55 protein-coding genes and 2 pseudogenes (1 of these 57 only partly in view) are annotated in these 56,732 nt (G+C 54.5%); 37 read left to right on the forward strand and 20 right to left on the reverse strand.

Features of this window, described 5'->3' with window-relative positions; genetic code table 11:
- Nucleotides 1-277 carry the 5' portion of a carbohydrate ABC transporter permease gene (locus AC2FI7_RS20040; protein WP_010442362.1) on the reverse strand. It extends 671 nt beyond the left edge of the window, so only the first 277 of its 948 coding nucleotides appear in the window; it begins with the start codon at nt 275-277; its stop codon lies beyond the left edge, outside the window.
- Nucleotides 278-355: 78 nt separating this feature from the next.
- A complete protein-coding gene (locus AC2FI7_RS20045) occupies nt 356-1,675 on the reverse strand; it encodes an ABC transporter substrate-binding protein (RefSeq protein WP_029622076.1) in 1,320 nt (439 codons plus the stop codon).
- A gap of 386 nt (nt 1,676-2,061) precedes the next feature.
- On the opposite strand from AC2FI7_RS20045, the gene AC2FI7_RS20050 reads away from it, so the two are divergent.
- The 4 genes from AC2FI7_RS20050 (at nt 2,062) to AC2FI7_RS20065 (ending at nt 6,777) form a co-directional block, all read left to right on the forward strand.
- Nucleotides 2,062-2,841, forward strand: a complete 780-nt coding sequence (locus AC2FI7_RS20050; protein WP_037321646.1) for an MOSC domain-containing protein — start codon at nt 2,062-2,064, stop codon at nt 2,839-2,841.
- Between the two features lie 231 nt (nt 2,842-3,072).
- Nucleotides 3,073-4,530, forward strand: a complete 1,458-nt coding sequence (gene xylB, locus AC2FI7_RS20055; RefSeq protein ID WP_010442365.1) for a xylulokinase — start codon at nt 3,073-3,075, stop codon at nt 4,528-4,530.
- On the forward strand, nt 4,527-5,474 hold the full coding sequence (locus tag AC2FI7_RS20060) for an aldose epimerase family protein (protein ID WP_010442366.1): 948 nt from the start codon (nt 4,527-4,529) through the stop codon (nt 5,472-5,474). Before xylB ends, AC2FI7_RS20060 begins: the two co-directional genes overlap by 4 nt.
- 1 nt (nt 5,475) lies before the next feature.
- Nucleotides 5,476-6,777 (forward strand): cytochrome-c peroxidase, encoded by a 1,302-nt coding sequence (locus AC2FI7_RS20065; protein ID WP_496816633.1) that lies wholly within the window; start codon nt 5,476-5,478, stop codon nt 6,775-6,777.
- Here the strand turns inward: AC2FI7_RS20065 and AC2FI7_RS20070 are convergent, their stop codons facing one another.
- Nucleotides 6,778-8,289, reverse strand: a complete 1,512-nt coding sequence (locus tag AC2FI7_RS20070) for a CRTAC1 family protein (RefSeq protein WP_496816635.1) — start codon at nt 8,287-8,289, stop codon at nt 6,778-6,780.
- Nucleotides 8,279-9,496: an ROK family protein gene (locus AC2FI7_RS20075; protein ID WP_496816637.1), complete on the reverse strand. Its 1,218-nt coding sequence runs from the start codon at nt 9,494-9,496 to the stop codon at nt 8,279-8,281. The genes AC2FI7_RS20070 and AC2FI7_RS20075 overlap by 11 nt, the downstream gene beginning before the upstream one ends.
- Nucleotides 9,497-9,647: 151 nt before the next feature.
- On the opposite strand from AC2FI7_RS20075, the gene xylF reads away from it, so the two are divergent.
- From xylF to xylA, 4 genes are all read left to right on the forward strand, one after another.
- A complete protein-coding gene (gene xylF, locus AC2FI7_RS20080) occupies nt 9,648-10,667 on the forward strand; it encodes a D-xylose ABC transporter substrate-binding protein (RefSeq protein ID WP_029622078.1) in 1,020 nt (339 codons plus the stop codon).
- Between the two features lie 63 nt (nt 10,668-10,730).
- Nucleotides 10,731-12,029 (forward strand): sugar ABC transporter permease, encoded by a 1,299-nt coding sequence (locus AC2FI7_RS20085; protein WP_010442371.1) that lies wholly within the window; start codon nt 10,731-10,733, stop codon nt 12,027-12,029.
- Entirely contained in the window at nt 12,029-12,832 is an 804-nt protein-coding gene (locus tag AC2FI7_RS20090; RefSeq protein WP_010442372.1) for an ATP-binding cassette domain-containing protein, read from the forward strand. Before AC2FI7_RS20085 ends, AC2FI7_RS20090 begins: the two co-directional genes overlap by 1 nt.
- 9 nt (nt 12,833-12,841) lie before the next feature.
- Entirely contained in the window at nt 12,842-14,149 is a 1,308-nt protein-coding gene (xylA, locus tag AC2FI7_RS20095; protein ID WP_010442373.1) for a xylose isomerase, read from the forward strand.
- A gap of 1,014 nt (nt 14,150-15,163) precedes the next feature.
- Here the strand turns inward: xylA and AC2FI7_RS20100 are convergent.
- A complete protein-coding gene (locus AC2FI7_RS20100; RefSeq protein ID WP_029622080.1) occupies nt 15,164-15,523 on the reverse strand; it encodes a group I truncated hemoglobin in 360 nt (119 codons plus the stop codon).
- 152 nt (nt 15,524-15,675) lie between these two features.
- Here AC2FI7_RS20100 and AC2FI7_RS20105 point away from each other — a divergent pair, with 152 nt between their 5' ends.
- A complete protein-coding gene (locus AC2FI7_RS20105) occupies nt 15,676-17,136 on the forward strand; it encodes a catalase (RefSeq protein ID WP_496816666.1) in 1,461 nt (486 codons plus the stop codon).
- Nucleotides 17,137-17,306: 170 nt separating this feature from the next.
- Here AC2FI7_RS20105 and AC2FI7_RS20110 read toward each other — a convergent pair whose 3' ends face one another.
- On the reverse strand, nt 17,307-17,831 hold the full coding sequence (locus AC2FI7_RS20110) for a redoxin domain-containing protein (protein ID WP_496816640.1): 525 nt from the start codon (nt 17,829-17,831) through the stop codon (nt 17,307-17,309).
- A 58-nt stretch (nt 17,832-17,889) separates the two neighbouring features.
- Nucleotides 17,890-18,639 carry a hypothetical protein gene (locus AC2FI7_RS20115; protein WP_010442377.1) on the reverse strand — a complete coding sequence of 250 codons (750 nt, stop codon included), beginning with the start codon at nt 18,637-18,639 and terminating at the stop codon, nt 17,890-17,892.
- An 86-nt stretch (nt 18,640-18,725) separates the two neighbouring features.
- On the opposite strand from AC2FI7_RS20115, the gene AC2FI7_RS20120 reads away from it, so the two are divergent.
- Together AC2FI7_RS20120 and AC2FI7_RS20125 are read left to right on the forward strand one after the other, a co-directional pair.
- Nucleotides 18,726-19,271, forward strand: a complete 546-nt coding sequence (locus AC2FI7_RS20120) for a MarR family winged helix-turn-helix transcriptional regulator (RefSeq protein ID WP_010442378.1) — start codon at nt 18,726-18,728, stop codon at nt 19,269-19,271.
- The gene (locus AC2FI7_RS20125; RefSeq protein WP_010442379.1) at nt 19,268-19,966 is read left to right on the forward strand and encodes an MOSC domain-containing protein; all 699 of its coding nucleotides are present in this window, start codon (nt 19,268-19,270) and stop codon (nt 19,964-19,966) included. Before AC2FI7_RS20120 ends, AC2FI7_RS20125 begins: the two co-directional genes overlap by 4 nt.
- A 770-nt stretch (nt 19,967-20,736) precedes the next feature.
- On the opposite strand, the gene AC2FI7_RS20130 is transcribed toward AC2FI7_RS20125, so the two are convergent.
- From AC2FI7_RS20130 to AC2FI7_RS20140, 3 genes are all read right to left on the reverse strand, one after another.
- Entirely contained in the window at nt 20,737-21,006 is a 270-nt protein-coding gene (locus AC2FI7_RS20130) for a transposase (RefSeq protein WP_337999045.1), read from the reverse strand.
- 97 nt (nt 21,007-21,103) lie between these two features.
- Complete coding sequence (locus AC2FI7_RS20135) at nt 21,104-22,015, reverse strand: amidohydrolase family protein (protein ID WP_496816643.1); 912 nt, start codon at nt 22,013-22,015, stop codon at nt 21,104-21,106.
- Nucleotides 22,012-23,013, reverse strand: coding sequence for a nuclear transport factor 2 family protein (locus AC2FI7_RS20140; protein ID WP_010442381.1), 1,002 nt, complete (start codon nt 23,011-23,013; stop codon nt 22,012-22,014). Before AC2FI7_RS20140 ends, AC2FI7_RS20135 begins: the two co-directional genes overlap by 4 nt.
- A 147-nt stretch (nt 23,014-23,160) precedes the next feature.
- On the opposite strand from AC2FI7_RS20140, the gene AC2FI7_RS20145 reads away from it, so the two are divergent.
- From AC2FI7_RS20145 to AC2FI7_RS20215, 15 genes are all read left to right on the forward strand, one after another.
- Nucleotides 23,161-24,210: an ABC transporter ATP-binding protein gene (locus tag AC2FI7_RS20145; protein ID WP_010442382.1), complete on the forward strand. Its 1,050-nt coding sequence runs from the start codon at nt 23,161-23,163 to the stop codon at nt 24,208-24,210.
- An 85-nt stretch (nt 24,211-24,295) separates the two neighbouring features.
- Nucleotides 24,296-25,522 (forward strand): ABC transporter substrate-binding protein, encoded by a 1,227-nt coding sequence (locus AC2FI7_RS20150; protein ID WP_010442383.1) that lies wholly within the window; start codon nt 24,296-24,298, stop codon nt 25,520-25,522.
- A 65-nt stretch (nt 25,523-25,587) separates the two neighbouring features.
- Complete coding sequence (locus tag AC2FI7_RS20155; RefSeq protein WP_010442384.1) at nt 25,588-26,616, forward strand: carbohydrate ABC transporter permease; 1,029 nt, start codon at nt 25,588-25,590, stop codon at nt 26,614-26,616.
- A gap of 1 nt (nt 26,617) precedes the next feature.
- On the forward strand, nt 26,618-27,499 hold the full coding sequence (locus tag AC2FI7_RS20160; RefSeq protein ID WP_010442385.1) for a carbohydrate ABC transporter permease: 882 nt from the start codon (nt 26,618-26,620) through the stop codon (nt 27,497-27,499).
- 178 nt (nt 27,500-27,677) lie between these two features.
- Nucleotides 27,678-28,667, forward strand: a complete 990-nt coding sequence (locus AC2FI7_RS20165) for a nuclear transport factor 2 family protein (RefSeq protein ID WP_010442386.1) — start codon at nt 27,678-27,680, stop codon at nt 28,665-28,667.
- Between the two features lie 132 nt (nt 28,668-28,799).
- Nucleotides 28,800-29,330 (forward strand): ester cyclase, encoded by a 531-nt coding sequence (locus tag AC2FI7_RS20170; RefSeq protein ID WP_010442387.1) that lies wholly within the window; start codon nt 28,800-28,802, stop codon nt 29,328-29,330.
- An 11-nt stretch (nt 29,331-29,341) separates the two neighbouring features.
- Nucleotides 29,342-30,673 carry a histidinol dehydrogenase gene (gene hisD, locus AC2FI7_RS20175; RefSeq protein WP_496816646.1) on the forward strand — a complete coding sequence of 444 codons (1,332 nt, stop codon included), beginning with the start codon at nt 29,342-29,344 and terminating at the stop codon, nt 30,671-30,673.
- A complete protein-coding gene (locus AC2FI7_RS20180; protein WP_010442389.1) occupies nt 30,670-31,722 on the forward strand; it encodes an ester cyclase in 1,053 nt (350 codons plus the stop codon). Before hisD ends, AC2FI7_RS20180 begins: the two co-directional genes overlap by 4 nt.
- Before the next feature lies 1 nt (nt 31,723).
- Entirely contained in the window at nt 31,724-32,491 is a 768-nt protein-coding gene (locus tag AC2FI7_RS20185; protein ID WP_010442390.1) for an SDR family NAD(P)-dependent oxidoreductase, read from the forward strand.
- Nucleotides 32,491-33,510, forward strand: a complete 1,020-nt coding sequence (locus AC2FI7_RS20190) for a LacI family DNA-binding transcriptional regulator (RefSeq protein ID WP_010442391.1) — start codon at nt 32,491-32,493, stop codon at nt 33,508-33,510. The genes AC2FI7_RS20185 and AC2FI7_RS20190 overlap by 1 nt, the downstream gene beginning before the upstream one ends.
- Nucleotides 33,507-34,481, forward strand: a complete 975-nt coding sequence (locus AC2FI7_RS20195; RefSeq protein WP_010442392.1) for a nuclear transport factor 2 family protein — start codon at nt 33,507-33,509, stop codon at nt 34,479-34,481. The genes AC2FI7_RS20190 and AC2FI7_RS20195 overlap by 4 nt, the downstream gene beginning before the upstream one ends.
- A 151-nt stretch (nt 34,482-34,632) precedes the next feature.
- Complete coding sequence (locus AC2FI7_RS20200) at nt 34,633-35,595, forward strand: cupin domain-containing protein (protein WP_010442393.1); 963 nt, start codon at nt 34,633-34,635, stop codon at nt 35,593-35,595.
- A gap of 102 nt (nt 35,596-35,697) precedes the next feature.
- Complete coding sequence (locus tag AC2FI7_RS20205) at nt 35,698-36,822, forward strand: cobalamin-independent methionine synthase II family protein (protein ID WP_010442394.1); 1,125 nt, start codon at nt 35,698-35,700, stop codon at nt 36,820-36,822.
- Nucleotides 36,819-37,514 (forward strand): alpha/beta fold hydrolase, encoded by a 696-nt coding sequence (locus tag AC2FI7_RS20210; protein WP_010442395.1) that lies wholly within the window; start codon nt 36,819-36,821, stop codon nt 37,512-37,514. The genes AC2FI7_RS20205 and AC2FI7_RS20210 overlap by 4 nt, the downstream gene beginning before the upstream one ends.
- Complete coding sequence (locus AC2FI7_RS20215; protein WP_010442396.1) at nt 37,511-38,206, forward strand: RraA family protein; 696 nt, start codon at nt 37,511-37,513, stop codon at nt 38,204-38,206. The genes AC2FI7_RS20210 and AC2FI7_RS20215 overlap by 4 nt, the downstream gene beginning before the upstream one ends.
- A gap of 20 nt (nt 38,207-38,226) precedes the next feature.
- On the opposite strand, the gene AC2FI7_RS20220 is transcribed toward AC2FI7_RS20215, so the two are convergent.
- On the reverse strand, nt 38,227-38,466 hold the full coding sequence (locus tag AC2FI7_RS20220; RefSeq protein ID WP_010442397.1) for a hypothetical protein: 240 nt from the start codon (nt 38,464-38,466) through the stop codon (nt 38,227-38,229).
- A 288-nt stretch (nt 38,467-38,754) separates the two neighbouring features.
- Between AC2FI7_RS20220 and nhaC the strand changes: the two genes are divergently transcribed.
- From nhaC to AC2FI7_RS20235, 3 genes are all read left to right on the forward strand, one after another.
- On the forward strand, nt 38,755-40,227 hold the full coding sequence (gene nhaC / locus AC2FI7_RS20225; RefSeq protein ID WP_496833585.1) for a Na+/H+ antiporter NhaC: 1,473 nt from the start codon (nt 38,755-38,757) through the stop codon (nt 40,225-40,227).
- A 72-nt stretch (nt 40,228-40,299) separates the two neighbouring features.
- On the forward strand, nt 40,300-41,316 hold the full coding sequence (locus AC2FI7_RS20230) for a GlxA family transcriptional regulator (protein WP_010442399.1): 1,017 nt from the start codon (nt 40,300-40,302) through the stop codon (nt 41,314-41,316).
- Nucleotides 41,317-41,585: 269 nt separating this feature from the next.
- The gene (locus AC2FI7_RS20235; protein ID WP_259462657.1) at nt 41,586-41,720 is read left to right on the forward strand and encodes a hypothetical protein; all 135 of its coding nucleotides are present in this window, start codon (nt 41,586-41,588) and stop codon (nt 41,718-41,720) included.
- A 1-nt stretch (nt 41,721) separates the two neighbouring features.
- Here AC2FI7_RS20235 and AC2FI7_RS20240 read toward each other — a convergent pair whose 3' ends face one another.
- On the reverse strand, nt 41,722-42,921 hold the full coding sequence (locus tag AC2FI7_RS20240) for an ROK family transcriptional regulator (RefSeq protein WP_010442401.1): 1,200 nt from the start codon (nt 42,919-42,921) through the stop codon (nt 41,722-41,724).
- Between the two features lie 185 nt (nt 42,922-43,106).
- Here AC2FI7_RS20240 and AC2FI7_RS20245 point away from each other — a divergent pair, with 185 nt between their 5' ends.
- The 5 genes from AC2FI7_RS20245 to fsa all read left to right on the forward strand — a co-directional run bounded on the left by AC2FI7_RS20245 (nt 43,107) and on the right by fsa (nt 47,515).
- Nucleotides 43,107-44,126, forward strand: a complete 1,020-nt coding sequence (locus tag AC2FI7_RS20245; protein WP_029622083.1) for a sugar ABC transporter substrate-binding protein — start codon at nt 43,107-43,109, stop codon at nt 44,124-44,126.
- A gap of 117 nt (nt 44,127-44,243) precedes the next feature.
- On the forward strand, nt 44,244-45,314 hold the full coding sequence (locus tag AC2FI7_RS20250; protein WP_010442403.1) for an ABC transporter permease: 1,071 nt from the start codon (nt 44,244-44,246) through the stop codon (nt 45,312-45,314).
- Nucleotides 45,314-46,096, forward strand: coding sequence for an ATP-binding cassette domain-containing protein (locus tag AC2FI7_RS20255; RefSeq protein WP_010442404.1), 783 nt, complete (start codon nt 45,314-45,316; stop codon nt 46,094-46,096). The genes AC2FI7_RS20250 and AC2FI7_RS20255 overlap by 1 nt, the downstream gene beginning before the upstream one ends.
- Nucleotides 46,093-46,764, forward strand: coding sequence for a nucleoside/nucleotide kinase family protein (locus AC2FI7_RS20260; protein WP_496816655.1), 672 nt, complete (start codon nt 46,093-46,095; stop codon nt 46,762-46,764). The genes AC2FI7_RS20255 and AC2FI7_RS20260 overlap by 4 nt, the downstream gene beginning before the upstream one ends.
- A 97-nt stretch (nt 46,765-46,861) precedes the next feature.
- Nucleotides 46,862-47,515 carry a fructose-6-phosphate aldolase gene (gene fsa, locus AC2FI7_RS20265; protein ID WP_010442406.1) on the forward strand — a complete coding sequence of 218 codons (654 nt, stop codon included), beginning with the start codon at nt 46,862-46,864 and terminating at the stop codon, nt 47,513-47,515.
- Between the two features lie 490 nt (nt 47,516-48,005).
- On the opposite strand, the gene AC2FI7_RS20270 is transcribed toward fsa, so the two are convergent.
- The 6 genes and pseudogenes from AC2FI7_RS20270 to AC2FI7_RS20295 form a co-directional block, all read right to left on the reverse strand.
- The gene (locus AC2FI7_RS20270) at nt 48,006-48,149 is read right to left on the reverse strand and encodes a hypothetical protein (RefSeq protein WP_010442407.1); all 144 of its coding nucleotides are present in this window, start codon (nt 48,147-48,149) and stop codon (nt 48,006-48,008) included.
- A 15-nt stretch (nt 48,150-48,164) separates the two neighbouring features.
- Complete coding sequence (locus tag AC2FI7_RS20275; RefSeq protein WP_010442408.1) at nt 48,165-49,061, reverse strand: AGE family epimerase/isomerase; 897 nt, start codon at nt 49,059-49,061, stop codon at nt 48,165-48,167.
- A gap of 5 nt (nt 49,062-49,066) precedes the next feature.
- A complete protein-coding gene (locus AC2FI7_RS20280; protein ID WP_496833587.1) occupies nt 49,067-49,204 on the reverse strand; it encodes a hypothetical protein in 138 nt (45 codons plus the stop codon).
- Nucleotides 49,205-49,248: 44 nt separating this feature from the next.
- Nucleotides 49,249-49,410: pseudogene (locus AC2FI7_RS20285) on the reverse strand (SAM domain-containing protein); the annotation flags it as partial.
- 503 nt (nt 49,411-49,913) lie between these two features.
- A complete protein-coding gene (locus tag AC2FI7_RS20290; RefSeq protein ID WP_010442411.1) occupies nt 49,914-50,555 on the reverse strand; it encodes an NAD(P)-dependent oxidoreductase in 642 nt (213 codons plus the stop codon).
- Between the two features lie 12 nt (nt 50,556-50,567).
- A complete protein-coding gene (locus AC2FI7_RS20295; RefSeq protein WP_010442412.1) occupies nt 50,568-51,455 on the reverse strand; it encodes an EamA family transporter in 888 nt (295 codons plus the stop codon).
- A 77-nt stretch (nt 51,456-51,532) separates the two neighbouring features.
- On the opposite strand from AC2FI7_RS20295, the gene AC2FI7_RS20300 reads away from it, so the two are divergent.
- Nucleotides 51,533-52,042, forward strand: coding sequence for a MarR family winged helix-turn-helix transcriptional regulator (locus AC2FI7_RS20300; RefSeq protein WP_010442413.1), 510 nt, complete (start codon nt 51,533-51,535; stop codon nt 52,040-52,042).
- A 162-nt stretch (nt 52,043-52,204) separates the two neighbouring features.
- Here the strand turns inward: AC2FI7_RS20300 and AC2FI7_RS20305 are convergent, their stop codons facing one another.
- Nucleotides 52,205-53,191, reverse strand: a complete 987-nt coding sequence (locus AC2FI7_RS20305; RefSeq protein WP_496816659.1) for an aldo/keto reductase — start codon at nt 53,189-53,191, stop codon at nt 52,205-52,207.
- Between the two features lie 81 nt (nt 53,192-53,272).
- Here AC2FI7_RS20305 and AC2FI7_RS20310 point away from each other — a divergent pair, with 81 nt between their 5' ends.
- Both AC2FI7_RS20310 and AC2FI7_RS20315 read left to right on the forward strand, forming a co-directional pair.
- Complete coding sequence (locus tag AC2FI7_RS20310) at nt 53,273-54,100, forward strand: LysR family transcriptional regulator (RefSeq protein ID WP_010442415.1); 828 nt, start codon at nt 53,273-53,275, stop codon at nt 54,098-54,100.
- A 223-nt stretch (nt 54,101-54,323) separates the two neighbouring features.
- Complete coding sequence (locus AC2FI7_RS20315; RefSeq protein ID WP_496816661.1) at nt 54,324-55,451, forward strand: hypothetical protein; 1,128 nt, start codon at nt 54,324-54,326, stop codon at nt 55,449-55,451.
- A gap of 491 nt (nt 55,452-55,942) precedes the next feature.
- On the opposite strand, the pseudogene AC2FI7_RS20320 reads toward AC2FI7_RS20315, so the two are convergent.
- Nucleotides 55,943-56,629, reverse strand: a pseudogene (locus AC2FI7_RS20320) (IS6 family transposase).
- Nucleotides 56,630-56,732: the final 103 nt, after the last annotated feature.

A 56,732-nucleotide genomic window follows, 5' to 3' on the forward strand; every position in this document is an offset into this window, starting at 1 on the left:
TCGCCTGCATATTTAGCCAGGTGTCCGAGTCCGTCAGGATACGCTCGTAATTCCTGAGGCCGACATCTTTGACTTCACGCCCGATCCGGTTGGCCTTGTAGTTGGTAAAGCTCAATTGGATGGTCCAGATCAACGGAAAGATGTTGATCGCCAGCAAAAGAAAGATCGTTGGGGAGATGAAAATCCAGGCGATCGCGCGGTCGGATAATCCTCGGATTTTTCGCGCAACTCGCTCGGGCGTTGCCTGCGCAACGCGATCTATTGTCCTGTCAGACATCTCTTTGCCAGTTCTTGTTGGTTTAGGACTCACGGGTGAAGGTGGAGCGGGTTTGCACCCGCTCCTGTCTGCGTCGGACTACAGCTTGCCTTCGTCTTCAAAGACTTCCGTCCAATCTTCGATTAGAAGATCAAGCGCTTCTTGAGCTGTACCTTGGTCGGCAACCACGTAGTCGTGGATGCGCTTCTGCATTGCCAGCAGCAGTTCCGCATAGGCAGGCTCTTGCCAGAAATCCTGTACACCGCCCATTGCTTCAAGGAAGTCGCCGGCAAACGGTTGGCTGTCTACGAAACCAGGATCTTCCAGTACGGAGTTATGCGCCGAGTAGCCGCCGAGCTCCCACCATTTGGCCTGAACTTCCGGCTGTGCAAACCACTTAATGTACTCAAGTGCGGCGTCCTGTTTGTCAGAGTAGCTGACGACAGAAATACCTTGTCCGCCCAGTGTCGAACCTGCCTGATTTTGTGGTGGGTTCACGAAGAAGTCGATCTTGTCACCGCCAGTATTGGGGTCGGCATAAAGACCAGGGAAGAACGCAAACCAGTTCATAGCCATGGCGACCTGACCGGACTTAAAGGCGTCCAAGCTCTCACCCATGTAAGAGTTGGTATATCCCGGAGGCGTCGCCGTTTTGTAGAACTCCTTGTAGAATTCCAGTGCCTCAACCGCTTCGGGAGAGTTTACCGCGCCTTCCATGTCATATGAGCCCGGGGTGTTTTCATATTTGAAGCCCCAAGGATACAGCGCTCCGGTCACACCCATGGTGATCCCTTCCGAGCCGCGCTCGGTAAAAATTGCGGCGCCATAGACTGTCTTGCCGTCGATTTCACGACCTTGGAAGAACTGCGCAATCTGCAGCAATTCTTTCTGAGACTGAGGTTCACGAAGGTCCTGACCAGTTGCTTCTTTGTATGCGGCTTGGATTTCGGGGTTTTCGAACCAGTCCTTGCGATAGAACCAGCCGTTTGCATCGCCCATCGCAGGCAGCGCGTAGTAATTTGGTGTGCCCTTAGGCCAGGTCGAGTAAGCGTAAACAGTGGCCGGCGCGAAATCGTCCATGCTGATGCCTTCAGCATCAAAGAACTCGTTCAGCTGGACATAATGACCATTCTCAGCGCCACCGCCAATCCATTGGCTGTCACCGATCAGTAGGTCGCAGAGCTTACCCCCAGAATTCAGCTCGTTCAGCATCCGGTCCGCAAAATTTGGCCAAGGAACAAATTCGAAGTTCATGGTGTGGCCGGATTCTGCTTCAAATTCTTTTGATAGCTCAACAAGCGCGTTGGCCGGGTCCCATGCAGCCCAACAGAGCGTCAGATCTTCAGCATTTGCCTTGGTAGAAAGAGTAGTAGCGGCAAGGACTATTGCGCTGGTCGAGGCCAGTTTTGTGTAAGTCATCCATTCCTCCCTTTTTGCGCCGTCAATCGAGGATGTGCGAATCGCGGCATACATCCAAGGCTATTTGAGGTACGCACCTCAAGTCCAGATATTTTTGAGGTTCGTACCTCAAGAAATCGGAAGAGATAGCCAGTTTTTTCTCTTAGTTATTGAATCATAAAGAAATTACTCATTGACTTTGAGGCGAATGTATTTTCGGCAGCGAGGTATCGAATGGTCATATCGACTTAAATGGGCGCAGCCGTCATGCAGCCAACAGGTTCAGCTAACCCGCTTGTGAAGCGCTCAATTATTATTTGGTCGATACCTTTGAGAATTCGAGATAGCGTCAAACAGTGCGGACAGTTCGGGACCGTGCATAACTCTTTTTGGTCAGGTGCAGACGTATGAGCAATCTCTCCATCGTCCGATTGAACCGCTACCCTATAAAAGGCTTGAGTTCCGAGCCTATGCGCACTGTGACGCTGCGAGCAGGAGATGGCATTCCGGGCGATCGCCTGTTCGGATTTGCTCGCTACAACTCCGGTTTCGACATGCAGAACCCAACGCCACTGCCGAAAGATCGTTTTGTCGTTTTGTTGAATGAGGCTGCACTGGCAGGCATTCAGACCGATTTTGAAATTAAGTCCCAGGCACTTGAGATCAATGCGAACGGAAAGATACGACGCTTTGATATGCGAGCGTCTGAAGATCGGGAGAAGGCAGCAGAGTTCCTTTCTTCGGAGATCGATTTAAAAGATCCTGAGCTGCCAAAGTTTGTCTCTTCCACTCCTCATAGGTTTACAGATGTATCTGTTGTATCACCGCAAATGATGAACGCGATTTCCGTTTTGAATCTACCCTCTGTGAAAAAGTTGGGCGAACAACTGAACGCAGAAATCCACCCGGCGCGCTTCCGAGCGAATATTGAGATAGACGGATTACCTTCGTTTACTGAGCTGGATGCAGTTGGATCAGTTTTAAGATTTGGCGATGTCGAGTTGAAGATACTCTCGCGTACGAAAAGGTGTGCAGCAACTGAAGTGAACCCGAAAACGGCCGAGCGCGACTTGAAAATACCCTACCTTATTCGGAAATTGATGGGCCATATGGATATGGGCGTCTATGTCGAAGTGATTAATGGTGGAACGCTAGCTGTCGGTCAAACTGGAGAAATACTCGCTTAGACCTTGCCTCTTGCCAAAGAGGCTTTTCTAAGAGGTTTGCGCCATGTTCGGTCAGACGATTTTACCCAACTCTTGCTCAGTCTTTCTTTTGGCTGTCCAGGGTATCGAAGGACGTCGCGTTCGTGTTTTCTGATCCAGATACGATTGGAGGGCACTCCTTTTACGGAGCCTTGACAAGATCCCTGTTTCAATAAATTTTAGCCATTAAAATATTTAGACAGGTGGTGCTCAATGTATCTGGGCTTGGATTTGGGAACGTCAGGTCTCCGCGGGATTCTGGTAGATGACACAGGACACGTTGTCGGTGATGCCGAAGTCAGCATTTCCACTTCGACACCCAAGCCTAGTTGGTCTGAGCAGGATCCTTTGGATTGGACCAACGCTTGCGAAGAGGTTGTTGGGAAGCTTCGCGTCGGCAACCGGCAAGCGTTCTCAAAATTGCGAGGTATTGGCCTAAGCGGACACATGCACGGCGCTACACTACTGGATCCTGATGGCGAAATATTGAGGCCCTGTATTCTTTGGAATGATACTCGGTCAGCCGACGAAGCGCGGACACTAGATCAAACACCAGAGATGCGCGCAATATCGGGAAACATCGTATTCCCGGGGTTTACGGCGCCGAAACTCGAATGGTTGCGCGCGAATGAGCCGGATGTATTCTCAAAGGTGGGCAAGGTATTGCTGCCGAAAGATTATTTGCGGTTTTGGCTGACTGGCGAATATGTTTCGGACATGTCAGACAGCGCAGGAACATCCTGGCTGGACGTTGACACTCGGCAGTGGTCAGAAAAGGCACTAGCCATAGGTCACATGCGCACCGAGCAGATGCCGAGCTTGGTTGAGGGCAGTGATCGGGGTGGAGAGTTGAAGGTCCGTTTGAGACAGGATTGGGGGCTTTCGAATCCGGTTGTCGTGGCTGGTGGTGCCGGCGACAATGCTGCCGCTGCCTGCGGTATAGGGAGCATCAACGACGGCACCGGGTTTGTCTCTCTTGGGACGTCTGGTGTGTTGCTCGTTGCGCGGGAAGCCTATGCTCCGGATCCGGAAACCGCCGTGCACTGCTTTTGCCACGCAGTCCCGGATCGATGGATACAAATGGGCGTCATGTTGTCAGCAACGAACAGCATGAATTGGCTTTCTCGCAATTTGGGTGAACCTGTGGAAAGACTCGCTGCATCTATGCCGGGAAAATTGAACGGACCTTCTGCGATCACGTTCCTGCCATATCTGTCAGGAGAACGGACGCCGCATAACAATAGCCATATTCGTGGCGCGTTTTTGGGTGTGGACATCTCGTCGGAGCCCGCTGAGTTGACCCAGTCTGTAATGGAGGGTGTTTCTTTTGGAATGAGAGATTGCCTGGAAGCACTGAAGAGCACCGGAACCCAGCCAAATAGCCTTATGGCAGTAGGGGGAGGTGCACGATCTCAGTTCTGGCTGGAAACCTTAGCTACTGTTTTGCAAGTTCCACTGGAAATGCCAAAAGGCAGCGAATTCGGTGCCGCTTTGGGCGCTGCGCGACTCGCGATATGTGCTGTCAACGGCGCTGAACCGGCGCAAGTTATGACGCCGCCGGAAATTCGGGAACGCATTGAACCACGAGGCGACCTGATTGATGCCTACGAAAACGAATACCGGAGATATAGGCAATTCTATCAGGCGCTTGCGCCGCTGGCATTAAGATGAAGCTAGAAACGGGTAAGCCCTATCAGATTGAAACAGCTATTCTTACCGATGGGAATATGCGCGTTTCGGTTTTGAACTATGGGGCGATCACGCAGGGTTGGTGGTACAAGGACGTGCCGCTCATCCTTGGGTTTGACGATCCAACTGCGTATCTCACCGATACGCGTTACCTAGGCGCAATTGTAGGGCGTGTTGCCAACCGGATCAGCGGCGCGAAGTTTGACTTGGAGGGCGCTAGTTTTGAACTGAACGCCAACGAGGGAAAAAACACCCTACATGGCGGCGACGATGGGCTGTCTAAGCAGTTTTGGGACCTCAAACAGATTGCACAGAATGAAGTCTTTCTGAGCTATGTTTCTCGCGACGGGGAGGGCGGCTTTCCAGGGGAGATCAGCTTCGAGGTCAGGATCTGCCTACAGGGTCAACGCTTGGTCTATTCAATATCTGCACAGCCTGATCGGCCGACGCCGATTAGCATTGCGCAGCATAACTACTACACTTTGGGTGCTGCAGGAGGCATAGACGAGCATAAGCTGAAACTCGCTTCAAATTGGTATCTGGAAATCGACGATCAGGGTGTTCCGTCGGGCAGAGTGCTTGCGACCAACGAAAACGGGTTGGATTTTTCAACGGCCAATACGATTGGCAGTGTTTCGGAAGGGATCGATCACTATTTCTGTTTTGATCATGATCGCGACCCAAAAACTCTGGTGGCGGAAATCACTTCACTCTCTGGCCTTGCGTTGACCGTCTACTCAGACCAACCCGGAGCACAGGTCTATTCGGGCTATGAGATGACAAAACCGCGTCGCGCTTCGCATGGAGTGTGTTTCGAGCCATCGGGTTATCCCAACGCACCGAATACCTCGTCGTTTCCTTCAATCATCTATACTCCGGAGAATCCGTACCGGCAGGAACTTAATCTAGAAGTTTCTGAGGAATGACATGAGAGCAGTTTCGCTATTCTTGGCTTTCGGATTAGCAATCTCTGTGGTGGGTGGCGCGGGTGCCCAATCGCTTGGTCCTTTGCCGGAGTTCCTCGAACCCGACTTTGCAAGTGCTGAGCTGGGGCGTTTGCTGTTTTATGACCCGATCTTGTCTGGCAACAAGAATATCAGCTGCGCGACCTGTCATCATCCCAGGCTTGGCACGTCCGACGGTGTTTCCCTTGGTATCGGGGAAGGGGGAATTGGGTTGGGTCCAGAGCGGACATTGGACCCAGAGAACACCCCGGAACAACGTATTCCTCGAAACTCACCAGGGCTTTGGAACCTCGGAGCCACTGAGTTCACGACGTTTTTCCACGATGGGCGACTAGAGGCAGACTCAACGCAACCTGATGGTATCAGAACCCCGTTGGGTACTCATATGCGGTCTGGTTTCAATTCAGCGCTGGCCGCACAGGCCATGTTCCCGGTTTTGTCGCCAGACGAAATGGCGGGTCACTATTCTGAGAATGACGTGAGCAAAGCGGTTCGCCTCGGATTTCTAACACAGCAAGGCGGTGCGTGGGATCTGATTGCAGAACGTGTTGCGGCCATTCCAGAGTACGAGCAGAGGTTTGAGGACTTAGCGCCGGATGATGGAATTACGTTCACGGCAATTGCCAATGTAATCGCGGACTTTATCGCATTCGAGTGGCGTGCGGATAACAGCCCGTTCGATCGCGCGATGCGAGGTGAGGCCGCGCTTTCAGAAGAAGCCGAGATTGGGATGGGCTTGTTTTATGGAAAAGCTGGTTGCAGCAACTGCCACTCGGGCTGGTTCCAGACCGATCACAAGTTTCATTCGATTGCAATGCCGCAGATCGGCCCGGGAAAGGCAGCGCGATTTGAAAACCATGTCAGGGACGACGGGCGTCTTCGCGTGACCGGTGATCCCGACGACGCGTTTGCTTTCCGCACGCCATCTTTGCGCAACGTGACCCTAACTGCTCCGTACGGACATAACGGAGCTTATGCCGACCTTGAAGATATTGTGCGCCACCATCTGGACCCGGTAGCGTCCTTGCGAAACTACTCGATCGAGATGGCCACCTTGCCGGACTTCCCCGGCTCTGACGACCAAAGAGCAATGTTGGATAATCAGAACTTGGGTGCGATTGCCAAAAGCAACAGCTTGTCGAAAGTAAGCCTGACGGATCAGGAAATTGACGCTCTTCTCAGTTTTCTTAAAAGTCTTGAGGATCCGGCGCAGCGACTAGGTGTACCTGACCAAGTTCCAAGCGGGCTGCCGGTCGACAAGTAATCAGCGTCGAATTCGGATGATTTGGTTGGAGGGGTATTCCCGCCACTCGCTTTTCGCTCCATCCGGCCAGATCATTCGAACCTTCGCCTTGTCTTCCTTCCCAAGTCCAAAATGATGAAAACCGGCGATACCACCTGCGTGGCCGCCGCCGACTGTAAGTTCGCGGGTCTGACCGCCTTGCGAAGTTATAACCTCAATAAATCCACCAATTGCTGCGCGATTGGATTGATCCTGAGCGACATCCAGCAAGAGCCAATCTCCACCTGGTGAAGTGTTCTGACTGACTTCGAGCTCAGAACCTCGGTTGACGACCACCAGATCCAGCTTCCCATCGTTGTTCAGGTCAGCAAGCGCCGCGCCACGAGACTTAGCCATCGAAGCAGCACCGGCATCTGCTGCAGCTTCAATAAACTGACCGTCGGAGTTCTGTAGTAGTAGGTTATTGGGATCGTTCAGAGCCGCATCGGGCATCTGTTCTACGTTTCCCTTGGCCACGAATATATCGTCCCGGCCGTCGTTGTTGACGTCGCCAAACTGTGCGTGCCACCCGGTGGATGGCCTTCCGTCTCCACCGATATGCGGTCTATGAGCGGTCGTACCCTTATCGTAAGTTGCATCGCGCCAGGTCGGTCCGTTTGTCACTGGGTCAAAAATCTGGAGTTTCTGGTCACCCATCGAAGTCAGATAAACTTCGGGAAATCCATCTCCTGTAAGGTCGCGAGAGGCGATCCCCATTCCCCAGATCGAAAATGGAAGCCAGCCTTCGTCTTCCGAGTATTGCCGAGGCTCAGGCTCCATCGCCCATAACTGCTCGTGACCGCCGCGAACATAGTAGTGACGGTCATTGCTGATGCGAAGATCAGCGCGGCCAGTTCGAGCCCAGTCCGAAAACAAAATAGAAAGTGAGCAGTAGCCGGGCTCAAGATGCAGTGGCTCGTGATACAAGTCGCCTTCTGGGCGGTACAAAAGGGTTGGTCCGCAGGATTCAAAAGGACCTTCGGGATCAAACCGATCAACATAGGTGCCAAACGCCAAGGTCGGTAACGTTTGCCCGCTTTCCCATGTTGCCGAGAACCCTGTGGTCCAGTGATCCTCGGACTGAAACCCGAGTTCAGTGAAAGGGCTGAATTGGCAGTCGTGATGGCCCCGAAGAAGCAGGTCTGGGCCAACACGCAAAATCGCCAGATCCATTACGCCGTCGCTATCAACATCAAGAGGGTAGGTGCCGGACACACCGGCCAGCGAAAGATCTTCAGGCGTCTTTGCCTGAAATGCTATCTGTTCCTTCGAGGTATTGATGAACAGTTGAGACCGGTTGGAACCGCCAGCCAAAAAGAGTTCTGGCAGCGAGTCCCCATTGCAATCGAAAACGGCCGCACCACCGCCGACAAAATGCTCCCACCCGCCATCATAGACGTGTCTTGGCACATCCATCTTTTTAAATTCAGGAGTATCAGCGCCCGCATTCGCAACTGTGGCCAAAGCCGCAATTATCGCAAACTCAAGGCGCATTCGACGTCAGCTCCTTGACCTTTAGAATCGAGACTTGCTCAATTCCATAGGCTGCTGCCCCTTTGGCCCACATCATGTCGCCCCAGTGATGAACTTTGATCTGGGGCAAAGGTGCATCGACATTCACAACGCCGTTCCGAATGCGGGTCATAACTTCGCTGGAACACAAATGTTCAAAGCTCATTTGTGCCCCCGAGACGATAATGCACTCTGGGTCAAACAAGTTGATCAGGTTGGAAATTCCGAGGCCAAACATCTGACCTGCGCGGGCAAGCACCGACGAAGCTCTGTCGTCGCCTGAGTTGGCGCGGTCATGTATTTCGGAAACGGAGTCCATGTCGTTGGTATGACCGGTGACTGTCATCTCACGGAGCAGAGCATAGTCACCCACATAGGCTTCAAGACACCCGCGTTGACCGCATTGGCAAAGGGCCCCGTCAAGCTGAACTTTGGTGTGCCCAAACTCAGCGCCACAGCCTCGTTCTCCACGGTATAGTTTGCCGTCCAATACGATGCCAAGGCCAACACCGTGTTCGATCGTAACGACGAGGAAGTTCTCTAAACCCTTGCCCAAGCCAAAAAGCTGTTCGGCCTTGGCGACAAGATTGGCATCGTTGTCAACGAATGCGGGGCAGGGCAGTTTATTTGAAAGCAGGTGGCTGAAGTCAATATTTCTCTCGGTAATTGAAGAAGACCAGTGGACAAAATTCCTGTTTGCGTCGACCAGTCCGGCCACCCCGATAGAAACACCTGCCAAATGTGCGACGGAACGGTCGATCTGACTGCAGGTTTCTTCAAGTGCTTCGCGGATCGCCGATACAAATTCTTGCGGCAACATTCTGGCGTGGTCCAGAGCATACTTATGGGATGCGACTTCGTTACCTTCAAAGTCGACCAAGATAACTGAGATCACTTGCCGAGCCACCTTTAGACCGGCCACAAGGTGCATCTGGCCGTCCAATTGCAGCAATACTCTGGGTCTGCCTCTCTTTCCCGACTTGGACTGTGCCTGGCTTTCAGTCTCTTTGACCAACCCGGCCGAGATGAGATCAGCCGTGGCTGCGGTGACGGTCGCAGGGCTGGTTTGCAAGGCGGATGCAATATCGATCCGCGAGACGGACCCCTTGGCTCTGATGTGCTCCAATACCCGTATGCGGGTCGTATTTCTTTGTTCCAAAGAAACCGGAGAGGCTTTGCTTTTCAGCATTTTGTCCTCGCGAATCTTGCTGTTGGTCCAATCTATTTGAATTTGACTGCCTCTTGTAGAGTAAATATTTTACCGACTGAAATAAATATGGTATTGAAATTTGTGAGAGCCGCGAATCGAAATGCGATGGCTCGGCAAATGGGAGGAAATCATGAAAAGAATTCTCAGCTTTTCGGCTGTGGCCACTTTGTTGGCTTCGACCGCATTCGCAGAGCCAGTGGTCGGCGTAAGCTGGTCGAACTTTCAGGAAGAACGTTGGAAAACGGATGAGGCGGCCATAAAATCGGCACTTGAAGCTGGCGGTGCCGAGTACATTTCGGCAGACGCGCAATCATCGTCGGCAAAGCAGCTGTCGGACATTGAAAGCCTGATCGCCCAAGGCGTGGACGCGCTGATCATTCTGGCGCAGGACGCGCAGGCCATCGGGCCAGCGGTTCAGGCTGCGGCGGACGAAGGTATCCCTGTGATTGCCTATGACCGCCTGATCGAAGACGACCGAGCATTTTATCTGACCTTCGACAATGTCGAAGTCGGCAGAATGCAGGCCCGCGCTGTATTTGAGGCCATGCCGAAAGGCAATTATGTCATGATCAAAGGCTCTCCCACGGATCCAAATGCGGACTTCCTGCGGGGTGGTCAGCAAGAGATCATCGGCGCAGCTGTTGACAGCGGTGACATAGTAATCGTTGGTGAGGCTTATACGGATGGCTGGTTACCGGCGAACGCGCAGCGGAACATGGAACAAATCCTGACCGCGAACGAGAACAACGTGGATGCAGTCGTTGCGTCGAATGACGGTACTGCAGGCGGTGTTGTTGCTGCGCTGACCGCACAGGGCATGGAAGGCATTCCGGTTTCCGGTCAGGACGGCGACCACGCAGCATTGAACCGTGTCGCACTGGGTACGCAGACGGTTTCGGTTTGGAAGGATGCTCGCGAACTCGGAAAGGCCGCTGGCGAAATCGCTGTCACATTGAGCGGTGGTACAAGCCCTGCTGATGTCGAAGGCGCAGTTAGCTGGACATCACCGGGTGGGACCGAGATGAACTCGGTTTTCCTGGCGCCTGTTCCAATAACTAAGGACAACTTGTCCGTGGTTGTTGATGCCGGATGGATCCCGCTGGAAGATCTTTGCCAAGGCGTTGAAAACGGACCTGCCCCTTGTAACTAAACCACTCAGCCCTGGGCCTCTTAGTCTGGGCCTGGGGCAAATGCTGAATATGAAAGATCGGAAATGACCGAAACTTCGTCTCAGCCGATACCTGAAAAAGCGAAACCCAGCCTGTTCCAGCAACTGGAACTGGACATGCGACTTTTGGGAATGATCGGCGCGTTTGTCATCCTGTGTATCGGGTTCAACATCTTCACGGACGGACGGTTCTTGACGCCTCGGAACCTGTTCAATCTCTCCATCCAGACGGTTTCAGTGGCCATTATGGCGTGCGGAATGGTGTTCATTATCGTCACTCGCCACATCGACTTGTCGGTAGGAGCGCTGCTGGCAACAACCTCAGCCGTAATGGCAATGACGCAAACCGAGCTTTTGCCGCAAATACTTGGGATGGGATTGAACAATCCTGCAACTTGGGCGATCACCATTGTAGTCGGGCTGTTTGTCGGCACGCTGATTGGTGCGTTTCATGGCTGGATGGTTGGCTACCTGACGATACCGGCCTTCATTGTCACGCTTGGTGGATTTCTGGTTTGGCGAAACGTGGCGTGGTATTTGACCAGCGGCCAGACGATTGGTCCTCTGGATAGTACATTCCTGATGTTTGGCGGGACCAACGGTACGTTGGGAACGACGACAAGCTGGCTGTTTGGGCTTTTCGCTACTGCGGTTGCCATCTGGGCTTTGTGGAGTGGCCGACGCGCAAAAGCGGCACATGGCTTCCCTGTGAAACCTGTTTGGGCCGAGGCCACTCTGGCCGGGATAATCGCAATTGCCATCCTTGGGTACGTTTACATCGTAAACAGTTACGCCATTCCGACGCGCCGGCTGCAACGCATGTTCGAAGCGCGCGGAGAGACAATGCCAGAGGGGCTGGTCGTCGGATACGGCATACCGATTTCTGTACTCATCCTAATCATCGTGGCCGTCACGCTGACAATTGTGGCGCGGAAAACCAAGTTCGGCCGATACATCTTTGCTACTGGCGGCAACCCGGATGCGGCAGAGCTTTCGGGCATCAACACTCGGCTGCTGACTGTGAAGATTTTTGCGCTGATGGGTTTCCTGTGCGCCGTATCCGCCGTGGTCGCCTCGGCCCGTCTGGCAAACCATTCGAACGACATTGGTACGCTCGACGAACTACGGGTTATTGCCGCTGCAGTGATCGGAGGAACCGCATTGTCTGGTGGCATCGGCACCATATACGGCGCGATCCTTGGCGCATTGATCATGCAGGCGCTGCAATCGGGCATGGCAATGGTTGGCGTAGACGCACCGTTTCAGAACATAGTCGTCGGCAGCGTCCTCGTGTTGGCCGTCTATATCGATATCGTTTACCGTAAGCGACTGGGGGCCAAGTGATGCAAGCTCAGGATACTCAGAAAAGACTTTCCGGCACTGGGCGCGGTTCAGGCGCACCGCCATTGGTCGAGATGCGCGACATCTCGATTTCCTTCGGTGGGATCAAGGCCGTCGACCATGTTTCAGTCGATCTCTATCCGGGTGAAGTCGTCGGTTTGCTAGGCCATAACGGGGCCGGAAAGTCCACGTTGATAAAGGTATTGTCCGGCGCCTATCAGATGGACCACGGCGAGATTCTGATTGATGGCAAGTCGGTCGAGATTGACAATCCCCGTGATGCGCGGGCGAATAACATCGAAACGATCTATCAGACGCTCGCATTGGCCGACAATTTGGACGCGACTTCGAACCTTTTCCTGGGGCGCGAGATGACGACGCCGTTCGGGTTGGTCAACGACGCAGCCATGGAGGCCGAATGCCGAAAGATAATGGCGCAGCTCAATCCGAACTTTCAGAAGTTCAATGATCCGGTCTCCGCCTTGTCGGGTGGGCAAAGGCAATCAGTGGCGATCGCTCGGGCTGTCTACTTCAACGCACGCATTCTGATCATGGACGAGCCGACAGCGGCACTTGGGCCACATGAAACGCAGATGGTGGCGGATCTGATTCACCAACTGAAGGCACAAGGCATCGGGATATTTCTGATCGATCACGATGTGCATGCCGTTATGGAGCTGTGTGACCGCGCCTCGGTCATGAAGAACGGGAAATTGGTCGGGACGGTCGATATCGCAGACGTCACTGACGACGATCTTTTGTCGATGATCATTCTCGGCAAACAGCCAGCACAAAAAGCAGAGTAGGGGGCAGAAATGCCAAGTGGATTTTTTGAAGGGATCGAAAAGATCCGGTTTGAAGGCGCGGACAGCGACAACCCGCTGGCATTCCACCATTATAATCCGGACGAGATTGTCATAGGAAAGCGCATGGAGGACCATCTGCGGTTTGCTGTGGCCTGGTGGCATTCATTCGCGTGGGAGGGCGGAGACCCCTTTGGTGGACCTACGTTCGAACGCCCATGGTATCCTCAGGACGATATGGGCCGGGCCCGCCAGAAGGCAGATATTGCATTCGAATTGTTTGAGCTTTTGGGGCAGCCATTCTTTTGCTGGCACGACGCTGATATCCGGCCCGAACAGGGAAATTTCGCCGATAACTTGCGCACATTGGAAGAAATCACCGACTATATCGGTGAAAAGATGCAAGTTTCTGGCAACAAACTGCTTTGGGGTACGGCCAATATGTTCAGTCATCGTCGCTGGATGTCTGGCGCCAGTACCAATCCTGATCCCGACGTTTTTGCGTTCGCTGCAGCGACAGTGAAATCCTGCATGGATGCAACTCACAAATTAGGCGGTGAAAACTATGTTCTGTGGGGTGGTCGTGAGGGCTACGAAACTCTTCTGAACACGGACCTGAAAACTGAATTGGACCACATGGGCCGTTTTCTGAACATGGTCGTAGAGTACAAACACAAGATCGGGTTCAAAGGCACCATTCTGGTGGAGCCGAAACCTCAGGAGCCTTCCAAGCATCAGTACGACTATGATGTAGCTACTTGCATCGGATTTCTCAGGAAGTACGGTTTGGAGAACGATGTGAAGCTGAATCTCGAGCAGGGCCACGCGATCCTTGCCGGGCATAGCTTTGAGCATGAAATTGCGGTTGCGACTGCTGAAGGGATGCTGGGTTCGATTGATATGAACCGCAACGACTACCAATCTGGATGGGATACAGACCAGTTTCCGAACAATACACCGGAAGTTGCCCTAGCTTACTATTACATCCTGAAGGCTGGTGGTTTTAACACCGGCGGCACAAATTTCGACGCCAAAATTCGCCGGCAATCGATTGACGCTGTCGATCTGGTGGCGGCTCATATCGGCGGAATGGACATATGCGCACGGGGTTTGAAAGCAGCAGCTGCAATGATTGAAGATGGAGGCTTGGAAAACGTGCTTTCGCAACGGTATTCCGGTTGGAAGTCTCCCAAAGCGGAGTCCATGTTAAGCAGTAGCCTGGATGAAATTTCCGCGCGCGTTTTAAATGAAGGAATAAACCCAGAGCCGCAATCTGGACGCCAGGAAATAATAGAGAATTATGTGAACAGATTTGTCTAACTGCCAAACTTGGGTGTTTTCCACTGTTGTCAAAAGTCACGCCATGCCGCCCTTGGTGCTGAGGACACTAAGGGAGGTTTTGTTTATAACCCATCCATAAAGACAAAACCTTTCCTTGTTCTGGTCAAGCGGCCGCAATTCTTTTGGGGTCACAAATGCTTGACGTGTGGGTCATAATTGAATGACGTGATTGACCGATTTAATGAGGTTTTGGCCGTCGATTGGGTCAAATATCAGTGACGTTCCACACGGTGGTTGCAGTAGCGCGCCATTCAAGACTCTGTCCGGTGATGACCGCAGTGCGGACTTTGCTGCCGTCAGTGTTTGCCCGAAGCCAAGTTTTTGACTCTTGCAACTCTTGCCCAAGGCGAACATCTGGGCTGCCGTAAATGCACGAATGAATTTTTTCAAGGTTTCTTGGAGTCGCTGGAACAACACCTCAAACTCATTTGGTGCAGGCTACTCGAACAACTTGGTCCGCCTCGCATTTGTTTCTCTTGGTGCAATCGCCTTCAGAATTTCTACCGCTCTCATAGACACACATTGGTGGTTTCGTTGACCAACCCTGCTTCGTGGTGCATTCATCTTTGCCCGTGCATTGCGAACCCCCACAAGTTTTGGGGTGCCATTGTCTGAGCGACTGATATGTTTTCCATTCACTTGGACAAGTTCTGCCGGGAAAAGAACATACCGCTTCTGCATTTATCATTTCGGTTAACCCTCCGGCGTTGCTACACTCCACCGCTGTGGCTGCCGCACCGATAGTGGCTGAAACTGCCACAGCAAGGAAGAAAGTTCCTGCAGATAGTTTTACCATATAGCACACCGCTTTTTTCCCAACGCGATCATACGCAGTACGACAGCAAGAATAAGACCAAGAAAAAGCTCTCTGCCTCACTGTCAATTGGTACCATCAGTGGACGTTCAACAAGACCCGAGCGATACCTGCTCCACCCAAAAATAATCTAATGACCGAATTTTCACTTTTCTGTGTGCACTCCGTTCACGCAATACTCAAATCCCAACGACTTGCCCTTTGAGGTTATATAGAATGTACAAGACTTCCTCTTGCTCCTGTTGACCAACGTCGTTTGCCTTTAGTGCGTTCACGGCGTCATCCAATACTGCGACAAACTCGTCTCCACTGATGTTCATGTGCCGATGCGCGCTAGCCATATCCTTGCCTGCATAGATCTCAGGTCCACCAGAACCAGTAATAAAGAAGTCCCCCGCCATTTGCTTGAGGTGCTTCATATCACTTCCTGCAAATCGAGCAGAGACAACTGGGTTTTTGGAGTGATTGTCCACCAGCGTGTCAACTATTCGCCGAATACCATCCGTCCCTCCCAGACGATCATAAAGTGTCGCAGACATTGTCTATCCTTTTTTATCGGCGTTTCTCAGACGCTAGCACGGTACTCTAATTGGGGCCAAATCTATTGCATTTTGGCTACGCAATTGATCGTAGCTCACCTTGAAAAACGCTGAACACTTTGGGCTCGAAGTGGACGTTCTCAGCGCGCAGGATCAATGACTGCTATCCGGCGATTACCGCGTTTGGCGCGCCAGTGCCCGACAACCAAAACACTCTGACGGCGGGGCCGCGTGGTCCTGCGCTGCTTCAGGATGTCTGGTTTCTTGAGAAGATGGCTCATTTTGATCGCGAAGTGATCCCCGAACGCCGGATGCATGCCAAAGGGTCCGGCGCTTACGGTACGTTCACAGTGACCCACGACATCACACGCTATACACGCGCCAAATTGTTCTCTGATGTTGGCAAGATGACGGATCTCTTCCTGCGCTTTTCGACCGTTGCAGGAGAACGCGGTGCGGCGGACGCGGAACGGGACATTCGCGGCTTTGCAGTCAAGTTTTACACCGAGGAAGGAAACTGGGATCTGGTGGGCAATAACACTCCAGTGTTTTTCCTTCGCGACCCGTTGAAGTTTCCCGATCTTAACCACGCGGTCAAACGCGATCCGCGGACCAACATGCGCAGTGCGGATAACAACTGGGATTTCTGGACCAGCCTTCCCGAAGCATTGCTTCAGGTGACGATTGTTATGTCTGATCGCGGCATTCCCGCAACCTACCGGCACATGCACGGCTTTGGCAGCCACACATTCAGCCTTATCAACTCGGATAACGAACGTTTCTGGGTCAAATTCCATTTCAAAACCCAGCAGGGGATCAAAAACCTTACCGACGAAGAAGCCGCGCAAATCATCTCTGGTGACCGTGAAAGCCATCAGCGTGATCTTTACGATGCTATCGAAGACGGTGATTTTCCCAAATGGACGCTCTACGTCCAAGTTATGCCAGAGAAGGATGCGGGTACATATCACCTCAACCCATTTGATCTGACCAAGGTTTGGCCGCATGGGGACTATCCGCTGATTGAGGTTGGCGAACTGGAATTGAACCGCAACCCCGAGAACTACTTTGCCGAAGTGGAACAGGCCGCCTTTGCGCCTTCTACAATTGTACCTGGTATCAGCTTTTCGCCGGACAAAATGTTGCAGGGACGTCTGTTTTCCTATGGCGACACTCAGCGGTATCGGTTGGGTGTCAACCATTCCCAGATCCCGGTGAATGCGCCGCGTTGCCCGTATCATTCCTACCATCGTGATGGAGCGATGAGGGTCGACGGCAATGCCGGATCTCGGATTGGCTATGAACCCAATATGCATGGCGAATGGTCCGAGCAACCGGATTTCTCTGAACCACCTTTGTCCATCGAAGGTGCTGCGGATCACTGGAACCACCGCGAGGATGATGACTATTTCTCGCAACCCGGTGATTTGTTCCGCCTGATGACGCCGGAGCAGCAAAAAGTGTTGTTCGCAAACACTGCCCGCGCGATTGGCGCTGCAAGGAAGGAAATTCAGATCCGTCACATATCGAACTGTCTCAAGGCCGATCCTGGTTATGGTGCCGGTGTGGCAAGCGCGCTTGGTTTGAGCATCGAGTGTGTAGACCTGGCATAAAAACAATTGGCAAGTCCCCCGATCTTTTAGGACTTGCCAGACGCTGTGGGTTGTTGGGTAGCGAGCACTGTTTGGTGTTTTTGGGCTTTTCGTCGCCGTGTAAGACAAAACTACGGTTTGGCGATGGCGCTTGGAAAAAACGATTTCCATATGTGGGCACCTTGGCCCGATCACACATTGCAGCTACCTGGTTTGCATTCGCTTTGATCAACAGTGACGGTGCCGCATTTGGTCGACACGACCTCCTGTGTCAGAAGACTGCCAATCTCGGACCCCAATTGAAGTTCCGAAACCTGACCAAGGTGATGCGCAACGATCTGCCCCGCCTGATCTAAAAGGACAAGGCTTGGTGTGCCGCGCATGCCAAAGCGAGACATCGTGTTTGGCAACGGTCCTGCGCCCTGTTTGTCCACGCCGACAGGGAACGTGATGCGATATTCCTGCAGGAAAGCTTGCAAAGACACCGGTGTCATAGCGTTGTGATGCTCGAACACGGTGTGCAGGCCAATTACGGCTACCTTCTCTTCAGGAAACGTCCTCTGAATCGACTGCGCCAGGGGAATACCGTGCAGGACACATCCTGGGCAAAGCATTTGAAAGGCCTCAATGACGACAACCTGTCCTTTTAGGTTATCTAGGGTTAGGGGCGTGTCTGTGTTGAACCATTCCGTGACGTCTAACTCTGGTGCTTGCATTTTCTTTGTCCTCAGTAGCAGGCAGCCGCCGTGGGTTCGGCGGCTGGGCGATCGAATGTTAGTAAATCTTGCCCGGCAGGCTCAGTTCGCCAGATGCGACGTCAAAAACATCTGTGACGCACAGCAAGGGAGCATGGATATTAGCGTTCACACGCAAGGCCGAAGTGACGCCATCGTAAGCGACACCTTCCAGTTCGACGTCGCTGGCGAAGCCTGCGTTCACCGAGATTTCAGGGCCGTCGAACAAAGGCGTAAACCCAGGGCTATCCAGAAAGATCGGAAACCCAGGCCATGTCGCAGGTAACTTGGGTGACGAACCTTCGGGGATGTCACGTACGGCAAGCGCGTCGGGTCCGCACGCTTCGGTCGGAGTCAACACTACCCAGTGGCTGTGCCATTCGATGCCGTCATTGGCCGGGTCTCCGTCGCCGTTTTCGTCAAAAAGCGGTGTGTCATCAAAATCTGGATGACTGGTTGCGGCCATTGCAAGGATGCCTGTGCCGCCTTCGAACCCAACGGCCGAAGGGTCCAAAGACGTAGGCCAGACATATGACCAGACGTCTGAACCACCGACCTCTCCGGTTGCCGCCGGAACCGAGACACCAGCCGATCCATTCGTGGTCATGTGGAAAGTGACCGTGTTTCCATTGCGGTGCGCGTGCGCGGCCAGAATGTCAAAATCCGCGACTTTACTGGCGTCAGCAGAAGATATGATCGCGCCATCCTGATGAATGGCATGGTTCCCATCAGCAAGAGCTGTGCTGCCGATGAGCAGAGCCAAAGTAGAAGTGAGCGTTGAAAGTTTCATGGGTGCCTCCAATAAAAAGATAGCGAGTCGCTACTATTATTAGAAATACATTGCAACGATAATTTCGAGTCGCTACTAAAAGTGTTATGAACACAGATCATCGCATACGCACACTGATCAACCGTCTGGCCCGGATTGATGCTTCCGAAGGATGGGCGGGAGATCTGAACCCGACTCAGAGGATGGCGCTCGAGTACCTCTCTGAGGCGAACATGTTCTCGCGCTCGCCGTCGCATGTCGCAGAATACATCGGTACAACCCGTGGAACGATGTCACAGACGCTCAAGGCTTTGGCGCGCAAAGGCTATGTAGAAGAGCACCGCAAAGAACACGATCAGCGGTCGATTTCCTACGAACTCACAAAAGAAGGGGCCGAGATCGTACGTCAGCCAAATCCTGTTGCTCAGGCAATTGGAGATATGCCCTTAGAAAACCAAGCCATGCTTGAGCAGGGGCTGATGCAAGGCCTCAGTCTGGCTTTGGCCATAAATGGAGGCCGGTCCTTCGGACAATGCAAATCCTGCGCCCATCATGATGTCACGACGGAAAACGGTTTTTGCAAATTGTTGGGTGTTTCATTGGAGCCCGGCGAAAAAGACAAGATCTGCATTGAGCACGAGGAAGCTAAATGAACCGTCCAGAACTGTCGGCAATCGTCGACGGCCTCTTTTTTGGAGCCATCAGAGATCGATGGGAGGGAAAGCCGCCATCTGCCATTCAGAAAGACCGGATGGACGGGCGGCAAGCCATTACCTCGCTTGGATTTTCCGGGGACGCTCAGGCGGACCTGATCGTGCATGGCGGCAAAGACAAAGCCATCCATCATTATGATTTCGGTCACTATTCAGCTTGGCAAGTAGAGAACCTAATGGCACGCGGCACAATGCCCGCGGCGTTTGGCGAGAACATTTCTACCACGGGACTGAATGAGGAAAACCTCTGCATCGGCGACATCCTGTTACTCGGGACGGCGGTAGTTCAAATTAGCCAGGGGCGGCAGCCGTGCTGGAAACTTGGGCTACATACGGGGCGCAAAGAAATGCCTTACCAGTTCCAGAAGACGGGCCGGACCGGATGGTATTACCGCGTGCTCCAACCTGGCGGAGTTGGCGCCGGTGATCGGATCACCTTGGCTGAAAGGCCAAATCCCAATTGGTCTGTATTGGCTGTTACACGCGCACGGCTGACTCGTCGCATTCTGCCGGAAGATGCCGAGGTTTTGTCTCAGATGGAAGAACTTGCTGAAGGTTGGCGACAAGCTTTTAGCCGAATGGCTGATGGCAATGCCAAGGAGGATACATCGGCAAGGCTTGGAGACACCGGCTAAGACACCCAACGCGGCGTTCAGTCGTGACATAGTTTCCTCGAACTTAGTAACCTTCTCAACTCCATGATGGTCAAATCCGCGTTTGTCAGTCGCTGGGTGGAACAGGCAAGAAATGAGACATCAACTTCAGCATCGATGAAATGCCATTAATCGCCTTGGGCCAGAAATGCTTGATGTTTGGGTCAAAATTGAATGACGTGATTCACTCATTTGCTGAGGTTTTAGCTGTCGGCTGAGGCAAATTTTAGTGACGTTCCACAGTGCTCGTATAATGCGACACATAGTTCTGTTACCAGCGACAGAACCCTGCCATTTTCGCCTCACTTCCTTCATCCAGCACCTATACATTTCATTGAACCTGACTTCCTTTTAGGAAAATCAGGGCTGATTTGCAGATCAGACGCCGAAGGCGCCTGTTCTTGCTGATCTGCCACGTGGCGAACACGGATGGGGGCGAGGCAATGCTATTCGACAATGGTGGTGCGGCCTGCGGGCGGAGCTGAGGACACGGTGTTGTCTAATAGGGTTACCCGACGGGGAAGGCAGCGTCTTACCCCTGACGGCCAGAGGCGTTTGGCTTGTCCAAATCCCGCGACCCCAAAAACAAATGCGGCGGTGCTAGCCGCGCCGGTTCTTTTTGCGCCAGAACGCGTTGTTATTCTAATGAATCGGGCGGGAAGCGGTCCTTCGCTGCGAGCGTGGGATTGAATTGACGTTATCGCTGAAAGCGGACATTCATCGTCAATATTGCTCCTGCTAAGTTGCTAGGGTCAGGACCCGTTCTTGTTGCATAGCCAGAACATGACGGTCTCGGTGAGCGCGATGGCTGAGAGGAATACCTTTGCGCACCTGTCGTATCGGGTTGCGACACGCCGCCCGTCCTTGAGTCTACTGAACATGATCTCGATCTTGTTGCGGCGTTTGTATCGGCGCTTGTCGTAATTGACGGTGGTTCTGCGCTGCTTTTGACCTGGGATACAGGCGCGTATCCCTTTTGCGATACATCCCTTTGGACATTGTGTGCCATTAAAAGAACTCATGACCAGGCATTCGACCTTGAGTTACGGTGAGTCATCGGATTGCTTTATCGATGCGGGACAATGGTTTAATTTTTTGCAACCAAACCCTCAGTCTGCACTAGCGATTCAAAATTGAATCTGCCTCCCAAGGAACCTCAAGGTCATAAAATCTTATAGCAGTTTCGCTGAATACCGCCGAATGCGATTCAGCGGGAACCAGATCGCGGTAAACCTCCGCCAAAGTGGCATAGTCGCCATAGAGTTTATCTACTGGAAAATTGGAGCCAAACATGACCCTCTTAGGCCCAAATTGTTCAAGGCATTCATCCACGATCGGTCGAATGCTATCTAGGGTCCAGTTGTGATCGAACATTCCCAAACCTGAGAGTTTACACGAAACATTAGGCAGATTGGACAGCGCGCGTAGATTTTGAGCCCATTCCTTCAGGCCCGCGGGGCTGCGGTCATGCGGCGATCCGGCGTGGCATAGTGCAACACGAATATCCGGCGCCAGCGCCAGCACTCGGGCGGTCTTTTTCATGAGTTCGGGAACGAGTTGCAGATCAAAACTGAGATTGCATATTCCGGCTTCTTTTAAACCGATCAGGAATTGTGGATCGTCCAGTAGTGCATTGGTGCCTGTCTGTGCGTCCTCTCCGGGTGCGCGGCCAACGATCTGGCGCACGCCACGCACAGTCGGAAGGGTCTGAAACGTGTCGAGCTGGGCGGATAGTTCGGTTGAAGTCAGATCACAATACACAACCTGCGCCATCGGCCAGTCTGAATTGGCATCGGCGACAGATTGAACCCATCTAGCTTCGTCAAGGCCGTTTTCTGCTCCCACCTGAATATGGATCGACGCACCGATGCCGCAGGGCGCGGCTTCGGACTGGAACTCGCTCAGCTGGTAATTCCGTTGAATCGGCGTTGGGTCGCCGAAGAACCTTTCCACCCCGCGTGCCATCAGCCAAGGGTAGTGTACTGCCTCGAGGTCCCAAAGGTGGTGATGTGCGTCGATCCAATGAGTCATGTTCGCGGCACCTCTGCCATTCGGGCCAGAATATCGACACCTTGTTGTTTCCAAAAGTGGAGGAGGTCAATGAAGATCCAGTTTTCGGCCAGTTTGTCCCCGGAACGCCGGTAGATATCGATCACCCTGAATTCGCCGGTTTTACCGGTGGCGGGCATGCCCATGAAACCTCCCGTGGGACGCGCGGTGAAGTTCGGCCACCCAAAGAAACCACCATAGTGACCTTCGGCCATGCGGCAGATGTGTTTGGTTTTTGAGCGATCCGCAAACGAGGACCGGAAAGGCCCGGCATGTTGTTTTGCATAGCGTTCAATTGTGTAAGTCGCCCCGATGCCCGATGGGCCCCACCAGATCATATCCTCACACCAGGTACGGCGCAGTTCGTCCACAAGACTCAAACCGCTGTCCCAGCGACCGAGATCGGAAATCATTGCGTTAATGGCCGCTAAGGTTTTCTCGCCTTCTACGGCAGGCTGTGGGCCGAACATCAACCCATCGTGAGTCATCGGTCCGGGCTGAACCAGCTGCGCGGCCGTCTGAGGAGGGAAGGGTTGTAATCCCGCCTGCATCATCAGGTGCGGGATGTCAAAATACATCGCGGTCTCGGTGATTTTGCCGTTCTCGATCTTGTTGAACTCGCAATATCGCAGGAAGACCATCTTGTGTGTCGGGGGAATGCCCAGCCAGTTTTTGTCGAACAAACCCATCAAATGACCCATCGACACAACCCAGACCGAGCTGTGCCCTTCGATCTCATTCGCGCCCGCCATGAACACATCCATCCGGCGCTGCAAACCTGTTAGGCTCGACCACAGAGGGAGCCAGAATTTTTGGACTACATCATCGATTCCGGTCAGTTCGTTGAAGGGATGGAATCCTCGCCATAAAAGCCCTTTCTCGCAATAGCTCGAGAGTGTTTCTGCGATGGCCGGGTCCTTGGATCGACTCAGCGCGTCGTAGAAGCCGAGGACAACCTTCTTCTCGGGTTCATAGGACATATTGTTAACTTTCAGTATGTTAGGAGATAGTGCGCATCGGCTTCCGACACGTTTGCATTCGCATGCAAAAAAAACTTGCCATAAGCTTTACTGAATGTCTATGCTTCTGCATGCGTATGCATAAGTTTGCGCGCCAGGGAGGAAAGAATGGCCGAAATTCAACTTCGCAATGTCGGTAAGCGTTGGGGTTCATTTGTCGGCGTAGACAATTTTGACCTCACAATCGCCGACAAGGAATTTCTGGTGCTCCTTGGCCCATCAGGATGTGGCAAAACCACGACCATGCGCATGATCGCGGGCCTGGAAGACGCCAGTGAAGGCGATATTCTGATCGATGGCGCACGTGTTAACGACATGGAGCCCAAGGACCGGGACGTCGCGATGGTGTTCCAGTCCTACGCCCTGTATCCGAACATGAATGTTTACGAGAATATACGGTTCCCACTGAAGGTTCGCGGCATTGATCCCGCAACACATGACGAAAAAGTGCGTCGTGCGTCGGCGATGGTCGAACTGGATGACTTCTTGCATCGCAAACCGGCAGAGCTGTCGGGTGGGCAGCGTCAGCGGGTCGCGCTGGCGCGTGCCATTGTTCGGGAACCCAACGTGTTCTTGATGGACGAGCCACTGTCCAATCTTGATGCAAAACTGCGCGTTTCTACCCGCGCCCAGATCAAGAACCTTAGCCACGAACTGGCGGTGACAACCATTTACGTGACCCATGACCAAATCGAGGCGATGACGTTGGCCGATCGCGTGGTGATCATGAAACAGGGTGTGGTGCAGCAGGTCGGCTCTCCAACCGACATTTACGATGAGCCCGCTAACACATTTGTGGCGAGTTTTATTGGCAACCCGGCGATGAACCTTGTTGATGGCGATGTCAAAGGTGGTGTGTTCCGCGCTCGAAACACCGAAGTGCAGGGGCTGAACGCACCAGACGGTCCCATCACGCTGGGATTTCGCGCCGAGGACGCCAATGTTGTGGAAAGCGGTGGCGAGATCAACGCGCCGATATACACGCAAGAGCTTTTGGGCGACAGCACGATGGTCTCGGTTCGGATTGGCGGAGCGCTTGTCTCAGTTAAGGCCGACAAAACCTATCGGGCCGAGATCGATGATCAGGTTTCGATCCATATCCACACCGATCACTGCCACTTGTTTGATGCGCAAACAGGTGCACGCTTGAATGGCTAAACGTTAAAATCCGTACCCGTCACAACGGATTCATACAAGGGTGCAGACTTCGAAGATGCACCCAAACATCCAGGGAGGAATACTTATGTTTCTAAAGAGAATCGCATTGGCTGGCTCGTTGGCCGCCTTTGCCGCGAGCGCAGGATATGCCTGTGAAATCGACGGTCGGGTCAATATTGTTGGCAACGAATTTGCGGCCATTCAGGCCGTCGCGGCCGGTGCCAAGGAATGCACCGGGGCGTCAGTAGAATCTAACCTGACATCGGAGCACCAAACCATCAACGTGGCTGGTTTGTCCGGAAACCCGTCTGAGTATACCAGTGCCATCATCGCCAACAGCTCGATAGTGGCGCTGATGAACGAAGACGTCATTCGCCCGCTAAACGATCTTGTGGAACAACATGGTCAGGACCTGCAGCCAGGACAGCTGATCAAAATTGGCGACAATATCATGGCCATCGCGTTCATGGCCAATGCGCAGCACCTGATGTACCGCAAGGATGTTCTGGAGCAGGCTGGTGTTGAAGTGCCAACCACGTATGAGGAACTGCTCGAAGTGGCCAGCGCCATTCGCGAGCAGGGGATCATGCAAAATCCGGTGGGCGGCGCCTACGCATCGGGTTGGAATCTGGCACAAGAATTCAACAATATGTTCCTTGGCTATGGTGGCCAGCACTTCAAGCCCGGCACGGCCGAACCCAACGTTAATTCTGAAGCCGGCGTAAACGCGCTGAACATGATGAAAGCGTTGTCGGAATACATGAATCCCGACTTCCTGACCCATGACTCGAACGCCACCAACGCTGAATACCGCGCGGGCAACGTTGCAATTATGAATATGTGGGGGTCGCGTGCGTCACAGCAGACCACCACCGAGGGCGTGTTGCAAGAGGTGATCGACGGTCACGCGATTGGCGCACCGCTGACAGTTGGTGGCGGGGATACCCCGGCATCGACCCTGTGGTGGGACGGCTGGACTGTCGGAAAAAACATCTCGGATGAAGAGGCCGAGGCCACATTCATCGCCATGAAACACGGTATCCGCCCGGACATGTTGAACGATGAGACCACGCCGCTAGCGGTTTGGCTGATCGAAGGCTACGAGCCCGCTGCAGATGCCGAAGGCGTTTTTGCCGCGGCGAAAATGGGCACGCCCGCTTATCCGATGCTGCCCTACATGGGTCTGATGCACAGCGCGCTTGGCAACGAACTTGCGGACTTCATGCAAGGCAAGGAAAGCGCTGATCAGGCACTTGCCGATGTCGAGGCCGCCTATCGCGCCGCCGCCATCGAGCAAGGCTATTTGCAATAACAAGCCCATTGCGCGGGCGCCTTCGATATCCGCCCGCGCAAACCCACTGACGCGAGGATTGCAACATGCGCCATAAGACATTCCTTTGGTTCTTCCTGCCCACAGGACTTGCGATGTTGCTGTTCATCGCGATGCCAATCGTGTCGATCGTGACGCAATCGATCTTTGCACCTCACCCAGCTGTTCTGCTAGAGGTCGAAAGCTGTACCCCTCTGATCGGCTGCACCACAGAGACGACCATTGACCAAGAGGCTACCGCAGCTCTGCGAGAAGCACAGCCTTTGGGGCGGTTTGTTGGGCTGGGTATTTACTTTGACCGCGGTCATTTGGCGATCCAGGAAATCAGCCAGATGTGGGCGTCCAACGAGACGTGGGACGGGTTCTTCTCGGAATTGGGAAATCTGCCTTTTTACCGGGCAATGGCGTTCACGCTTACATTCACTTTCATTGTTACGCCTCTCACGATCCTCTTGGGGCTGGTAATCGCTCTGGCAGTTAACTCACTGCACCGGCACCTCAAAGGTCTGATGATCTTCTTTTCGCTTCTGCCCATGATCGTCACCCCGCTTATCGGGTCTCTTATCCTGTTCTGGATGATCGACAGCCGCGGTGTCATTGGTAACGCTCTTGTATACATGGCCGGAGATCCGAATTTCAGCCTTAAGGCCTCAACCGGGCTGATGTGGGTTGCCTTGATGGTTTACGGTGTCTGGAGCTCGGCCCCATTTGCCTTCGTCGTGTTCTATGCTGGGCTACAAACGCTGCCTCAGGACCAGATTGAGGCGGCGCAGATCGACGGCGCAACGCGCTGGCAACAAGTCAAGTTTGTTGTCGTCCCGCATCTCATGCCACTTGTGACATTTGTTGCGCTGATCCAACTGATGGACAATTTCAAAGTGCTTGAGCCGATCATCGGGTTCAGCGCCGGAGCGCATGCACAATCCCTCAGCACCTTCATTTTGAACGACATGAGTGGTGAAACCCGGCAACTTTCATCCGCTGCTGCAACTTCTGTGATGACAATTATCGGGGTCGCCATTCTTCTGTCGCCCGTGCTTGTCCGCACATGGCGTGACTTCAAAGGAGCAAGATAAGATGGCCAGTCGCGCACAAAGAATGCCCAAAAGCCTTCGGATAGCCTCTTCTTTATTCGTGCTCCTTTGGTTCTTCCTGGCTGCTTTCCCATTCTTCTGGACGGTATGGGGCTCGTTCAAAGTCGAGTTGGATTTCTTCTCTATCGCGGACTGGACCAATGCGTTGACCGGTGCCCGAACCGAAGCAGTCTATGGCTCGCCATTCACCACCACCGGCTATGAGGGCGCATGGATACAGGAAGAATTCTGGCGCAATGTTCTCAATACCGGAATCGTGTGTTTCTTCGTGGTCACTATTTCATTGACTATCGGAACGCTGGGAGGCTACGCGCTTTCACGGTCAACCTATAATTACACGTTCTGGCTGTTGATCACGGCGTTGATATTCCGTGCGATGCCACCGATTGCGCTGGTTTCAGGATATCTGCTGCCCTTCTTTGAATGGAATATCTGGGGAATCCTCCCAACCACCATCATCGTGCTTGTGGCGATCAACCAGCCCTTTACCCTGTGGATGCTGCATTCCTTCTTCAAGAACATCCCAAGCGAATTGGACGAAAGCGCCAAAGTCGATGGCTGCAACCAGTTTCAAGCCTTCCGCCGCGTGATCATTCCGGTGATGTGGCCGGGTGTCATCACCACCGGGCTGTTCTCATTCCTGCTGGCCTATAACGACTTTGCCGTGGGGGCGATGCTGCTGTCAGAAAGCAACCGTACCATGGTGCCCGCCATTGCCGCGTTCCTCGGTACAACGCAAACCGAGGGCAACGTGATGTTCGCCGTTGCGGCCGTGGTTTCGGCCACAGTTCCACTGTTCATTCTAGTGATGTTCTTCCAGCGTCAGATTGTGGGCGGTCTGACCGCCGGGGCTGTGAAAGGCTGACTCTGATGGGACGTACGCATCCTCAGTCCGTATCTGCCCATGCGCGCGCAGCCAGCCTGAACATGGCTGCGTGCCGGGCACGACGACCCGGGCGAATTCCCTTTGCTTTGATGCGCGCAGGACCATGCGAGACGCTTCTCCGCAGACGCCTTGAACAGATCCCATAGAGACAAAGACAATGGAAAGCCTCGACCGCAAACCCTTTCTGAAATTCACCGCCGCACAACGTCATCCTGGCAACTTCCGGCCGGCCTTTGACGCCTTCTTCGCCCCCAGTGCGCAAGTCAACGTGGTGCATCCCTTCAACGAGGTCGCGGGCGGCCTCGGACTGCACGATCACGTCATCGCCCCGCTTGCCAATTCCTTCGACGGGCTGTTTCGACGCGACGACATTGTCATGGCCGGCGAATTTAACGGACAAGGCTGGATCAGCGCCACGGGCTATTTCGTTGGTCGGTTCTCACGCGATTGGCTTGGCATTCGCGCCACAGACGAGCTTGCCTATCTGCGCTTCGGCGAGTTCCACTGTATGCAGGATGGCAAGGCCGTGGAGAGTTTTGTTTTTCTGGACATCCCAGAGCTGATGCTGGCCGCTGGGCAATGGCCGATTACCGACAGCCCGGGCAAGACCCGCGGTTTCACTGGCATGATTCAGGGCCCAGCCAGCCATGATGGCATCTTGACCACCCCTCAAGACCCTGCCGAGGGTGCCAGGAGTTATCGTATGGTCACAGAAATGCTGGCCGGACTTGCCACTGAGAATGAGGCTTGGCGCCCCTACTGGCATAACAACATGGTCTGGTATGGCCCCGGCGCCTTCGGTTCTTTCGTCGGAATCGAGAGTTTTGCCAGCTTCCAGTTACCTTTCGAAGCCACCTTTGAAGGCTGGTCCGGAGGCAGTGCGGGCAACGGCATGACTGCGCATTTCACCCGCTACGGCGACGGCAACTACGTATGCTCGGGTGGCTGGCCCTCGTTGACTGGCGTGCAGATGAAATCCTTTCTCGACCAGCCCGCAAGCGGTAAACGCGTCTTCATGCGGGTCTGTGACTGGTGGCGCCGCGAGGGCGACCTGCTGGTCGAAAACTGGGTTTTTGTCGACATCCCGCATGTGCTGTTGCAGCTGGGTTACGACCTTTTTGCCGAAATCGCTGAACCAGCCGCATGAGCTGTTCCGCCAGACATAACGCCGCTGCGCGCCACCCGGCGCTCAACCGAATGCCAAGGGATTTTCTGACGGCCGATTAACCCTCCCCGTCTGTACAGAAAATCTCTTGGCAACCACATAAGGACGAGACACATGAAGGGCTCCCGCCCCGAACAGGCCGTGCTGACACGTGACACGGACATGAGCAAAACCGACGAGACCCGCGCCGTGATCGAGGGGATGGTCGATGGTTTGAACGACCACCGCATCGACGATATCGGCGAATTCTTTGCAGAAGGATTCCGCTGGATCGGCAATCAGGGCTGCGGCACCAAGACCGGGTTGCAGGAGTTTCAGGAAAACTGGCAGCGCCCGTTTCAGGCTGCCTTTTCGGATAAGACCTGCATCGACGAAGCGCGCCTCTACATGGGCGAATGGGCTGCGGCCTTTGGCCGTCAGGAAGCGACCCATTCGGGCGAGTTTCTGGGCATCGCCCCGACCGGCAAGCGGGTCGAGATCCGCTACATGGATTTCTGGAAAGTCGTCGACGGTAAGATCGTCGACAACTGGGTAAATGTCGATTTTGCCCATGTCGCCGCGCAGCTTGGCGTTGATCTGTTCAATGGCGAAGGCTGGGAAACATTCGACCGGGGAGAGAAGGTTCCGCCCCGGCCCGACAATTGAGGATTAGGACAATGGCAATTGAATATCTGAAACACGGCAAACCCGAGGCCGACCGGGCCGAAGATGACGCCAAAACACGCGCTGTCGTCGAGGCGACGCTGAAAGATATCGAAGCTCGCGGTGACGCGGCAGTGCGCGAGTTATCGGAGAAATTCGACAACTATTCGCCTGAGAGTTTCCGCCTGAGCCAGCAGCAGATCGACGACCTGATCGCGTCGCTGACCGAACGCGAACTGGCGGATATCAGGTTTGCGCAGGCACAGGTGACGAACTTTGCGCAGGCGCAGCGCGACTCGATGCTGGATATCGAGGTTGAGACGCAGCCTGGCGTGATACTGGGCCACAAGAACATCCCCGTGCAATCCGTGGGTTGCTATGTGCCCGGCGGCAAGTTCCCGATGGTGGCTTCGGCGCATATGTCGGTTGCAACAGCGAAGGTCGCCGGTGTGCCTCGCATCATCGCATGTACCCCGCCGTTTCAGGGCGAACCAAACGCTGCGGTGATCGCGGCCATGCATCTGGGCGGCGCGCATGAGATCTATGTCATGGGTGGTATCCAAGCCATCGGCGCCATGGCAATCGGGACCGAGACCATCGATCCGGTTCACATGCTGGTTGGCCCCGGCAACGCCTTTGTAGCCGAAGCCAAGCGCCAGCTCTTTGGTCGCGTCGGTATCGACCTTTTTGCTGGCCCGACCGAGACCATGGTGATCGCCGATGAAACCGCAGCCGATGCCGAGCTTTGCGCAACCGATCTGCTGGGTCAGGCAGAACATGGCTATAACAGTCCCTGCGTTCTGCTGACCAACTCGCACAAACTGGCTGCGGAAACTTTGTCGGAAGTCGACCGCCTGCTGGGCATTCTTCCGACCGCGGGCACCGCGAAAGTGTCGTGGGACGAGTATGGCGAGGTGATCGTCTGCGACAGTTATGATGAGATGCTGCAGGTCGCTGATGATATCGCATCCGAGCACGTTCAGGTCATGACCAACCGCGACGATTGGTTCTTGGAAAACATGACCTGCTACGGCGCGTTGTTCCTTGGGCCACGCACCAATGTGGCAAACGGCGATAAGGTGATCGGGACAAACCACACCCTGCCGACCAAGAAGGCCGGTCGCTATACAGGCGGTCTCTGGGTGGGTAAGTTCATGAAAACCCACAGCTACCAGAAGGTCGTCACCGACGAGGCTGCGACGCTGATCGGCGAATACGGCTCGCGCCTGTGCATGCTGGAAGGCTTTGTCGGCCATGCCGAGCAATGCAATATCCGCGTCCGCCGCTATGGTGGGATCAACGTTCCTTACGGTGAAGGCGCCCCTTACCGAGAGGCTGCGGAATGACCGACGTCCATTCAGCGAACAAGGCGCTGATCGCCCCGTTGCGGGCGGCAATGTACGGTTTTGACGAAGCAGGGGTGCGCGCCGCGCTGGATGGGCTGATCGCACCGGGCGCGGTCGTGCATATGCCGCATCCTTTCGGTGATCTGATCGGTCCGCAGGACCTCTACGACACCTGCTATGCGCCGCTGCTGAAAGCCATGCCCGATCTGGAACGCCGGGACTGGATCGTGATGGGTGGGCCAACGGAACATGGCGATGATTGGGTCGGTTGTGGCGGGCATTACATTGGCACTTTCGTCGCCCCGTGGTTGGACATCCCGCCAACCGGGCACCTGACCCATATGCGGTTCCACGAATTCTACCGCATCACCGATGGCAAGGTTGTCGAGATCCAGACACTCTGGGACATCCCCGAGGTGATGATGCAGGCCAAGGCCTGGCCCATGGCCCCGTCGCTGGGGCTGGAATTTTACATTCCCGGTCCGGCAACGCTGGACGGCATCGTGCCCGGACCGTGGGATGAGGCGACATCGCAGGCCTCGTGCACTCACATTGTCTCAATGCTCGAACACCTTAAGAAACACCCCAGCCAGGGCGGTCCCGCAGTGATGGAGATGGAGAAGTTCTGGCATCCGCGCATGAATTGGTACGGTCCTGCAGGGATCGGCACGGGTCGCGGTATCGCGGGGTTCCGCAACTGGCACCAGATTCCGTTCCTGAACGGTATGCCCGATCGTGGCCAGTACGTTGAGGATATCACCTATCACTTCTTCGGTGACGGCGACTATGCCGCCGTTACCGGCTGGCCCGACATGATTCAGACCGTCACGCATGATGGCTGGATGGGTATCGCGCCGTCCGGCAAGCGGATTACCATGCGCAGCCTCGATTTCTGGCGGCTCGAAGATGGTCTGATCCGCGAGAACTGGGTCATGGTCGATCTGCTGGACGCCTACCGCCAACTGGGCGTAGATGTCTTTGCCCGCCTGCGCGAGTTTAATAAGGCACGTGTTCCGGGCAAAATTCCATTCCCGGTCGGCGAGGTCTGATATGCCCCAATTCCCCAGCACCCCCAGTTTCAGCCTCAGCGGCAAGCGCGCACTTGTCGCCGGAGCTTCCTCGGGCATCGGCATGGCCTGCGCGGTTGCGCTGGCCGAACATGGTGCCGAGGTCACACTGGCTGCGCGCCGCGCAGATGCGTTGCGCGATATCGCCGAGGAAATGAGCGCCCGGGGCTGGGCTGCCCATGTGCTTGAACTGGATGTCTCGGACGTGGCGGAAACGGCTGAGTCTGTGGCGCAGAACGGACCGTTTGATGTATTGCTGAATTCGGCAGGGCTGGCCCGGCACGGTAAGGCTGTGGACACGCGACCGGATGATTTCGATGCCGTGATGGGGGTGAATGTCCGGGGCGCCTATTTCCTGACGCAAGCTGTGGCCAGGGGGCTGTTGGAGGCCGGTTGTGCCGGGTCGCTGATTAACATCTCAAGCCAGATGGGTCATGTCGGTGGCAGGGAACGCGCGGTGTACTGCGCGTCGAAATTCGCGGTCGAAGGGTTCACCAAGGCGATGGCGTTGGAGTTCGGACCCGCAAAGATCCGCGTCAACACGATATGCCCCACATTCATCTTGACCGACCTGACTAGATCGACCTTCGATGACCCGGACAAACGCGCCTGGATTCTGGACAAGATCAAGCTGGGCCGACCGGGCGAGATTGAGGATATCATGGGGGCTGTGGTCTATCTGGCCTCGGATGCGTCGGCGCTTGTGACCGGCACAGCAATTTTGATCGACGGAGGTTGGACAGCGGACTGATGGCAGCACACAAGGTTACATCCATGGACGTTGCACGGATGGCTGGGGTCAGCCAATCCGCAGTCAGCCGGGTGTTTACACCGGGCGCCTCGGCTTCGCCCAAGACGGTTGCTAAGGTACGCAAGGTGGCTGAGGCATTGGGATATCGGCCCAACGTGCTGGCCCGCGCCATGGTCTCGGGCAAAAGCGGCATCATCGGTCTGGTTGTGGCCTACCTGAACAATCAGTTCTATCCAGAGGCGCTGGAAAAACTGTCGAACGCCTTACAGGAGCGCGGGTATCATGTGCTGATATTCATGGCCTCTAATACGGCCCAGAACATCGACAAGATTGTTGGCGAAATCCTAGATTTTCAGGTTGATGGGATCGTTGCTGCTTCGGTCGCGCTGTCATCCGATCTGTCTGATCGCTGCCGGGCGGCCGGGGTGCCCATGGTTCTGTTCAACCGGGGGCAGGATGATCCCACGATGTCATCGGTCACTTCGGACAACCTGGCCGGAGGACGTAAGGTCGCCGAATTTCTGCTGGCCGCAGGGCACAAGAAAATCAGCTATGTCGCCGGTTGGGAAGGCGCGTCGACCCAGCGGGACCGCGAGGCCGGTTTTGTCGCGGCTCTGCACCAAGCGGGCTTGACGCTACACAGCCGCGAGGTTGGCAACTTTGGAACGGAAGATGCGCGGGACGCAACCCGCAGGATGTTTGCCTTGGACCCGCCTGATGCTGTCTTCGTTGCCAACGATCATATGGCGATCGCGGTGATGGACACGCTCCGGTTCGAGCTGGGCCTGAAGATCCCTGAAGACGTTTCGGTGGTGGGGTATGATGATGTCGCCGTTGCGGCCTGGCCCAGCTATGACCTGACAACAGTCCGACAGCCCGCCAACCGCATGGTGGCGGAAACGGTGGACATTCTGCTCAGTAAAATCGACGACCCGCAGATAGAGCCCAAGCAGCTTGAGATCGACGGACCACTGATCATTCGCGGCTCGGCCCGCATTCCTGAAGGATGGCAAACATGAAGGGATTTGATCCCAAATTCAAAGACTTTCCCGACTATATTATCGGGATTACCAAAGAGATATGGGAAGATCGTGGAATTGCCACTTTGCACCACTATTATGCGCCGGATATCGTTGTGCGTTCGCCCGGTTCGGTTGTGGTTGGCAATCAGGGGGTTATCGCCGCCACGATGGCAACCCTTGCCGAGTTTCCGGATCGTACATTGCTTGGCGAGGATGTGATCTGGTCGGGCACACCGGAAGAGGGCATGCTGTCGTCGCATCGCCTGCTGTCCACCGCAACGCATATGGGCGACGGTGTGTATGGCAAAGCGACCGGCAAAAAGCTGGTCTATCGCATCCTCGCCGACTGCCACGCCATCAACAACCAGATCAACGACGAATGGCTGATCCGCGACCAGAGCGCGATTGTGCGGCAGATGGGCTGGGACCCCAAAGAATACGCCCGCGACCTGATCGCCCGCGAGGGCGGGCCGGACGCCTGTGTTCAGCCCTACACTCCCGCAAACGAGCAGCCGGGTCCCTATAAGGGTCGTGGCAATGACAATGAATGGGGCCAGAAATACGCTGACATCCTGACCCGGATCATGAATGCCGATCTGAGCGTGGTTGAGGCGGAATATGATCGCGCCGTCCTGTCGGAATATCCCGGCGGCACCACGGGGCACAGCTGGGGGCCGGTGGACCGGTTCTGGATGGGCCTGCGCGCCTCTTTCCCGAATGCAGAATTCAAAATCCAGCACCAGATTGGCCGCGACGATCCGATGATGCCACCGCGCGCGGCGATCCGCTGGACGCTGCACGGCAAGCATGACGGCTGGGGCGTTTTCGGCGTGCCGACCGGGGCCGAGGTTTTTGTTCTGGGCATCAGCCAGGCCGAGTTTGGTCCCTGGGGTCTGCGCAAGGAATATACCCTGTTTGACGAAACCTCGATCTGGAAACAAATCCTGATGAAAACCGGCGATCTCTAATATGTCGCTCCGTGTCTCAAATCTGGATGCCGGGCAGGCGTTGCGGCGGTTCCACGCCCACCGCGCCAGCTTGCGCGCCCGGCGGCTTAACAATCGCCCGCCGGGAGGTTTGGTTTGATCCCAACAAAACCAAATCAAATGGAGACAAGATATGAGTACCATCGAAAGCCGCATCGTCCGTTATGGCGAACTGAAGCCGTGTAAAACCGCGTTCATCGACGCGCACACGCCGGGCTCGGACCAGAAAGAGAACTTTACCATTATTGGTGGCGGCGTTAGCGAAAGCCCCGATCAGCACGTCCATATCACCGACAAGATCGGGTTCAATATTGGCGCAGCGGGACAGCCTCCGAAGTGCCGCAACTCGCTGCACAGCCACACCACCGCCGAGGTCTTCTTTGTTGCCAAAGGCCGCTGGCGGTTCTTCTGGGGCCGCTATGGCACTGCAGGCGAATTCATCGCCGAAGAAGGCGACATCTTCAACATCCCGACCGGCATCTTCCGCGGGTTCGAGAATGTCGGCCAGGACTACGGCATGATCATGTCGATGCTGGGCGGCGACGACGCTGGTGGCGGTGTGATCTGGGCTCCGCAAGTCATTCAGGACGCGCAGGCCCATGGCCTGGTTCTGGGCAATAACGGCGTACTCTATGACAGCAAAAAGGGCGAGGAATTGCCGCACAACGTCCAGCCCATGCCGCTGCTGACCGAGGAAGAGCTGAAAGCTTTCCCCGAGGTTCCCGTTGATGCGGTGATCGGCAAATATGTCGCGCGGTACTGGGACCTGATGGCGCTGTCGGTGGACAAGCCGACAATGGTGATCGGTGAGAATGGCCTGATCAAGGACAAGCCCGGTTTCGAGGTCGATTTCCTGACACGCGGTTCGGCCGTTTCTGATAAGGTCAAGGCGGACAAGCCTGTGGTTCTGATGCCGGCCAGCGGCCATTGGCGCATCAAGATGAATGAGGTCGAAACCACTCTGTCGAACGGCGATACCGCACTGGTTCTGCCCGGTGAAAGCTACAGCGCCGAGCCGTCGATGACCGGGCAAGCGGGTCTGTACCGCATCACCGCAACCGACGATCCGGCCGGGGCGACCTGGACGGGCGCATAACGTCAAAACTGCGTGTCCCGATTCCAATCGGGGCATGCTCAGCGCATCCTGCACCGGGTTTCCGGCCCGGCGCAGGAACAAGATTTGAAGGGAGATGAAGACATGACCCGCATTTCAACTACCCATGTGGGAAGCCTGCCGCGCAGTCAGGAGGTCGTGGACTTCATCTTCGCGCGCGAGCGGGAGGAACCGTTCGATCAGGCCGCGTTCGATGCCTGCATGACCGCTGCGGTGTCCGAGACGGTGCGCAAACAAGCCGAGGCCGGGGTTGATATTGTCTCGGACGGTGAGACCTCAAAAATCTCTTATGCCACTTATGTGAAGGATCGCTATACCGGCTTTGATGGGGACAGCCCACGCAACGCGCCGGCGGACCTCAAAATGTTTCCGGGCTTTCTGCAACGATTGGCCGATGACGGCGGAACGCCGCAATATGCGCGGCCCATGTGTGTGGGTGAGGTGCGCTCGAAAGGGCAGGGTGAGCTGCAGAAAGACATAGACAATCTCAAGGCGGCGATGGCCGAACACGAGGTCGAGCGCGGTTTTATGAACGCGGCCAGCCCCGGGGTGATTTCCCTGTTTCTGCAAAATGATTTTTACCCGACGCGCGAGGCGTATCTGGCCGCGCTGGCCGATGCGATGAAGGCAGAGTACGAAACCATCGTCGCTGCTGGTCTGGATCTGCAGCTGGATTGCCCGGATCTCGCCCTGTCGCGACACATGTTGTTCACCGATCTGTCCGACGACGAGTTCGTGAAAATCGCCGATATGCATGTCGAGGCGCTGAACCACGCGTTGCAAAACGTCCCTTCAGAAAAAGTACGTGTCCATATTTGCTGGGGCAATTACGAGGGTCCGCACTGCTGTGACATCGGCATGGACAAGGTATTTTCGACGCTGATGTCCACCAAATCTCGCTATGTTCTGTTCGAAACCTCGAACCCCCGACACGCGCATGAATGGACGGTGTTCCGTGACCGCAAGGATGAGATTCCGGATGACAAGGTTCTGGTGCCCGGTGTAGTCGACACCACGACCAATTTTGTCGAACATCCCGAGGTGGTCGCCCAACGCACCCAACGCTTTGTCGATATTGTCGATGCTGAACGCGTGGTTGCCGGGTCGGATTGCGGCTTTGGCACCTTTGCAGGCTTTGGCGCGGTCGACCCGGATATCGCCTATGCCAAGCTGGGCGCGCTGGCCGAAGGGGCTGCCCTGGTCAAATGACGCCGCTTATCCTCCTGCCCGGAATGATGTGCGATGCGCGGTTGTTCACCCCGCAGGTTAACGCGCTATCAGGCAATTACCCGATCCTGTCCGCGCCCATCGGTGGCTATGACACGATGCAGGCTCTGGCCGCCGAGGTTTTGACCTATGCGCCCGATCGTTTTGCTATGGCGGGGCTCTCGATGGGCGGTATCGTGGCGATGGAAATTCTGCGGCAGGCTCCGGATCGCGTGGCTGGTTTAGCGTTGATGGACACGAACCCACTTGCTGAATTGGACGAGGTCAAGGCCAGACGCGGTCCTCAGATCAATGCCGTCGAACGGGGCAACCTGCGCAAGGTGATGGCCGAAGAGATGAAGCCGAACTACCTGACGGATGGCCCTCGCCGCGCCGCAATTTTGGATTTGTGCATGGATATGGCCATGGATCTTGGGCCGGAGGTTTTCATCAATCAATCCAAAGCCCTGCGTGATCGCCCTGAACAGAGCAATACCCTGCGGGACTTCACCGGCGCAGCGCTGGTTCTCTGTGGGCGCGACGATGCCCTGTGCCCCGTCTCAAGGCATGAGTTGATGCACGATCTGATGCCGCAGAGCCGGTTGGAGATCATCGGAAACGCTGGCCATCTGCCGACTCTGGAACAACCGCAACAAACCACGGCGGCCCTGACCCGCTGGCTGGAGATGATATGAACCAATCCCTGCTGGACCTGCTGAAAAAGGTCGACACGCCAACCGTTTGCAACGCTATCGAAGTGGCTCAGGGCAAGCGCGGTTTCAATGATTTTACCCGGGGCACAATGTTATGCTCTGATCCCGATGCGGGCGCGATGGTGGGATATGCTCGCACCGCGAAGATTGCCGCCGTGAACCCACCGGCCGAGGCACCTGACGTGATCCGCGCGCGTCGTATGGATTACTACCGGCACATGGCCGCAGGCACCGGTCCCGCCGTGACCGTGGTGGAAGACTTGGATTACCCCGACTGCATTGGCGCCTACTGGGGTGAGATCAATACGACTGTCCACAAGGGTTTTGGCATCAGCGGTGCGCTGACCAACGGCGTGATGCGGGACCTCGGCGACCTGCCGGATAAATTTCCGGTGGTTGCCGGGTCTGTCGGGCCAAGCCACGGGTTCGTGCACGTGAAAGAGGTTGGAACGCCGGTTACGATCTTCGGCCTGTCGATCAAGGACGGTGACCTAGTTCATGCCGACCGGCATGGCGCTCTGGTGATCCCGCCCGAGGTGGTGGACGAGCTTGAACGGGCGATCATCAAGCTGCTTGAAACCGAAAAACTGATCCTTGATCCCGCCCGCGCATCAGGGTTCGATTTCGACGCCTTCGAAAAAGCATGGGCGGCGTTCGAAGCCTCGAGGACTTAAACTTGCGATCGGCTCTGGTGCTAAACCTTAGAAGAAGATAACTTATCCGTTCGACAGTTGTTGTCGCATTTGCGGCTGTGGTCATTCTGGTCACTATTGTTCTGCCCGTCGAATATAGCCGTATGCTGTTCGTTCTTGGCCAGTTCGGATATCTGGCACCTCCCGGCGGCGACGCTGGGAATGATCACGTCCGCCTGCACAATTTTGAGATACCCCAGAGTCTTGATCAACGCCTTGCTGTTCCCATCGTCGCGTTTCATGACCAAAGCCCTCCACTCGCCGCTATCCGGGTAAGGCTTGAGTAGCTCGTCGCCTCACTGGGCGCGCGCACGATTTTTCGAAGCAAGGCATACTTCACGAACGCAAGTAATTTGTTTGGCGTGATTGCAATGGTCAGTCTTCAATTCAATCGAAGACGCCGAAGTCCGACGCCCCAATGTCGCAAATTCTAACAAGATGTGCGCTCTGACCGACAGTCTCACAACGCCAAACTTGGTTTCTTCCGCAGATCATCACGGTTCTGGACCATTCCAAAGGAGGAGACCCATATGTCTGGGAATGAAGACAACATACGGCAGCCCGGTTTGGTGCTGGCCCTCGTGCCAATAGTGCTGACCCTGTGTGTGCTTGGGCTGCAACTATTCTATTTCGGTGACTTTACTCCACACATCCCACTGGCATTCGGAATCGCAATTACAGGCATCGTTGGCCTCATGTTGGGTCACAAATGGCCCAATATCGAAGAAGGCGTGTTCCACGTTATCAATATCTCCCTTCCGTCGGTCTCGATACTGATCACAGTGGGGATGATCATCGGAGTGTGGATCGCAAGCGGCACCGTCCCGACGCTGATCTACTATGGTCTCAGGATTTTGTCGCCCGAGCTTTTCCTCGCCGCAGGAATGGTCCTTTGCTCTATTGTCTCTGTTTCATTGGGCACCTCATGGGGAACGACAGGCACCGTCGGATTAGCGCTGATGGGGATTGGAGCCGGGTTCGGCATTCCAATGTACTGGACAGCAGGGGCGGTGGTCTCTGGTGCATTCTTTGGAGACAAGATCTCGCCTTTATCAGATACGACAAACCTGGCACCTGCTGTGACGGGGACTAATCTGTTCGATCACATTCGGAATATGCTTCCAACCACAGTTCCGTCCATGCTGATTGCACTGGTAACTTATTTTGTCGTCGGCTTCACTCTGATCGACACGTCCCAAGTATCGTTTGACCGTATTCACGCGATCACCACCGCGCTGGACGACGCTTTCTGGATTTCGCCGATCATGCTTTTTCCGGCAATTCTAGTCATCGTGCTGGCGGTCATGAAACAACCTCCGATCCCGTCACTTTTCGCAGGCGCCGTTGCGGGCGGCATCATGGCTATCTTCTGTCAGGGGGCTGGACTGCATGAGACGTTCACCTTCGCCAACAGCGGCTATTCGATCGATACTGGAGTTCCGGAGATCGATCCCCTGCTGAACCGCGGCGGTATTCAGTCTATGATGTGGACGATTTCACTGGTGCTGCTGGCTTTGGGGTTTGGCGGAGCGTTTGAACGCGTAGGCTGCCTTCAGGCCATCATCAAAGTTGTCATCTCGAAGGTGAAAACGTTTGCCGGTATTCAAACCTCAGCCATCTTAACCTCTGTCGCGACCAACACCGTCGCAGGTGACCCCTATCTGTCAATTGCACTGCCAGGGCGGATGTATGCACCGGTCTATCGCGCGATGGGCTATTCCCCACTGAACCTATCCCGGGCGGTCGAGGAAGGCGGAACTCTGGTGTCCCCTCTGATCCCTTGGAACGCGGGTGGTGCGTTTGTCATCACGGCGCTTGGCTTGGGTATCGCGGACGGTAACTTCGAAAATCTGCTGTATATTCCGCTTGCATTCGCTTGCTGGCTGTCACCGGTCATCGGTATCTTCTATGCCATGACAGGGCTGTTTTCGCCTAAAGCCAGCGAAAAAGAAATCCGCTCCTGGGAGGAAAGCGGCGAACCTGTTGCACAAATGAGTGCCTAATCTTTCTGCGCCAACACCAAATGAGGTGTTGGTGCCCTTCACCCGCCTCGATCGATACTGGGAGGAGAGCATATGGACCCGAAAAACTTTGTCCCAAAGGGCGCGGCCAGCTATCGCATTGACTATGATGGATCGGCCAAGGAAATCTATTTTCTGCTGCTGCCAAAGCTGACTATGCTGGCCTTCAGCGCCGCAGTGGAACCTCTGAGGATCGCCAACCAGGTTACTAACAAAGAACTGTATAAATGGTTTCTAATCACTGAAGATGGAATTCCGGTTTCTTGCTCGAATGGGGTTGAAATTACGCCGGATTTTGCGTTGCACAACTTGCCGCGATCGTCGCGGCTGTTTGTCTGCTCGGGTATTGAGCCGGCGGAAAGTACAAACCCCAAGGTGCTGTCGTGGATCCGCCGCCAAAGAACCTTTGGATGTAAACTGGGTGGTATTTGCACAGGGGCTTTCGCCCTTGCCAAGGCTGGAGTTCTTTCAGGGAAAAGGTTCACATTACATTGGGAAAACCACCCTGCTTTTGTCGAACATTTTGATGACTTGGAGCCATCGTCAAACCTGTATGAGATCGACAATGGGCTTATGACATGTGGCGGCGGAAATGCTGCAACCGACATGATGTTGGACATGATCGAATCCAATTTCGGAAATGACCTCGCGGTCATTGTTTCGGACATGTGCATTCACTTTCGATCCAACAATAGTAAAACGCTCCAGAAATCAGCCTTTTCGGTAGCTTTAGGTAGTCGCAACCAGTACCTGATCAACGCAATGCAGATCATGCAAGAAAACCTGGAAGAGCCGTTAGATATCTCTGAAATAGCAGAAGCCGTGCAGATATCTCGTCGCCAGTTAGAGCGTCTCTTCCAAAAGTATGTCGAAACTTCGCCTGTTCAGTTTTATCTAGAACTGCGCGTTTCGAGGGCTTACGCATTGCTCAGCGAAACCGAGATGGCGGTCGCGGAAATCGCGGCAGCCACAGGCTTTAGCAGCGCTACACAACTTACGGTACGATTCAAGAAACGCTACGGCGAAGCACCAACTTTATTCAGAAGGGGGTGGTCTGAAAGACGTGAATAATTCACGTCTGAACTGGCAGGAATTGAAGCATCTAAACGTGCTCCAGTGCTTTCTCTGCAGGGACCCTGTTGCATGGATCAGAGCTAGGGCGAACTGACCCCAGACCCAACACTTCAGAAAATGCGTTCATGTTCTGCATGACCGAGAGATGTCATGTGGTTCAGCGCTTTTGATGTAATTTTTGCTTCAACTACTTAAGTGGCAAGATCACGCGCTTGCAGGCGACGGGCATGATTGAACTTGTATGGCATCCACGGCAACTCACGAAAATGAAAGCACCAGAGCTAAACTGGGAAGCCGATCCGTTCAACAAGGTCGCGCAGGACAACATTCCAGATGAAGTAATCCTGCGTGATAATGATCCTCGCCGCTGTCTGCCGGATTACCCTTCAGCCATTGGGTAGGCTACATCCCAGAAAGCCCCGCATTGGTATTCAATAGAAACTGGCGGAAGATCGGGCTGCTTGCTGCTCCAATGCCTCGGGCGTTGTCGCCAACTGCTGCAGCTTCTACGACCGGAGGAATCAATCCACGCTTGTCTTGGTTGAGGAGGTAACGACGAACCCGGGCAACTAACTCTTCCCGCACTTCCGATGGGAACGCGCCGTCTATGAAAATCGCCTCAAAGTCGATGACCGCGCAAATAGACAAGGCAGCCTTGGCAAGTTCTTGTGCCGTGGTACCAATCCAAGGCTCGACATATCGCGAAATGCTGCTCCAATCTTGTGGCTTCGTCCAGAGTATTTGGGGATCGACACCGGCTTCGATCAACCTGTCTTCGAGCAGGAACAGTGATGCAGTGTCGATCAACTGCTGGCTTTCGCCTAATGGCCCGGTCGTTCGCATCGCGCCCAAGGCACCTGCATTTCCCTGATTGCCCTCAAACACGGTGCCGTTCAGCGCGACTCCGCCGCCGATCATTGACCCGATGAAGAAATAAAAATAGTCGCGATATTCGGCCCCGCGCCCATAAAGATGCTCGGCGTGACAGGCAGCCGTCGCATCGTTGACCACAAAAACTGGCAGGTCGCTGAACTTGGCGACCTCGGAAAAGAAATTCACGTTTTTCCAAGACCTGAATTTTTTGGCCGCAAGCCCAGACAGGTCGTGCCATTTCCACAGTTCGAAGGGAGTTCCGATTCCAATCCCGCATACACGGTCGCGAAGTTTCTGGGGTTCATGGACCAGAAGTTCCTCCAATCCTTTCTCCAGAAACCCGAACACCGCTTCGGGCAGCGGATAGTCATAAGTCGTCGAGATTTGATGGCGCGGCTTGCCGGTGAAGTCGATCAAAAGAAGATCAGCGCTGCGGCGACCGATCTTCATCCCCACCGACAGGATGCCTTCGGGATTGAGTTCCATCGGGGTCGAAGGTTTCCCCACCTTGCCCCTTAGCGGCGTCCCACGCTTGAGGATCTCGTCCTTTTCGAGCTTACGCAGAATGATCGACACGGTCTGCGGAGACAGGCCTGTGAGCCGCGCGATTTCGGCCCCGGCAGCAGGTCCATGCCGTTGTAAAACCGTCAGAATCAGGCGTTCGTTATGATCACGAACACCGCTTTGGCTTACCCCGCCAGTTAGTATTTTCAACGCTTCTCTTTCCATAGTTTTAACATAAACACCTTGTTTTCTTATGAAAAGATACGTGGGTAAATTAATAAATAAACTTTATTTATTTATTGACACAAGGGCTAGAATCACGGTTTCTTGAGCAGGACCTTCATTGGAGGATGGAGGCGCGTCTTGTCGCTATTCCGCGCGGGGCCACAACAATTTTCTGGGAGGACAAAATGAGAAATCTACTCAAGCTCGCCGCATCCGCGACTGCGCTGACTTTTGCCGCTGCATCCGCGCAAGCGGCTGGTGAAACCGTCTGCCTGATTACTAAGACCGACACCAACCCCTTTTTCGTCAAGATGAAGGAAGGCGCAACCGCCAAGGCAGAAGAGCTGGGCATGACGCTCAAGGCGTTTGCCGGCAAGGTTGATGGCGACCATGAAACTCAGGTCCAGGCCATTGAAACCTGCATCCTCGATGGCGCAAAAGGGATTCTACTGACGGCATCTGACACCAGCTCGATCGTTCCTGCGGTCAAACAGGCGCGGGATGCGGGGGTTTTGGTCATTGCGCTGGATACACCGCTTAGCCCGATTGACTCAGCAGACGCGACATTCGCGACGGACAACTACAAGGCCGGTTTGCTGATCGGTCAATGGGCCAAGGCCAAAATGGGCGACGCCGCGGCCGATGCCAAGATCGCGACACTGGATCTGAATGTCAGCCAGCCGACAGTGGACGTTCTGCGCAATCAGGGCTTCCTCGACGGGTTTGGCGTGGACTTGGCGGACCCGAATGTCATCGGTGACGAAACCGATGCGCGTCTGGTCGGCAGTGACGTGACCGACGGCAACGAAGAAGGCGGTCGCCGAGCGATGGAAAACCTTCTGGCCAAGGATTCATCGATCAACGTTGTTCACACGATCAACGAACCGGCTGCTGCGGGTGCATATGAGGCACTGAAATCCATCGGGCGTGAAAACGACGTGCTGATCGTGTCGGTCGACGGCGGGTGCCCCGGTGTCCAAAACGTAGAAGCCGGTGTGATCGGGGCGACAAGCCAGCAGTACCCGCTGTTGATGGCCTCGCTTGGTGTTGAGGCCGTAAAAAAATGGGCCGAAGAGGGCGTGAAGCCCGAAAACACACCCGGCAAAGACTTCTATGACACGGGCGTCGCGCTCATCACCGACCAGCCGGTTGATGGGGTCGAGTCGCTGTCGGTCGCAGAAGGCCTGGATCTCTGCTGGGGCTAAAGACAGCCATATTGGGTGAGGCGCGCCACAGCGCCTCATCAATCCTTTCACCAGCAAACCGAAACTTCCTGTACACTGATTTCGTGGGCGCGATGCCAGCCACGAAAAGGGGGAGATATGTCTGAAGCAAACCAAAACACTCAGGAATTCGAAACCGCCGCCAGCGCTTCAGAAGCCGTGGCGGAGTTTGAAGATAACCGGCGTGGTGTTCTGGGGAAGTTGCAGCATCTTCTTCACGTCAATCCATCCTTTGTACCATTGATCGTTCTGGTTGGCGCGATCGTGATTTTCGGCCTGCTGCTGGGGTCCAAATTCTTCTCACCCTTTGCGATGACGCTGATCCTGCAGCAGGTCCAGATTGTGGGCATCGTGGCCGCGGCACAAAGCCTTGTCATTCTAACCGCCGGCATCGACCTGAGCGTCGGTGCAATCATGGTGTTTTCATCCGTCATTATGGGTCAGTTCACCTTCCGCTACGGCATCCCCGTGCCCATTGCGGTGATGTGCGGGCTGGCAATGGGAACGCTAATCGGGGCTCTCAATGGCTGGCTGGTTAGTCGCGTAAAGCTGCCGCCCTTTATTGTTACGCTCGGCATGTGGCAGATCGTTCTGGCGACAAACTTCCTGTATTCCGCAAACGAAACAATTCGCAGTCAGGATATCGAGGCCAACGCCCCGTTCCTGCAATTCTTTGGCACAAAATTCAGCATCGGTGGCGCGACTTTCACGGTTGGCGTGATCTTCATGCTCGTTCTGATATTCGTGCTGGCTTATGCGCTCAAACACACGGCCTGGGGCCGGCATGTCTACGCGGTGGGGGACGACCCCGAGGCGGCCGAGCTATCCGGTGTGAACGTCCACAAAACATTGATGTCCGTCTACATGCTGTCCGGTTTGATCTGTGCTTTTGCGGGCTGGGCTTTGATCGGGCGCATCGGATCGGTCTCGCCGACCTCCGGCCAATTGGCCAATATTGAGAGCATTACCGCTGTTGTGATCGGGGGTATCTCGCTGTTTGGCGGGCGAGGCTCCATTCTGGGATCGTTGTTCGGAGCACTGATTGTCGGCGTCTTTACTCTGGGGCTCAGGCTTCTGGGCGCGGACGCACAGTGGACCTTCCTGCTTATCGGACTTCTCATCATCGCAGCGGTCGCAGTCGACCAGTGGATCAGAAAGGTATCGGGCTAATGTCAGACACAACTCCAGTCGTCCAGGGCCGCGGGATCGTGAAACGCTATGGCCACGTCACCGCCATCGACCATTCTGACTTTGAACTGCGCCAGGGGGAAATCCTTGCGGTTATTGGCGACAACGGCGCAGGCAAGTCGTCCATCGTCAAGGCGATTTGCGGCGCCACTATCCCAGACGAGGGCGAGATTCTGATCGAAGGGGAAAAGGTCAACTTCTCTTCTCCGATCGACGCCCGAAATATGGGGATTGAGATTGTCTATCAGCAGCTCGCCATGTCGCCTGCTCTGTCGATAGCCGACAACATGTTCATGGGGCGCGAGATCCGCAAACAAGGGTTCATGGGCAAATACATGCGTCAGCTTGACCGTCCAGCCATGGAGAAGTTCGCCCGTGAAAAACTGACCGAGCTTGGGCTGATGACAGTGCAGTCGATCAATCAGGCGGTCGAAACTCTCTCTGGCGGCCAGCGCCAAGGCGTAGCCGTTGCGCGTGCTGCCGCCTTTGCGACGAAGTTCATCATCATGGACGAACCCACGGCTGCTTTGGGGGTCAAGGAAAGCCGCAAAGTGCTTGAGCTTATCCAAGACGTGCGGGCACGCGGTATTCCGATCATTCTGATCAGCCACAACATGCCGCATGTTTTTGAGGTTGCTGACCGCATTCATGTGCATCGGCTGGGCAAAAGGCTCTGCACCATTGATCCCAAGGATTACACGATGTCCGACGCGGTGGCCTTCATGACCGGCGCCAAGGAACCCCCAAAAGAGGACGCCGCGTGATCGATCAGGATGCAAAGCGCGTTTGTGACCTGATTACCTCCCGGAGGCAGGTTGGGGTTCGGTCGATTGTCGCAATCGCCGGCCCCCCTGCATCCGGAAAGTCGACTTTGGCAGAAAACGTGGTGCAATCGCTGAACGCGCAACAAAGCTCTGCGGTTCCTTTAGCCACGCTGGTGCCCATGGACGGTTATCATCTGGACAATCGCGTGCTGGAAACGCGAGGCTTGCTGTCCCGAAAGGGCGCGCCGGAAACCTTCGATGCAGTTGGGTTCTGCTCTGCAATCAGAGGGCTGCAATCCGCGCAGCATGAGTCCTTTCATCCTAAATTTGACCGCCAAATGGACCTGGCCATTGCGAATGCGATTGCCGTTCACCCGGAAACTCAGACTGTAGTCGTAGAAGGGAACTACCTTTTGATGAATAGCGACCCGTGGAGGACGTTGGCAGATGTGTACGCCGTAACGGTTTTTGTCAGCTCCACATTGGAGGAACTTGAAAACCGATTACAGCATCGCTGGATCAAGCATGGCTTTGACCCGCAAACCGCGCTGCAACGCGCAAAAACGAACGATCTGCCGAACGCGGAACACGTCATCCGTGATAGCAGGAAAGCGGATCTCACACTGCATCAGAATTACACCGAATTCGGGATGCGCTACGCGTTCTGACCCTGCGAAACGAAAGCTGAAACGATCCGTTGATGCAAACGCCTCTGGGCGATTTCAAATGCAATCAAAATCACCCTATACACGATGAGGAAAGCTCATGAAATTCTTCGTGGACACTGCAGAAGTAAACGACATAAAAGATCTGATAAACTTTGGATTGTTGGATGGCGTTACTACCAATCCAAGCCTGATAGCCAAGTCCGGCCGGGATTTCAAAGAAGTCGTTGCCGAACTTTGTACACTGACGGATACGCCCGTGTCGGCAGAAGTTGCAGCATTGGACACAGCTGGCATGATTGCAGAGGGAGAGCACCTTGCCGCGATTGCCGACAACGTCGTCGTCAAACTGCCTTTGACACTAGATGGCCTCAGAGCCTGTGCACATTTCAAAAGAGAAGGCATCAAAACAAACGTCACACTCTGCTTTTCACCCAATCAAGCGCTTTTAGCGGCGAAAGTCGGAGCGACCTATGTATCTCCTTTCATTGGCAGATTGGACGACATTAATCTGGACGGAGCCGATCTGATCCGTGATATCCGTACCATTTACGAAAACTATGGTATTGAAACGGAAATCATTGCTGCATCCGTCAGAAGCCCCAATCATATTACAGAGGTGGCATTGGCCGGATCAGACATAGCCACAATCCCTCCGTCCGTTATCCGCAAATTGGTCATGCATCCATTGACCGATACCGGCATCGAGAAGTTTCTCAATGATTGGAACTCGACTGGGCAATCGATCCTTTGATGGATTGCCATTTTGTCTGGGAGGGAACGGCCTGTACCAAATGTTTTACAGCTGAGCGGCGAGGCTGCGCTTTGAGGAAGTAAACGCTAAAGGAGAGTCTTTCGGCATTGTCAAGCAGGTCAATCTTAGTGGGAATTTGTCGGAACTCCTCTTAATGGCGGCATGAACACTACGGCCCAAAGCAGACATCCGCTTCGTCGTCAGCGCCGCTGTGCAGCTTCACCAGTTCGGCCATTCACTGCAGTTTCAGAAACTAATTGTAGACGAACCTGACATTCACCTAACTTGTGTGGTCGACTTTTGAGTGCGCGCGTGGGCTAGAGAGGCATCATCCTCGACAGGCGTCAAGATAGCGGAAACAAGCAGGCTTGCAGCGAGTGGTAAATGTTGGGGTTCCCATCAAAGATGGATGTCACGACATTCCCATTCTCAGCCACCGCTGGAAACCAACCGCCATGTTATGATTCAAGAACGTAGCACTCGCATAGGTCTAGCGCTTCCGGTACCAGATCTCGTCTTCCGGCATTTTGTCCAGAGTAATCAGCGCGGCGACTGCTCCAATTGCTTCGGCGATCGACCACCAAAACCGGGAGCCGTTGGCAGCCTGGCCATCAAAGTCCAGCGGGTAGGCCAATCCACCTCCGGGTAATCAGGCATCATTCAATGCCTGTTCAATCAAGTGGCGCGCTGTGCCGGGCGCATTGGCTTCCGGCCGAACCGACAAGTCCCAATGCTGAAGCTGAAGCCGACCGAGTTCAAGCGAATGAACAGGAGCCGTTCCGGCAGGCCTGAACATCGGATTACCCGCATAGTTATGATCAATCTGCCATTCAGACGTGTAATGCTCAGGCAACCGCCGGTTTTCCCCAGCCGCGATCTTGTTGATGAAGAAGTCCAAAATGCGACCGGCTCGGGAGAGGTAAAATTCATCTCCGAACGCCTCATAGGCAGACAACATCGCTTCAACACCATGCATATTCGCATTCATTCCACGATAGGTGGAAATAGGTGTCCAATCCCTATTCCACTCGTCGCAGTACAATCCCGCTTCTTTATCCCAGAAATGCTGGTCCAAGACCTCGCGGGCATCCGCCATCAGGCGGCCAGCCTCCGGGTGACCCGCCAGCTTCGCGCTTGCAGAGGCAAGAAGAACGAGGACATGTCCGTAGGCGAGCTTGCGATCATCCTTGATCTGATCACCCTCCAGCGCCCAGAAATATCCGCCATAGTCACGATCTCTGTGGTGGCGTTCGAGATATGTCATGCCATGATCAATGATCTGATCAGCACCCTGAAAACCTGCAAGATGTCTCAAAGCATATGAATGGAACATACGCGCGGTCGTGTGCAATTCCTGAAACTCACCGGGCTGTGAGCTGCCATCGTGACCAAGAATGAAGAGCCCAAGCCCGTTTCGGCAACTGGCGCTGAAGAACTCAAACTGTCGCATGGCCTGATCCATCAACCAGTTACGGTGATTGAAGGTTTCAAGCCAAAACCCCGGTTCGGAATGCGCGCCGGGTGGCAGAGGTTGGTCTTTGATCATCTCTTTCATCCCGCAAGAGGAGTAATGTAGCGCGCCCCGCGCCCCGACAACAACGCTCGCGTCGCGTGCAGAATTGCGTTCGCGCCAATTCCATGCAGATGATAGGTGTCTTCAACCGTACCAGCCTGTCCAAAGTGTTCCACCCCAAGGGATTCTGCTCCTTCAGCCCACCACTAAGACGTTGGATAACAGCCCAAACCTTGCGTTTTGGAACAATTGGCGAACCCAGCTCTACGAGGTCTTTCTCTGTTAACTCCGGAAGAGTCTCAAAATCGATTTCGACGCCGTCGAAATCCTTTGCGTACTTTTCTAAGCCGAATTCAGCCAGCCAGCTTGCGACATCAGGCATGCACAATTCTCCACGGACTCAGCTTGCCTAAATTTGATATTTTCACAAAGCTTTTTGGAACTGTTTCAAAGTTATTGGGAAGTAAGACACTTTATCCAAGCTCGAGTAGAGTTGCCTTCGGAAGGTGACCCTCCATGGGCTTTGGTCCAACAATGGTGCTTATCAACGCCAATGCAGTTCTAGCCATCAATCCCGGCCGGAATATTGCCTTTGTCACGCAAACACTCTCGCCTGTGGCTTTCTATTACCCGTTTCCCGCGATCTATCTAACGGCCCAAAGGAAACATCGATCAATCTGAGCAACTCTGCAGTTCAGTTTCCTGAAAACGAATGTTTAAACCTGAGAGTGGCATTCAGGTCAGGCGCAGGACTGCATCGCGTAAGAAACTGCGTCGGCCCTGCAGCGATCAATGTCTTGAGTCGGCGGACTGCTCCCTTTAGGAAACGCCCTGCCTGCTAGCCGGCTGGCTGGACGCCCTTTCCATAGCGCTCTGAGACGAGTGTTAGTAACCGACCGTAAACGCAGCACGCGGGAACTTGGCTGATTGTGCCTCATCTACCAGCGCAACAGCAAAATCTTCCATCGATATCTCTGATTTGCCAGCTTCATCAACGAGCAGCGTGTCCGTACCGGTTCTGAACGCGCCTAGGCGTTGACCGGGCTGCAAGAGTGCCGACGGGCTGGCATAGGTCCAGTTCGCCGATGTTTCAGTGGCGCAGAGTTCCCATTGCGCCATCGATGCGCGGGCAATCGGAACGATGTTTTCAGGTAAAAAATCGGGGTCTGACAAAACCGTATGTGGACTTCCGTTTGGAAGATGGAGTCGCGCGGCGCCGCCAACGATGATCACCCGAAGGCCCGTGCGTGACGCAGCATTGAGGATCGAACGTGTCAGAGCGACAATCTCGCCTTCGCGCCCGGGCGGAGAGCGCAACGCGCTGATCGCCATTTCCTGCGATACCATGGCGGTGGCGAGGGCTGCGGGGTCTGTCGCATCCGCGATGACTGGCCTGATGCCTTCCGGCAACTTGGCAAACGCTGCCTCGTTTCGGACAGCTGCTGTTACGTCATGCCCGCGTGCGAGCGCTTCTGTTACGACGCGAGAACCGACATCACCGGTGGCACCAAATACTATGAGTTTCATGGAAGTTTTCCTTTATACTGGATTACGGATGGGATGTTTCGGAAGGTTGGGCGAGTGGACGCGCCCCGCCCTTTGTCCAAGCCAAATTGCGGCAAAAACAAGCGCGGCCCCAGTGATCTGCATCTGTGTCAGCGCCTGACCCAGCAATGCCCAGCCGATCAGGACGGCGGAAAGCGGGCTCAGAAAACCAAGTACGGAGACGGCATCTGGCTCTATCCGAGAGATGCCGCGGAACCACAGGATATAGGTGAGCGCAGCCCCGATGAGAGCAAGGTAAAAGATGCCGGAGAGGTTTCGTGCATCCAGTGGAGGAAGAGGCGGCTCGATGAAGACGGCCAGAAGCACCAGCAACAGACCGCCAGCGGTCAGTTGCCACGCGGTGAAGGTAAGTAGCGACACGGGAGGCTGCCATTTCCGGGTCAGGACTGTACCTGCGGCCATTGAGGCCGCTCCGCAAATCCCGGCTATCAAACCGATTGGATCAAGCGATATGCCGGACCCCAAGACGAGCAGTCCAACACCTAGGATGCCGATCAAGGCGGCCAGCGCCGACGCTGCTCGGATTGCGGTCCCGAGCAGCGGTGCGGCAAGGAATACGACGATCAGCGGCTGAACAGCACCGACGGTAGCCGCGACTCCCCCCGGTAACCGGTAGGCTGCGATAAAAAGAAAGACCCAGAAAAGCGTGAAGTTCAGCGCGCCAAGAATAAAGATGCGCAGCCACCAATTACCTTTCGGCAATCGAGGAGCCAAAACAAGCAGCAGCAGGCCAGCAGGCAGAGCGCGCAGGGCGGCCATCGTCACCGGATACCCGGCAGGAAGAAACTCCGTCGTCACATAGTAGGTGCTGCCCCATACCAATGGCGCAATGGCTGTGATTCCAATGTCGAGATGTCTCATCGCAGATCTCCATTATCTTGACGTCAAGATATACTGCTTTATCTTGACGTCAAGATATAATCCCGCAATATGTATGCATGGACCACGTAGACCGCATCATTGCTCAATGGAACAAGGCCCGGCCCGACCTTGATGTCGGACCGATGGAAATCATCGGCCGGCTATCTCGTATGGCTACCAAGCTCCGAAGTGAAATGGATAAAACCTGGAAGGCACATGGGTTAAACGCCGCCAGCTTTGATGTCCTGGCGACCCTGCGCAGATCGGGTAAACCTGATGGCTTATCCCCTGGCGAGTTGCTGGACCTGACCATGGTGACCTCTGGAACAATGACCAATCGTATCGACCAACTCGTCAAACGCGGCCTTGTCGAGCGAGTGCCAAACCCCGAAGACAAGCGCGGGTTTCTGATCCGCTTGACCGAGACCGGTTTTGCGACAATCGAGGATGCCGTTGGCGATCATGTCGAAACACAGCATCACCTTTTGCGGGGGCTATCTCCGGCGGAAGTCGAAGATTTGAACAAGCTATTAAAGACGCTGGACGAAAGAATGAACTCAGATAGTGGGACGAATTCACGCGAATGATCGTATCTCTGGGTGCAACACATAACCGCGACCTGTTGGCCTTATGTCGCTCCGATGCGGACGGCCCTAAGCAGACCTTGAACAGAAATCTGAAATGCCGCGTTAGCAGCCCGCGTTGCCGACTTTCGCGGCAAGCGCACAGATTTGATACAGTTCTTAAAGTTACCTGGGGCGGTCTGGCTCGTTGGGATTGCGCGAAATCAAGCTTTCTATTTCGTTCATTGCTTCAACTGGCAAGGCACCAAAGGTCAGTGCTCCCGAAATGCCTTCAATTTGTTCTTCTGTCCGAGCGCCCGGAATCGGTACGTATGTTTCAGATTGGCCCCATATCCACCCGAGAGCCCCTTGCACAAGCGTTCGGCCATTGGTGATCAGCAGATCCCGAACCGCTTCGAGTTTTTGCATGAAATCAGGGTTTACCCTTCCATCCGAATAGTACTCCATCCAGCTTTCACCGGATGCGCGCACGTCGTTTGGTGCCATGACACTGTTCCGATTGTACTTGCCCGAGAGCAACCCCATCGCAAGAGGTGAGCGTATTAGGGATAATAGCCCTTCCTTTTGGACAACCTGTTGCATGCGGGGCGCATCGAAAAAGACGTTCAACACGTATTCCACCGCCTCAAAACCATCACGTGTTGAGGTCGCTCGGGCACTCTCGGAATGGTCAGTGCTCCAACCATAGGCGCGCAACTTGCCAGCCTCTTTAAGCCGGTCCAGTTCGTCAAACACCGCCTCCGCCTGGGCAATTGGCATATCGTTCACATGCAACAGCAAGAGATCGATCCGATCCCGTTCCAGCCGCGACAGGCACCCATCTACGGCGGGGCCCACCTGATCCGGGGTGAAGGGGTCAAACGAAATCTGCCTGCTTGCCTCATCGATCCCAACCCCGATCTTTGTGACAATCAGGGCGTCGGGCCGGTGCCTTAACGCTTTGCCTAACAAACGTTCAGAATGCCCCGCGCCATAGGCGGCAGCGGTGTCAAAAAGTGTGATTCCACCATCCAGTGCGGCGTGGATCGCACGTATAGAGGTTTCGTCGTCCGATCGGGTGTAACCCAGCGACTGTTCGCCCCAATACATCTTGCCGCCGATCGGCCAGCATCCCATACCAAGGGGTGAGATTTTGGTGTCGAGAAAGTTCATCTGTGGCCCTCTTGACTGATCCTCCAGAAATAAAGCCGCGACTCTCTTTTCATCAATAACACAGAATGCAATCTTCATTTCATGGATGAAGGTAACTTTGACTGGGACAACTTGCGGCTTTTCCTTGCGGTTGCCAGAGCGGGCGGGCTTGGACCAGCCGCTGAACAGACCGGCAAGAGCGCACCCACCCTGGGTCGGCGCATGATCGAGCTTGAGCGCAATCTGGGAAGCGAACTGTTTCACCGCAAACCGCGAGGGTATGACCTGACCGAAGACGGGCAAGCGCTTTTGAGGAAGGTCGAAGGAATCGAAGCGCGTGTCATACCTGTCACGGAAAGCAGCCTTGCCACCGCGCCACCTTTGGTCAAAATCTCGGCCGGGAGTTGGGTGACAAAGGTTTTGATCGGCGCGGTCGGAAGGCTTACCCGTTCAATGCCGGTTCGGCTGCGATTCATCTCGTCAGAAGAGGTGTTAAAGATCGGACACCGGGAAGCCGCGATCGGCATTCGAAACCGCCGACCAGAAGAGATTGGCCTGGCGGGTCGCAAGATTGGGCGAGTTCGTTTTGCGGTCTATGCTGCGGATGAGAGCATTTCGACCTGGGCGCGCGTGATGTCCAAAACACCCTCGTCCAGATGGCTGCGGGCGCACGCGCAAGAGGACGACGCAATCGAAGTGACGGCGCCGCAAAATGCGCTTGAGCTTGCAAATGCAGGTCTTGCCCGGGCGGTTCTGCCAACTTTCATTGGAAACACCCAGCCGGGCCTGAAACCGGTCTCACCTTTGATTGACGATCTGGAACATGATCAGTGGCTGGTCACCCATCATGAAGATCGGTTTCTTGCAGAGGTGCGGCATGTCATAGATCGCACCCATGCAGTGATGTCGGAAGCTTGTGAAAACGGATGAACAGATGCTGCAAATGCCTATTCACCCAACCGTTCCATCAACCAAGCACACCCGCATCAGCCCTAAGTGTCGTAAGGGCGAAGTTGTTAATCTTCGGTTAAAAATAACAACTCTGGGAAGCCGGAAAACTGCCGTAATCTGAACTCATTCCACCGACAATCTTGGTTAATCCGGTGGCAATAGCGCTTTGGTTTAGATGATGAGAGCGAGAAGGAATTTTGTTTTGTTGAACTTTCTGAGAGTAAGCGTTTCCGCACTCGCGTTATCTGCTTTCGTAGCCGCACCCATCGCGACCGTTCTCACAGCCGATTACGCCTATGCGAAAAACGGCAACGGAAATGGTGGAGGCAAAGGTGGTGAAAAAGGCGGAAATGGAGGCGGCAAAGGCGGCGACAAGGGCGCTAAGAGTGGGGCGGGCTCAGACAGCAAGCTGAACCGGAAAAGCAGAAAGTCCGCTAACAAAGGTGATAAGTCAAAACGCAGCGGTCGTTTGGGCCGGGCTGTCAAAGAAGATTTTCAAACGCTAGGCCGCAATCTACAGAAGAACGGGATCAAGGGCCTATTCAAAGGTAATAAAACCAAACCGGTAGCAACGAGCGCAAACAAGTCTACTGTTAAGCCAATACAGAAGCCGCAAAGCAAGAAAACAAAAATTGTCGACGATGGCACTCTCGCCCCACGCAATCTTGGCAAACTGGATGGTGCGATTAATTCCAGCATCAATGCAAAGCTCGCGCATATTGCGAACGGTCAGTATGCGAAGGGTACAGGGCCAGTCAGCCTAGCCGCTGGCCTGGCCGTTGCCGACGCGAATTTCAATCATGTCATGGGTGAAGATTACGCTTTAAGCCCAGCAGACGTTAAGGATATTGCTGCAGCTTACGATTACTTGGACACTGCCTCTATGACGCTGGAAGAAGCTGAGAAGGTTCTTGCCGATGAGATGGCAAACCCGGGTGTGACTGACCCTGAAGATTTGGCAGACGCTCAAGCGGTTAAAGATGCGCACGACGCAATATTGAAAGATGATGGGAATGCGATTGAGCGCCCAACCGAGGATCAATTGGCTGCCGCAGAGGCAGTATATGAAGCAGAGGCAAGCCTCCTGGGGAGTTACAAGGGTGACTTTTCTGAAGACGATGTTTTGGCTGCGGAGCAACAAGACCGCGTCCTAGACGCAGTACGATCCTCTAATCCCGACGAAGAAGCAGTAAAAGCTACGCTCGGCGCAACCGATAGCGAAGCTGCCCATGCCGACAGCGAAGACAATGAAGAAGTCATTGATCAAACTGTGGGAGAGGATCAAACCTCCAACGAGGATACCCAAGAAGAACTTGCAAATAATGGCTGAAGAACAGTTGGTGTGCCGTAGAAAGGAATGCACTGGCAAAATTCGCTTCTGACGATAACCATCTGTCACCAGTGTGTGGAAATGAGAGGTGGTGCGAGGGGCTGGCTGAGGGGGTAGAAGCCGGCCCCTCTCCTTAGACTCGAGGGGGTGAGTGGTATTTTTGAACCCAAAATACGGGTTTTGCGAGTTGGACGATATTCCGGGGTTTCCCGTAAAGCCGCAAGTTTGTGCGAAACGGTTTGTTTCCACAGCACGAACTATAAGTTTCTCAATGAATTGTAGGTACTATTTTGCCGTAATGCGATATTCACGATGTGGGCGGCAAGTCTTGATTTTAGCACATTCTAGTTTTTCATTGGGATTTGAGGGGGTTACCTAGTACGGCGTGTCGCCAAGCGACCAACACGCCAAATTCTCAAAACTGCAAACTGCGTTTTTAAAATGTCAGGATGTGTGCGTATATTTCTTTTAACGGTCGCAATCAGAACACGTCACTCAAGTATCAAGTTGGTGCGGCGCGCCTTGATGGGGTTTGCTGCGCTGGAGAGTTGCTGCTTTCGGGTCATAGTGGCTACTTCAATGCCATCCAGCGTAGCGGACGCGGATGCGAAGGATTTGAACCCACACATATGTCGAACGCGCCGTTTTATGAACCAATGATCCCGCTCGATCATGTTATTCAAAAATTTGGACCTGATTGTCTAAACCTTAGCTTGGCAACCTAACCACTTCAGAATCCTGTTCACTTCTCGAATGCCGGCTGCGTTGGCTGCGTTCTTATCGATGACGACTTTGTCTGGGATTCCGTTTGATGACAGCGCTTTGGCAAAGAACCTGGTTGCTGCGGGACCGTTCCTTCGCTCAGACAACATAAAATCAAGGGTGTTCCCTGCTTTGTCGACAGCCCGATAGAGATACACCCACTTATCGCGCACACGGAGATAGGTTTTGTCCATTCTCCAGGATTTCTGTGTTGGGCGCTTTTTCGATTGCGCGCGCGCAGCGATCATCGGCGAAATTTTTACAACCCATCTATTCAATGTGGCGCGATCGACGGAAACGCCCCGTTCAGCCATGATTTCCTCAAGGTCGCGATAGGAAACAGTGTAGCGCAAATAGAAAAGCACAGCGTACAAAACCAAATCCTTTGGGAAGTGGCAGCCTTTCAAAGAAATCATTCTAAAACTTGCCCGTGATTGATTTGAAAGCAACAAGCACCAGGGCACGCAATTTCGTCAACCTCGGTCAAAAGATTGCGACACAACCAGATCCCGCCCCTTT

The organism is Ruegeria sp. YTSA064 (assembly GCF_059610325.1).

Coding starts and splice junctions, on each gene's coding strand:
- AC2FI7_RS20045 (WP_029622076.1), bottom strand. CDS start 1,675: ATGACTTACACAAAACTGGCCTCGACCAGCGCAATAGTCCTTGCCGCT.
- AC2FI7_RS20050 (WP_037321646.1), top strand. CDS start 2,062: ATGAGCAATCTCTCCATCGTCCGATTGAACCGCTACCCTATAAAAGGC.
- xylB (WP_010442365.1), top strand. CDS start 3,073: ATGTATCTGGGCTTGGATTTGGGAACGTCAGGTCTCCGCGGGATTCTG.
- AC2FI7_RS20060 (WP_010442366.1), top strand. CDS start 4,527: ATGAAGCTAGAAACGGGTAAGCCCTATCAGATTGAAACAGCTATTCTT.
- AC2FI7_RS20065 (WP_496816633.1), top strand. CDS start 5,476: ATGAGAGCAGTTTCGCTATTCTTGGCTTTCGGATTAGCAATCTCTGTG.
- AC2FI7_RS20070 (WP_496816635.1), bottom strand. CDS start 8,289: ATGCGCCTTGAGTTTGCGATAATTGCGGCTTTGGCCACAGTTGCGAAT.
- AC2FI7_RS20075 (WP_496816637.1), bottom strand. CDS start 9,496: ATGCTGAAAAGCAAAGCCTCTCCGGTTTCTTTGGAACAAAGAAATACG.
- xylF (WP_029622078.1), top strand. CDS start 9,648: ATGAAAAGAATTCTCAGCTTTTCGGCTGTGGCCACTTTGTTGGCTTCG.
- AC2FI7_RS20085 (WP_010442371.1), top strand. CDS start 10,731: ATGACCGAAACTTCGTCTCAGCCGATACCTGAAAAAGCGAAACCCAGC.
- AC2FI7_RS20090 (WP_010442372.1), top strand. CDS start 12,029: ATGCAAGCTCAGGATACTCAGAAAAGACTTTCCGGCACTGGGCGCGGT.
- xylA (WP_010442373.1), top strand. CDS start 12,842: ATGCCAAGTGGATTTTTTGAAGGGATCGAAAAGATCCGGTTTGAAGGC.
- AC2FI7_RS20100 (WP_029622080.1), bottom strand. CDS start 15,523: ATGTCTGCGACACTTTATGATCGTCTGGGAGGGACGGATGGTATTCGG.
- AC2FI7_RS20110 (WP_496816640.1), bottom strand. CDS start 17,831: ATGCAAGCACCAGAGTTAGACGTCACGGAATGGTTCAACACAGACACG.
- AC2FI7_RS20115 (WP_010442377.1), bottom strand. CDS start 18,639: ATGAAACTTTCAACGCTCACTTCTACTTTGGCTCTGCTCATCGGCAGC.
- AC2FI7_RS20120 (WP_010442378.1), top strand. CDS start 18,726: ATGAACACAGATCATCGCATACGCACACTGATCAACCGTCTGGCCCGG.
- AC2FI7_RS20125 (WP_010442379.1), top strand. CDS start 19,268: ATGAACCGTCCAGAACTGTCGGCAATCGTCGACGGCCTCTTTTTTGGA.
- AC2FI7_RS20130 (WP_337999045.1), bottom strand. CDS start 21,006: ATGAGTTCTTTTAATGGCACACAATGTCCAAAGGGATGTATCGCAAAA.
- AC2FI7_RS20135 (WP_496816643.1), bottom strand. CDS start 22,015: ATGACTCATTGGATCGACGCACATCACCACCTTTGGGACCTCGAGGCA.
- AC2FI7_RS20140 (WP_010442381.1), bottom strand. CDS start 23,013: ATGTCCTATGAACCCGAGAAGAAGGTTGTCCTCGGCTTCTACGACGCG.
- AC2FI7_RS20145 (WP_010442382.1), top strand. CDS start 23,161: ATGGCCGAAATTCAACTTCGCAATGTCGGTAAGCGTTGGGGTTCATTT.
- AC2FI7_RS20150 (WP_010442383.1), top strand. CDS start 24,296: ATGTTTCTAAAGAGAATCGCATTGGCTGGCTCGTTGGCCGCCTTTGCC.
- AC2FI7_RS20155 (WP_010442384.1), top strand. CDS start 25,588: ATGCGCCATAAGACATTCCTTTGGTTCTTCCTGCCCACAGGACTTGCG.
- AC2FI7_RS20160 (WP_010442385.1), top strand. CDS start 26,618: ATGGCCAGTCGCGCACAAAGAATGCCCAAAAGCCTTCGGATAGCCTCT.
- AC2FI7_RS20165 (WP_010442386.1), top strand. CDS start 27,678: ATGGAAAGCCTCGACCGCAAACCCTTTCTGAAATTCACCGCCGCACAA.
- AC2FI7_RS20170 (WP_010442387.1), top strand. CDS start 28,800: ATGAAGGGCTCCCGCCCCGAACAGGCCGTGCTGACACGTGACACGGAC.
- hisD (WP_496816646.1), top strand. CDS start 29,342: ATGGCAATTGAATATCTGAAACACGGCAAACCCGAGGCCGACCGGGCC.
- AC2FI7_RS20180 (WP_010442389.1), top strand. CDS start 30,670: ATGACCGACGTCCATTCAGCGAACAAGGCGCTGATCGCCCCGTTGCGG.
- AC2FI7_RS20185 (WP_010442390.1), top strand. CDS start 31,724: ATGCCCCAATTCCCCAGCACCCCCAGTTTCAGCCTCAGCGGCAAGCGC.
- AC2FI7_RS20190 (WP_010442391.1), top strand. CDS start 32,491: ATGGCAGCACACAAGGTTACATCCATGGACGTTGCACGGATGGCTGGG.
- AC2FI7_RS20195 (WP_010442392.1), top strand. CDS start 33,507: ATGAAGGGATTTGATCCCAAATTCAAAGACTTTCCCGACTATATTATC.
- AC2FI7_RS20200 (WP_010442393.1), top strand. CDS start 34,633: ATGAGTACCATCGAAAGCCGCATCGTCCGTTATGGCGAACTGAAGCCG.
- AC2FI7_RS20205 (WP_010442394.1), top strand. CDS start 35,698: ATGACCCGCATTTCAACTACCCATGTGGGAAGCCTGCCGCGCAGTCAG.
- AC2FI7_RS20210 (WP_010442395.1), top strand. CDS start 36,819: ATGACGCCGCTTATCCTCCTGCCCGGAATGATGTGCGATGCGCGGTTG.
- AC2FI7_RS20215 (WP_010442396.1), top strand. CDS start 37,511: ATGAACCAATCCCTGCTGGACCTGCTGAAAAAGGTCGACACGCCAACC.
- AC2FI7_RS20220 (WP_010442397.1), bottom strand. CDS start 38,466: ATGAAACGCGACGATGGGAACAGCAAGGCGTTGATCAAGACTCTGGGG.
- nhaC (WP_496833585.1), top strand. CDS start 38,755: ATGTCTGGGAATGAAGACAACATACGGCAGCCCGGTTTGGTGCTGGCC.
- AC2FI7_RS20230 (WP_010442399.1), top strand. CDS start 40,300: ATGGACCCGAAAAACTTTGTCCCAAAGGGCGCGGCCAGCTATCGCATT.
- AC2FI7_RS20235 (WP_259462657.1), top strand. CDS start 41,586: ATGAAAGCACCAGAGCTAAACTGGGAAGCCGATCCGTTCAACAAGGTC.
- AC2FI7_RS20240 (WP_010442401.1), bottom strand. CDS start 42,921: ATGGAAAGAGAAGCGTTGAAAATACTAACTGGCGGGGTAAGCCAAAGC.
- AC2FI7_RS20245 (WP_029622083.1), top strand. CDS start 43,107: ATGAGAAATCTACTCAAGCTCGCCGCATCCGCGACTGCGCTGACTTTT.
- AC2FI7_RS20250 (WP_010442403.1), top strand. CDS start 44,244: ATGTCTGAAGCAAACCAAAACACTCAGGAATTCGAAACCGCCGCCAGC.
- AC2FI7_RS20255 (WP_010442404.1), top strand. CDS start 45,314: ATGTCAGACACAACTCCAGTCGTCCAGGGCCGCGGGATCGTGAAACGC.
- fsa (WP_010442406.1), top strand. CDS start 46,862: ATGAAATTCTTCGTGGACACTGCAGAAGTAAACGACATAAAAGATCTG.
- AC2FI7_RS20275 (WP_010442408.1), bottom strand. CDS start 49,061: ATGATCAAAGACCAACCTCTGCCACCCGGCGCGCATTCCGAACCGGGG.
- AC2FI7_RS20290 (WP_010442411.1), bottom strand. CDS start 50,555: ATGAAACTCATAGTATTTGGTGCCACCGGTGATGTCGGTTCTCGCGTC.
- AC2FI7_RS20295 (WP_010442412.1), bottom strand. CDS start 51,455: ATGAGACATCTCGACATTGGAATCACAGCCATTGCGCCATTGGTATGG.
- AC2FI7_RS20300 (WP_010442413.1), top strand. CDS start 51,533: ATGGACCACGTAGACCGCATCATTGCTCAATGGAACAAGGCCCGGCCC.
- AC2FI7_RS20305 (WP_496816659.1), bottom strand. CDS start 53,191: ATGAACTTTCTCGACACCAAAATCTCACCCCTTGGTATGGGATGCTGG.
- AC2FI7_RS20310 (WP_010442415.1), top strand. CDS start 53,273: ATGGATGAAGGTAACTTTGACTGGGACAACTTGCGGCTTTTCCTTGCG.